The organism is Terrirhizobium terrae (assembly GCF_030323265.1).
Lineage (GTDB): Bacteria > Pseudomonadota > Alphaproteobacteria > Rhizobiales > Rhizobiaceae > Neorhizobium.
Map to the genome: position 1 here is coordinate 510,948 of NZ_CP104991.1, position 56,959 is coordinate 567,906.

The 56,959-nt window shown below is 58.2% G+C and carries 53 protein-coding genes and 4 pseudogenes (1 of these 57 running past the window's edge); 29 read left to right on the forward strand and 28 right to left on the reverse strand.

Annotated elements, in window-relative coordinates; all coding sequences use genetic code 11:
- Positions 1-134: 134 nt before the first annotated feature.
- The gene (locus N7E02_RS06410; protein WP_286578510.1) at positions 135-989 is read right to left on the reverse strand and encodes a pirin family protein; all 855 of its coding nucleotides are present in this window, start codon (positions 987-989) and stop codon (positions 135-137) included.
- Positions 990-1,197: 208 nt separating this feature from the next.
- On the opposite strand from N7E02_RS06410, the gene N7E02_RS06415 reads away from it, so the two are divergent.
- The 5 genes from N7E02_RS06415 (at position 1,198) to N7E02_RS06435 (ending at position 6,247) form a co-directional block, all read left to right on the forward strand.
- Positions 1,198-1,704, forward strand: a complete 507-nt coding sequence (locus tag N7E02_RS06415) for an MFS transporter (RefSeq protein WP_286578511.1) — start codon at positions 1,198-1,200, stop codon at positions 1,702-1,704.
- A 277-nt stretch (positions 1,705-1,981) separates the two neighbouring features.
- Positions 1,982-2,875, forward strand: coding sequence for a hypothetical protein (locus N7E02_RS06420; RefSeq protein ID WP_286578512.1), 894 nt, complete (start codon positions 1,982-1,984; stop codon positions 2,873-2,875).
- Between the two features lie 123 nt (positions 2,876-2,998).
- Positions 2,999-4,099, forward strand: a complete 1,101-nt coding sequence (locus tag N7E02_RS06425; protein WP_286578514.1) for a Gfo/Idh/MocA family protein — start codon at positions 2,999-3,001, stop codon at positions 4,097-4,099.
- A gap of 122 nt (positions 4,100-4,221) precedes the next feature.
- Positions 4,222-5,238, forward strand: a complete 1,017-nt coding sequence (locus tag N7E02_RS06430) for an aldo/keto reductase (protein WP_286578516.1) — start codon at positions 4,222-4,224, stop codon at positions 5,236-5,238.
- 40 nt (positions 5,239-5,278) lie between these two features.
- On the forward strand, positions 5,279-6,247 hold the full coding sequence (locus tag N7E02_RS06435; RefSeq protein WP_286578517.1) for a LysR family transcriptional regulator: 969 nt from the start codon (positions 5,279-5,281) through the stop codon (positions 6,245-6,247).
- A gap of 255 nt (positions 6,248-6,502) precedes the next feature.
- On the opposite strand, the gene lhpI is transcribed toward N7E02_RS06435, so the two are convergent.
- From lhpI to N7E02_RS29535, 6 genes are all read right to left on the reverse strand, one after another.
- A complete protein-coding gene (gene lhpI, locus N7E02_RS06440; RefSeq protein ID WP_286578518.1) occupies positions 6,503-8,185 on the reverse strand; it encodes a cis-3-hydroxy-L-proline dehydratase in 1,683 nt (560 codons plus the stop codon).
- Positions 8,186-8,608: 423 nt separating this feature from the next.
- Positions 8,609-9,193 (reverse strand): L,D-transpeptidase, encoded by a 585-nt coding sequence (locus N7E02_RS06445; RefSeq protein WP_374730633.1) that lies wholly within the window; start codon positions 9,191-9,193, stop codon positions 8,609-8,611.
- Between the two features lie 260 nt (positions 9,194-9,453).
- Complete coding sequence (locus tag N7E02_RS06450) at positions 9,454-10,371, reverse strand: LysR family transcriptional regulator (protein ID WP_286578519.1); 918 nt, start codon at positions 10,369-10,371, stop codon at positions 9,454-9,456.
- Between the two features lie 105 nt (positions 10,372-10,476).
- A complete protein-coding gene (locus N7E02_RS06455; protein ID WP_286578520.1) occupies positions 10,477-11,256 on the reverse strand; it encodes a MerR family transcriptional regulator in 780 nt (259 codons plus the stop codon).
- A gap of 9 nt (positions 11,257-11,265) precedes the next feature.
- The gene (locus tag N7E02_RS29530; RefSeq protein WP_353622794.1) at positions 11,266-12,342 is read right to left on the reverse strand and encodes an alpha/beta hydrolase family protein; all 1,077 of its coding nucleotides are present in this window, start codon (positions 12,340-12,342) and stop codon (positions 11,266-11,268) included.
- Complete coding sequence (locus tag N7E02_RS29535; RefSeq protein WP_353622795.1) at positions 12,332-13,168, reverse strand: TolB family protein; 837 nt, start codon at positions 13,166-13,168, stop codon at positions 12,332-12,334. Before N7E02_RS29535 ends, N7E02_RS29530 begins: the two co-directional genes overlap by 11 nt.
- Before the next feature lie 711 nt (positions 13,169-13,879).
- On the opposite strand from N7E02_RS29535, the gene N7E02_RS06465 reads away from it, so the two are divergent.
- The 5 genes from N7E02_RS06465 (at position 13,880) to N7E02_RS06485 (ending at position 18,454) form a co-directional block, all read left to right on the forward strand.
- Positions 13,880-14,257, forward strand: coding sequence for a hypothetical protein (locus N7E02_RS06465; RefSeq protein WP_286578521.1), 378 nt, complete (start codon positions 13,880-13,882; stop codon positions 14,255-14,257).
- Between the two features lie 216 nt (positions 14,258-14,473).
- A complete protein-coding gene (locus N7E02_RS06470) occupies positions 14,474-15,148 on the forward strand; it encodes a response regulator transcription factor (RefSeq protein WP_046801778.1) in 675 nt (224 codons plus the stop codon).
- Entirely contained in the window at positions 15,135-16,502 is a 1,368-nt protein-coding gene (locus N7E02_RS06475; RefSeq protein ID WP_286578522.1) for a sensor histidine kinase, read from the forward strand. Before N7E02_RS06470 ends, N7E02_RS06475 begins: the two co-directional genes overlap by 14 nt.
- A 226-nt stretch (positions 16,503-16,728) precedes the next feature.
- Entirely contained in the window at positions 16,729-18,336 is a 1,608-nt protein-coding gene (locus N7E02_RS06480) for a serine hydrolase (protein WP_286578523.1), read from the forward strand.
- Entirely contained in the window at positions 18,323-18,454 is a 132-nt protein-coding gene (locus N7E02_RS06485) for a BA14K family protein (RefSeq protein WP_244530346.1), read from the forward strand. Before N7E02_RS06480 ends, N7E02_RS06485 begins: the two co-directional genes overlap by 14 nt.
- Positions 18,455-18,602: 148 nt before the next feature.
- On the opposite strand, the gene N7E02_RS06490 is transcribed toward N7E02_RS06485, so the two are convergent.
- Positions 18,603-18,908 (reverse strand): antibiotic biosynthesis monooxygenase family protein, encoded by a 306-nt coding sequence (locus tag N7E02_RS06490; RefSeq protein ID WP_046801775.1) that lies wholly within the window; start codon positions 18,906-18,908, stop codon positions 18,603-18,605.
- Positions 18,905-19,891 (reverse strand): zinc-dependent alcohol dehydrogenase family protein, encoded by a 987-nt coding sequence (locus N7E02_RS06495; RefSeq protein ID WP_286579102.1) that lies wholly within the window; start codon positions 19,889-19,891, stop codon positions 18,905-18,907. Before N7E02_RS06495 ends, N7E02_RS06490 begins: the two co-directional genes overlap by 4 nt.
- A gap of 151 nt (positions 19,892-20,042) precedes the next feature.
- Here N7E02_RS06495 and N7E02_RS06500 point away from each other — a divergent pair, with 151 nt between their 5' ends.
- The gene (locus tag N7E02_RS06500; protein WP_046801774.1) at positions 20,043-20,969 is read left to right on the forward strand and encodes a LysR family transcriptional regulator; all 927 of its coding nucleotides are present in this window, start codon (positions 20,043-20,045) and stop codon (positions 20,967-20,969) included.
- Between the two features lie 295 nt (positions 20,970-21,264).
- On the opposite strand, the gene N7E02_RS06505 is transcribed toward N7E02_RS06500, so the two are convergent.
- From N7E02_RS06505 to N7E02_RS06515, 3 genes and pseudogenes are all read right to left on the reverse strand, one after another.
- Positions 21,265-22,449, reverse strand: a complete 1,185-nt coding sequence (locus N7E02_RS06505) for an MFS transporter (protein ID WP_286578524.1) — start codon at positions 22,447-22,449, stop codon at positions 21,265-21,267.
- A 180-nt stretch (positions 22,450-22,629) separates the two neighbouring features.
- A pseudogene (locus tag N7E02_RS06510) lies at positions 22,630-23,392 on the reverse strand (3-oxoacyl-ACP reductase family protein).
- A 168-nt stretch (positions 23,393-23,560) separates the two neighbouring features.
- On the reverse strand, positions 23,561-24,490 hold the full coding sequence (locus N7E02_RS06515) for a LysR family transcriptional regulator (protein ID WP_286578525.1): 930 nt from the start codon (positions 24,488-24,490) through the stop codon (positions 23,561-23,563).
- A 190-nt stretch (positions 24,491-24,680) separates the two neighbouring features.
- On the opposite strand from N7E02_RS06515, the gene N7E02_RS06520 reads away from it, so the two are divergent.
- The 5 genes from N7E02_RS06520 (at position 24,681) to N7E02_RS06540 (ending at position 29,450) form a co-directional block, all read left to right on the forward strand.
- A complete protein-coding gene (locus N7E02_RS06520) occupies positions 24,681-25,277 on the forward strand; it encodes an NADPH-dependent F420 reductase (RefSeq protein ID WP_286578526.1) in 597 nt (198 codons plus the stop codon).
- A 109-nt stretch (positions 25,278-25,386) separates the two neighbouring features.
- Positions 25,387-26,295, forward strand: a complete 909-nt coding sequence (locus tag N7E02_RS06525) for a zinc-binding dehydrogenase (RefSeq protein WP_286578527.1) — start codon at positions 25,387-25,389, stop codon at positions 26,293-26,295.
- 96 nt (positions 26,296-26,391) lie between these two features.
- Positions 26,392-27,129, forward strand: a complete 738-nt coding sequence (locus tag N7E02_RS06530; RefSeq protein ID WP_046801770.1) for an SDR family NAD(P)-dependent oxidoreductase — start codon at positions 26,392-26,394, stop codon at positions 27,127-27,129.
- Positions 27,130-27,425: 296 nt separating this feature from the next.
- Positions 27,426-28,148 (forward strand): alpha/beta fold hydrolase, encoded by a 723-nt coding sequence (locus N7E02_RS06535; protein WP_286578528.1) that lies wholly within the window; start codon positions 27,426-27,428, stop codon positions 28,146-28,148.
- 84 nt (positions 28,149-28,232) lie between these two features.
- The gene (locus N7E02_RS06540; protein ID WP_286578529.1) at positions 28,233-29,450 is read left to right on the forward strand and encodes a Gfo/Idh/MocA family protein; all 1,218 of its coding nucleotides are present in this window, start codon (positions 28,233-28,235) and stop codon (positions 29,448-29,450) included.
- Positions 29,451-29,965: 515 nt separating this feature from the next.
- Here N7E02_RS06540 and N7E02_RS06545 read toward each other — a convergent pair.
- From N7E02_RS06545 to N7E02_RS06555, 3 genes are all read right to left on the reverse strand, one after another.
- Complete coding sequence (locus tag N7E02_RS06545; protein ID WP_286578530.1) at positions 29,966-31,915, reverse strand: MacB family efflux pump subunit; 1,950 nt, start codon at positions 31,913-31,915, stop codon at positions 29,966-29,968.
- 8 nt (positions 31,916-31,923) lie between these two features.
- Positions 31,924-33,117 (reverse strand): efflux RND transporter periplasmic adaptor subunit, encoded by a 1,194-nt coding sequence (locus N7E02_RS06550; RefSeq protein ID WP_286578531.1) that lies wholly within the window; start codon positions 33,115-33,117, stop codon positions 31,924-31,926.
- 218 nt (positions 33,118-33,335) lie between these two features.
- The gene (locus tag N7E02_RS06555) at positions 33,336-34,700 is read right to left on the reverse strand and encodes a sensor histidine kinase (protein WP_286578532.1); all 1,365 of its coding nucleotides are present in this window, start codon (positions 34,698-34,700) and stop codon (positions 33,336-33,338) included.
- Positions 34,701-35,491: 791 nt separating this feature from the next.
- On the opposite strand from N7E02_RS06555, the pseudogene rpsU reads away from it, so the two are divergent.
- Both rpsU and N7E02_RS06565 read left to right on the forward strand, forming a co-directional pair.
- A pseudogene (gene rpsU / locus N7E02_RS06560) lies at positions 35,492-35,733 on the forward strand (30S ribosomal protein S21).
- A 69-nt stretch (positions 35,734-35,802) separates the two neighbouring features.
- Entirely contained in the window at positions 35,803-36,039 is a 237-nt protein-coding gene (locus N7E02_RS06565) for a hypothetical protein (protein WP_220328782.1), read from the forward strand.
- 264 nt (positions 36,040-36,303) lie between these two features.
- Here the strand turns inward: N7E02_RS06565 and N7E02_RS06570 are convergent, their stop codons facing one another.
- Positions 36,304-36,834, reverse strand: a complete 531-nt coding sequence (locus N7E02_RS06570) for a GGDEF domain-containing protein (RefSeq protein ID WP_286578533.1) — start codon at positions 36,832-36,834, stop codon at positions 36,304-36,306.
- Positions 36,835-36,845: 11 nt separating this feature from the next.
- Positions 36,846-37,577 carry a PAS domain S-box protein gene (locus N7E02_RS06575; RefSeq protein WP_286578534.1) on the reverse strand — a complete coding sequence of 244 codons (732 nt, stop codon included), beginning with the start codon at positions 37,575-37,577 and terminating at the stop codon, positions 36,846-36,848.
- Positions 37,578-37,752: 175 nt separating this feature from the next.
- Between N7E02_RS06575 and N7E02_RS06580 the strand changes: the two genes are divergently transcribed.
- Positions 37,753-38,007, forward strand: a complete 255-nt coding sequence (locus tag N7E02_RS06580; protein ID WP_286578535.1) for a hypothetical protein — start codon at positions 37,753-37,755, stop codon at positions 38,005-38,007.
- Between the two features lie 35 nt (positions 38,008-38,042).
- Here N7E02_RS06580 and N7E02_RS06585 read toward each other — a convergent pair whose 3' ends face one another.
- Both N7E02_RS06585 and N7E02_RS06590 read right to left on the reverse strand, forming a co-directional pair.
- Positions 38,043-38,339, reverse strand: a complete 297-nt coding sequence (locus N7E02_RS06585; RefSeq protein ID WP_286578536.1) for a DUF982 domain-containing protein — start codon at positions 38,337-38,339, stop codon at positions 38,043-38,045.
- Between the two features lie 98 nt (positions 38,340-38,437).
- Entirely contained in the window at positions 38,438-38,908 is a 471-nt protein-coding gene (locus tag N7E02_RS06590; RefSeq protein WP_286578537.1) for an Hsp20 family protein, read from the reverse strand.
- Between the two features lie 219 nt (positions 38,909-39,127).
- Here N7E02_RS06590 and N7E02_RS06595 point away from each other — a divergent pair, with 219 nt between their 5' ends.
- Positions 39,128-39,298: a hypothetical protein gene (locus N7E02_RS06595; protein ID WP_286578538.1), complete on the forward strand. Its 171-nt coding sequence runs from the start codon at positions 39,128-39,130 to the stop codon at positions 39,296-39,298.
- 371 nt (positions 39,299-39,669) lie between these two features.
- On the opposite strand, the gene N7E02_RS06600 is transcribed toward N7E02_RS06595, so the two are convergent.
- Entirely contained in the window at positions 39,670-39,978 is a 309-nt protein-coding gene (locus tag N7E02_RS06600; RefSeq protein ID WP_286578539.1) for a hypothetical protein, read from the reverse strand.
- A 591-nt stretch (positions 39,979-40,569) separates the two neighbouring features.
- Between N7E02_RS06600 and N7E02_RS06605 the strand changes: the two genes are divergently transcribed.
- Positions 40,570-42,849, forward strand: coding sequence for an FdhF/YdeP family oxidoreductase (locus N7E02_RS06605; protein WP_286578540.1), 2,280 nt, complete (start codon positions 40,570-40,572; stop codon positions 42,847-42,849).
- Positions 42,850-42,963: 114 nt separating this feature from the next.
- Here N7E02_RS06605 and N7E02_RS06610 read toward each other — a convergent pair whose 3' ends face one another.
- Positions 42,964-43,359: a PRC-barrel domain-containing protein gene (locus tag N7E02_RS06610; RefSeq protein WP_286578541.1), complete on the reverse strand. Its 396-nt coding sequence runs from the start codon at positions 43,357-43,359 to the stop codon at positions 42,964-42,966.
- A 967-nt stretch (positions 43,360-44,326) separates the two neighbouring features.
- Here N7E02_RS06610 and N7E02_RS06615 point away from each other — a divergent pair.
- The 3 genes and pseudogenes from N7E02_RS06615 (at position 44,327) to N7E02_RS06625 (ending at position 47,562) form a co-directional block, all read left to right on the forward strand.
- Positions 44,327-44,827, forward strand: a complete 501-nt coding sequence (locus tag N7E02_RS06615; protein WP_119944815.1) for a YciE/YciF ferroxidase family protein — start codon at positions 44,327-44,329, stop codon at positions 44,825-44,827.
- Positions 44,828-44,896: 69 nt separating this feature from the next.
- A pseudogene (gene katE / locus N7E02_RS06620) lies at positions 44,897-47,028 on the forward strand (catalase).
- Between the two features lie 363 nt (positions 47,029-47,391).
- Positions 47,392-47,562, forward strand: a complete 171-nt coding sequence (locus N7E02_RS06625; RefSeq protein ID WP_286578542.1) for a DUF2934 domain-containing protein — start codon at positions 47,392-47,394, stop codon at positions 47,560-47,562.
- 65 nt (positions 47,563-47,627) lie between these two features.
- On the opposite strand, the gene N7E02_RS06630 is transcribed toward N7E02_RS06625, so the two are convergent.
- Positions 47,628-47,870, reverse strand: coding sequence for a DUF6894 family protein (locus N7E02_RS06630; protein ID WP_286578543.1), 243 nt, complete (start codon positions 47,868-47,870; stop codon positions 47,628-47,630).
- 464 nt (positions 47,871-48,334) lie between these two features.
- Here N7E02_RS06630 and N7E02_RS06635 point away from each other — a divergent pair, with 464 nt between their 5' ends.
- On the forward strand, positions 48,335-48,709 hold the full coding sequence (locus N7E02_RS06635) for a Crp/Fnr family transcriptional regulator (protein WP_286578544.1): 375 nt from the start codon (positions 48,335-48,337) through the stop codon (positions 48,707-48,709).
- A gap of 41 nt (positions 48,710-48,750) precedes the next feature.
- On the opposite strand, the gene N7E02_RS06640 is transcribed toward N7E02_RS06635, so the two are convergent.
- From N7E02_RS06640 to N7E02_RS06650, 3 genes are all read right to left on the reverse strand, one after another.
- Positions 48,751-49,914 carry a zinc-dependent alcohol dehydrogenase gene (locus N7E02_RS06640; RefSeq protein WP_286578545.1) on the reverse strand — a complete coding sequence of 388 codons (1,164 nt, stop codon included), beginning with the start codon at positions 49,912-49,914 and terminating at the stop codon, positions 48,751-48,753.
- Between the two features lie 91 nt (positions 49,915-50,005).
- Entirely contained in the window at positions 50,006-50,452 is a 447-nt protein-coding gene (locus N7E02_RS06645) for a DUF4142 domain-containing protein (RefSeq protein WP_374730623.1), read from the reverse strand.
- A gap of 220 nt (positions 50,453-50,672) precedes the next feature.
- Complete coding sequence (locus tag N7E02_RS06650) at positions 50,673-51,077, reverse strand: NUDIX domain-containing protein (protein ID WP_286578546.1); 405 nt, start codon at positions 51,075-51,077, stop codon at positions 50,673-50,675.
- Between the two features lie 89 nt (positions 51,078-51,166).
- On the opposite strand from N7E02_RS06650, the gene N7E02_RS06655 reads away from it, so the two are divergent.
- Entirely contained in the window at positions 51,167-51,889 is a 723-nt protein-coding gene (locus tag N7E02_RS06655) for an MOSC domain-containing protein (RefSeq protein ID WP_286578547.1), read from the forward strand.
- Here N7E02_RS06655 and N7E02_RS06660 read toward each other — a convergent pair.
- Positions 51,829-53,550 (reverse strand): FAD/NAD(P)-binding protein, encoded by a 1,722-nt coding sequence (locus N7E02_RS06660; RefSeq protein WP_286578548.1) that lies wholly within the window; start codon positions 53,548-53,550, stop codon positions 51,829-51,831. The two genes, N7E02_RS06655 and N7E02_RS06660, sit on opposite strands and share 61 nt — an antisense overlap.
- 349 nt (positions 53,551-53,899) lie before the next feature.
- Here N7E02_RS06660 and N7E02_RS06665 point away from each other — a divergent pair, with 349 nt between their 5' ends.
- The 3 genes from N7E02_RS06665 to N7E02_RS06675 all read left to right on the forward strand — a co-directional run bounded on the left by N7E02_RS06665 (position 53,900) and on the right by N7E02_RS06675 (position 55,631).
- The gene (locus N7E02_RS06665; protein WP_286578549.1) at positions 53,900-54,469 is read left to right on the forward strand and encodes a type 1 glutamine amidotransferase domain-containing protein; all 570 of its coding nucleotides are present in this window, start codon (positions 53,900-53,902) and stop codon (positions 54,467-54,469) included.
- Positions 54,470-54,534: 65 nt separating this feature from the next.
- The gene (locus N7E02_RS06670; RefSeq protein ID WP_286578550.1) at positions 54,535-55,392 is read left to right on the forward strand and encodes an SDR family oxidoreductase; all 858 of its coding nucleotides are present in this window, start codon (positions 54,535-54,537) and stop codon (positions 55,390-55,392) included.
- 32 nt (positions 55,393-55,424) lie between these two features.
- The gene (locus N7E02_RS06675; RefSeq protein WP_286578551.1) at positions 55,425-55,631 is read left to right on the forward strand and encodes a hypothetical protein; all 207 of its coding nucleotides are present in this window, start codon (positions 55,425-55,427) and stop codon (positions 55,629-55,631) included.
- Between the two features lie 60 nt (positions 55,632-55,691).
- Here the strand turns inward: N7E02_RS06675 and N7E02_RS06680 are convergent, their stop codons facing one another.
- On the reverse strand, positions 55,692-56,117 hold the full coding sequence (locus N7E02_RS06680; protein WP_286578552.1) for a response regulator: 426 nt from the start codon (positions 56,115-56,117) through the stop codon (positions 55,692-55,694).
- Positions 56,114-56,959: pseudogene (locus tag N7E02_RS30010) on the reverse strand (PAS domain-containing protein) (it continues 281 nt past the right edge of the window). The gene N7E02_RS06680 and the pseudogene N7E02_RS30010 overlap by 4 nt, the downstream one beginning before the upstream one ends.

Consider the following 56,959-nt stretch of genomic DNA (forward strand, 5'->3'; position numbering starts at 1 on the left):
TTTTCTCAGCCCGTTTGCGGGCCTACTGTTCGCGAACATATCCATGCTGTCGAAAGACTAAAGACAGCAGTGGCGGAATGTCGGGTTGCTGATAACGAAACCCTTTGTGGCTTCATGGCAGCTGGACAGTCAGATCAGACAGGTCGCATCTCGCCGGCATTCGGAAACTTGCCTTGGCGGTATGCGGCATAGTAGCCGGCAAGCTCCTCTTTGGAGCCTGCGATAAATGGTCCTTGTGCCACGACATGGATGTTTTGCGGTTGGCCTGCATACAAAAGCACCCGAGCACCATCCTTCCCCGCCTTCAGCCTCACAAAGCTGTCACCGTGTACCTCCAATGGACTTGTCCAGCCGACTTTATCCTCGGCGAGAACTGTCCTTCCTGCGCCTGCCTCAATCTCGCCGGCGATGACCACGACGAAACCGTTGTAGGACGACGGCAACACCTGCTCGAACTCAGCTTCCGTCTCAAGGCGGATATCGACTAAGGTCACCGGGACGGCGTTCTTCGCTGGCGCGATGACCCCCGCTGCACGACCGCTGTAGACGGTCGCCTCGAAACCATCGCCGCGGTGCACCGGCATTTCGTCACGTCTCAGGATCTGCACCCTCGGCGCCATATTGCGCTCCCGCTCGGGAAGAACTAGCCATAGCTGAAACAGACGCATACCCGCAGAGACCCGTGCATCTTCCGAATGGACGATGCCGCTTCCGGCAGTCATCCATTCCACGTCGCCTTCGGCCAAGCATCCGCCGGCATCCCCCATGGTGCCGTGAAGCATGAACGTGACAGTTTCCAGGCCGGCATGAGGGTGGGCCTCGCCGAACTGCCCCTCTCCCGTCACATGGTCATCCGCCATCAAGAAGAACGGATCGGTTGCGGAAAAATCTCCCGGCGCGACGACGAGGGCCGCCTTGTGCCCCTCGCCTGCGAAACCGGGCCCGAGAGGCGGTGTCGTCGTAATCCTGTTGATGGACCTGTGAAGCATCTTTGCCTCCTGAAGTTAAGGATTACGCCCATCCGCTCTATTACGAATGAAGGGCGCCTCGAATGATGTCACTGATTTTGAGCGAATGACGGCTCGCAACAAGTCGCGATAGTTCGAACCTTATGTTGCCAAACCAGCAACGCCCCAGGCGACCGGAGTTGGGTTAGACTGCGGCGGATTGATGCCGTCAATCCAACAAGAGAGCACGATGATGAAACTGACGCGACGAGTTGGCAGCTTTTTCCGTGAGGAGGCATGGGACTTTCCCGAGCATGAAAGACCAATGGTCGCGGGGTCGCCAGCGACACCGGAACATGCCCTGTCGCTGCGGATTGCCTATGCCTTCGTCGCAATTCTTGTGGGTCTAACGGGCGGGCTGGGCAACGCGCTGGTTATAGTCAACATCGCGGAGCTGCGAACGGGCTTGGAGTTGAGCGCCGTTCAGGCGGCATGGCTGCCAACGGCCTATGTCATGACCAATATTTCCGCCAATCTGCTGCTGATCAAGTTCCGCCAGCAATATGGCCTGCGTGTATTCACGCTGATTGCCCTTGGCCTCTATGCTCTCCTTTCGCTTACCTATCTGTTGACCGCAGATCACTGGCTCACACTCGCCGTCAGGGCTGCAAGCGGCTTTGTTGCGGCGGCGTTAACGCCGCTGTCTTTGTTCTACGTGATGCAGGCCCTTCCGGGCCGTTGGCGCGTCAGGGGCTGATACTTGGCCTCGGTGTCTCGCAATGCGCGTTCCCTCTCGCAAGCGTCATCTCGCCGTGGCTGTCTGTCAGCTCGCATTGGCAGTCGATATTTCTGCTCGAAGCCGGGCTCGCATTTCTCTCTTTCGCAGCCGTTGGGGCATTCCGGCTGCCACCCGCCGAGCGAGAGCGGGTGTTCGAACCTTTGGATTTCCTCACCTTCCTGCTTTTGGGTGGTAGCCTCGCTCTGATTGCAGCAGTGTTGAGGCTCGGACGACTGGAAGGATGGCTCGAGGCGCCTTGGATAATTTGGTTTCTGTCGCTCGCGCTTCCGATGATCATCAGCGCGCTGATACTGGAGAACGGCCGGACCGCACCCTCCTCAACCTGCGCTGGCTTGGGAGCGGTGACATCGTCCGCTTTGCTGTCGCAATTCTCATGGCCAGGATCGTCCTTGCCGAACAGAATGTTGCAACCAGGTTTTTGACGTCGCTGGGAGGCAGCGACGAACACCTTGGAGCACTTTCGATCGTCACCTTTTTCAGCGCTGTTGCCGGCGTGATCGTGAGCGCAGTCACGGTGAATGTCGAAAAATTGGTGATGCCTATGATGCTGGCCGTCACCGCAATCGCTGCCGCGGCATTTGTCGACAGCTCTGCTACGGACCTTGATCATCTGCCGCGACTTTATCTGTCCCAGGCGGCAATTTCATTCTCAGCCATGTTCTTTCTCGGGCCGGCACTGGTGTTCGGCATCACCAGCGCGCTGCAGAAAGGGACCCGAGAACTCTTGAGTTTCATCGTCCTGTTTGGAGCAGTCAATTCAATAGGCGCTCTCTCCGGCCATGCTTTGTTCGGGACATATATCGACACCACCGTAACTAATTCCAAAGATTGGGTCCTTGCCCATCAGAACGCCTTGCGCTTGGCAGCGGTGTTGTCTCTCATAACGGCACTCTATCTGGCTGTGCTCCTTGCAATTCGTGTGCGCCATAAGCTGGCGGAAATTCAACGGCAGAAAGCAGCGCCGAGCGCAGGTGCAGACACGGTCGATCCGCCTGCCGGCATCAAGCGGCCAACAGGAACACGCTGGCATCCTCCGTCTGTGTCGTCGCCTGACCGATTGCTCTTGAGCGCAACAGCGGCAGTCGGAGCGGTCTTGCTTTTGTCAGCGGTATGGCTGCCCCCGCGGTAGGCGATATCCATAGCGTGGATGCTTACGCATACCATTTATCGATTTCACCGCAGTGCCGAGGGTCGGATACCTCTGACCCAGGGCGCGGGTTCGCGTCAAGCAACGTGATTTGGAGCATCGCAGATGGCGGATAAAAAATTTCGTGTGGGTATTATCGGAGCAGACACTCACGCAAGCTGGGCGGGCGCATCGCACGTGCCCGCCCTAGCGTCACAACCTCACCTAACGCTAGCGGCGGTGGCGACCCGACGCGAGGAAAGCGCCAAGGCGGCGGCCGAAGCATTCGGCGCAGAACTCTGGTTTGCTGATCCCTACGCGATGATTAGCGACAAAAACATTGACGTCATCACGGTCGCCGTGAAGGTGCCGGCGCACAAGGATCTCGTGATGGCCGCCTTGCACGCGGGTAAGGCCGTCTATTGCGAAGCGCCTCTGGGCGCAACGCTGGCGGAAACGAACGAGATGGCCGCAGCAGTCGGGTCTTTGCATACCGCGATCGGCCTGCAAGGCCGGCATAATCCTGCCGTCCGACGTACGGCGGAACTGGTCGCGTCAGGAAAGCTCGGTCGCCTGATGTCGGCCCGTGTCGGCGCAACCACGTTCGGCTACGGTCCGCAATCTCCGAGTATGTACGACTATTTCAACAAGGCCGCTTCTGGCGCCAGCTTCATGACGATCACGGCAGGGCACGTGCTCGACGTCATCGAGGCTGTGCTAGGCAACATTGTGGAGGTCGATGCGCGCACGGAGTTGCTCTGGCCGGAGATCGAGATCGTCGATACAGGCGAGACTTCAAAGCGAGAGATTCCGGATCATCTCGATCTGATCGCTAAGACGGCAAGCGGTGCGCCTGTGTCCGTTCAGATTCTGGCTGGCGTACCTGCAGATGAAGCGAGTTTTAATTTCGAGATCCGTGGTTCCAAAGGCTGGCTGAAGCTGACCGGCAATCATCTCGCAGGTGTACAGGTCGGAGACATCAAAATCTCTTCGAACCTCGAGTTCTTTGCGCCCGATACGCCTGTAGCGACTGGCGTCGGCCCGACCGCGGCCGATTTCTGGGCGGGCGCCGCTATCAATGTCGGAGAGGTCTATGCGTCCCTGGGGCGCGATCTGACGAACGGTACATACACCACTCCCGGGTTCGACCATGCCCGCCATAATAGCCGTCTGATTGCGGCCGTCGAGCTTGCGGCAAGAACGGGTGAGCGGCAGCTCATTGGTTGAGATGTCCCAGACGGCCCGGCATTCGCAACGAGTGTCGAGCCGTCCGTAAGCGCAAGCCGTACGGAAATGCCCCCAACGAGACCGCGCCCCACATCGGCGAACACCAGAAAAAGGACCACATCATGCAAATGCGCAAGCTCGGTGAGAGCGGGTTGTTCGTGTCGGAATTGTGCTTCGGCGCTATGACGTTCGGCGGAACGGACGGATTATGGGGCAAGGTGGGAAGACTGGGTCAGGAGGATGCCGATGTACTGGTCAAGGCCGCTCTCGACGCTGGCATCAACCTCTTCGATACCGCAAATGTATATGCGCACGGACGCAGTGAAGAAATACTGGGGCGCTCGCTGAAGAACCTTGGTGTGTCGCGCAGGGATGTCGTGATTGCCACGAAAGTCGCGTCTGCCATGGGTGACGGACCAAACCATCGCGGCGCTTCGCGGGGACACATTATCTCCGAATGCAAGGCAAGCCTCGGCCGGCTTGGTCTGGACCACATCGACCTATATCAGATCCACGCATTCGATTCCGCTACACCGATCGAGGAGACGCTGGAAGCGCTCGACACACTCGTCCGAGCCGGGGACGTCCGCTACATCGGCCTGTCGAACTGGGCCGCATGGCAGATCATGAAGGCGATCGGGATAACACGCGCCAGAGCCCTCGCGCCCGTCACCTCGCTTCAGGCATATTACACGCTTGTCGGGCGCGATCTGGAGCGGGAGATTGGTCCGTTGCTTTCATCGGAACGTGTTGGCCTCATGGTCTGGAGTCCGCTAGCCGGCGGCTACCTCACCGGAAAGTATTCTGCCGGTGGCGACGCAGCAGGCGGCCGACAGACGGAATTGGATTTTCCGCCCATCGATCGCATCCGGGGAGAGCCCCTGATCGCCGTCCTGAAAGCTGTCGCGGAGAAACATCTTTGCAGCCCGGCGCAAATCGCGATCGCCTGGTTGCTGAAGCAAAGCGTGGTCTCAACCGTCATCGTCGGCGCGAAGCGCGTGGAGCAATTGCAGGAAAACATTCGGGCGGCATCGATTGACCTGGACAATGACGATATGGCGAAGCTTGATGCGGTCAGCCGTCTTCCCGTCGAGTATCCGGGCTGGTTGCTGAACGCCGGAAACGGACACTCACGGTGAGATACAAGAACATGCTTGAGATCGATGAAGGAAGAAGTTAATGATCCATGCCATGAATTTACATGGAATCGATCTCAATCTCCTCGTCGCCTTTGATGCTCTCAACTCCGAGCGCAATGTAACACGCGCCGGAAGCCGTATCGGCCGGACCCAGCCGGCCATGAGCGCGGCCTTGTCGAGATTGCGTTTTCTGCTGCGTGACGAATTGTTCGTTCGCGGGCCGACTGGTCTTCAACCCACGCCGCGAGCGGTGGAACTTGCCGAACCCATCTCGCTTGCTCTGCGGGAAATTCAGCGGACATTGCAATTCACGCAGGGTTTTGATCCGGGCAAATCGACCATGTCTTTTTCCATCGCCGTTTCGGCCCATGCAGGTTCCGTCCTATTGCCGCGCCTGCTGTCGTTGCTTGAAGACAAGGCTCCCGGCATCGATATCGAGGTGAGGGACTACGGCAGTCGCGACGATGCAATTGGCATGCTCGACAGCGGCGGCGTAGATCTGACGGTCGGAATCCCTCCAACACCTACGAGCCGGATCCTGACCGCACGTCTTTTTCAGGAGCGGTTCGTCTGTATCTTGCGGAAGGATCATCCGATACTGGACCGCCGGTTCGATGCCGAGACATTCCTGTCTCTGACACATATCCTCGTCGCGCCCGACAATGAGGGCCTCGATGTTGCCGATGCCGCTCTGGCCTCGAAGAATTTCAAGAGGCGATCCGCTGTGACCATTCCCCATATGCATGCGGCGCCGGCATTGATAGCATCATCAGATATGGTTGCGACCGTGATAGAAAGCGTCGTGGCCCATTCAGGCTTTGCCGAACGCCTCGCTATGTTCGACTTCCCTCTGCCCCTGAACCCGATCCCGTTCGTGTTGTCCTGGCATCGTCGCAACGACGGACATCCGGCGCAGCAGTGGCTGAGAAATGGTATCATGGCCGCATTCCCCCATGTATGGCTTCCCTCGGAGAACATCTGCGCCGATCTTGCCCGACAATACTACTAGCGCTCTTGGACAACGATTGGCCGCGGAAACCGCTTTTGATTCAAGGCTGCCAGCTGGAAGCTACTTTGGACGAGCTTATAGTCAGCTTGATCCGCCCCTTTAAGCTTGCGCTGAAGCGAGGTGGCTTGTCGGAGCTTGCGGGGTAGATACGGCGACTGCGGATTGCCGTTCCGTCCGCCATCTCGTCCCACCGAAACGCCGGCCTTCCCGCACGGTGCGCTTCATAGAAAATGGTCGCCCTGTTCTTGTTATCCGTCAAGCCAGCCAGGCCGGCAGGCGTGGAGGGACACGGCCGGTGAGGGCTGCTTCGATGCAGTCGGCGAGGCTGCCGAAGCGGACGGTGCGGCCGGAGAGGCCGGGGCCGTAATGGGCGTATTTCCCGGAATTGGTGATGAGGGTGCGGGTCTTCGACGGGAAGACCGGTTCGGAGATCGAGCACCAGCACAGATCCGGGATGACCTGGATGCCGCTTTCCCTTAGCCGGATAAGAATGTCGCCGGCTTCCGCCATGACGTCGTGGCCGGCGGTGACGATGACGGCGACGTCCTCGTGCCGCTTGCGGCCTCCCAGCGCATCCGCCAGGGCGCTGCATTCTGAAAGCGAGGCGTGCGGACTGCCGATGGCGACGAGTTCGACCTCGTCCGGACCGTCGTTGAACATCCTCCAGGTGTCGATCATGTCGGCGGGGGTGATGGCTGTGTGATCGGCATTGGCGGCGGCTGCGTCTTTCGCTTCGGGCGTGATGCCCTCGATGTGCAGCATCGGGGCGGCGGAGGTGGTGCCGAAGGCGGCGCACAGCGCCTTCAGGTCGTCCTGCGTCGGTTGCGCGGCGGCGAGGCCGCGCAGGAGCGGAATGCGGTCGGGTGCGGCGCGGCCGGCAAGATAGCCGATGAGGGGCCAGAAGGCATCGTCGACATTTTCCGGCAGGTCGACATCGATGATGCGGGCCGCCTTGCGGTGCTCGTCGAGATACACCCCGGAGAGCGGGGCGCGGCCGGTCAGCGCGATGCAGAGGTCGAGGAAATCGGGATGCTTCGCCGTGCGGGCGCCCAGCACGGTGTTGGCGAAGATCACGGCGTTGGATCTCGGCCCAGGCGATGGCCTCGCCGATCTTCGGCGCGCTGTCGAGGAGATAGGGGAACAGGTAAAGGTCGCACGGCAGCCCATGCGCACATAGGCGTCGGCGAGGCGGGCGGCGGGATTGCCGAAATCCGCCGGCACGCCCTGGGCCTGCCAGTTTGCGCGATCGACGGAGATGGCGTTCATCGTGGTGGGAACGCGCACCTTCGCGCCCATCCCCGCCATCTTCTCGGCAAATGTCAGGTTGGCGGGGCTGGCATAGATGCAGCCGTCGATATGGCCCTGCACGACGTCGGCGAGCTTCAGCGCGCCCTGCTGCGCGGCCATGGCCGTCGTGATGCGCATGGCGAGCTGCACGGCGATGCCGTCGCGGCCGTCGAGCATGGCGCGGTCGTCGTCGGTGAGGTCGAGCGCGGCGGTCGCGGGCGGCGTGACCGGGATCGTCAACACGTCCGTCTCGATGGCCGTCTCGCTAATTCGGGCAGTTTTTTCACGACAGAGTGCGGCGAAGGCGTCGCGCGAGACGCGCAGCACGGGCAGCGACGTCTCGAACATTTCTGCAGCGATCAGCGCGCCGAGCGTCAACACGTCCTCGGCCTCGCTGAAGATGAGGGCGGCGGGTGCGCGGCCCGTCAGCGCGAGGTCGAGCAGCACGCCGGAGCCGGTGCAGGAGCCGCGGCTCGACGGCATCATAAGCACGCCGCCGGTGATCGTGACGCCGTGGAGCGGGTGGTGCACGTCGATGACCTTGCCAGTCGCGGGATCGACGCCGCCCCAGAAGCTCAGCGCCTCGCCCGCGGCGATGACCTGCCCGGCGGCGATGCCGGGGAGAATGCTGCGGGCGAAGAGGTCGGCCATCGGCGGCTCCTGTGCGGCTGGAGGCGTTGCGTCGAGAAGGATGTGTCGTCCGTCGCCGGGCGATCTGTCAACAGGGCTGCGGCGAGGCGTGGGCATAGAGCCCAACAATCGGCGATCGAATGTCGGCCGGGCGTTAGCGCGCCGTCGGTGCAAGCGCTGCACCGAAAATGCAAATGGTCTATGAAATACGAGAATATTTGGGAGCAGGTGGAAACAATGCCGGGCATTCGGTATGGAATCCCCAGCTCGGTCCAAGCTTTGCGCTTGATTAGCGCTCGCGGACAAGGGGTATCCAGAGCTTGACCGCAGGGTTTGTTTTTAGCGCATTATCCGACGCAGAAGTGACTGCGCTTCGCTGAAAATGCTTTTGCGGCATCCATAGCGCGGTAAAGTAGCACCGGCTGCCGAAAGAGAGGCTCGATATCACACGGTCATCGGCCCCTGATGCACGACGATCGGCGCGTGGAAGGGAACGCGCTCATAGAGGTCCACGATATCGTGGTTCAGGAGGCGCACGCAGCCCGATGACACGGCCTTGCCGATGGATTGCCACTCGGGATTGCCGTGGAGTCGATAAAGCGTATCCTGCCTGTTCTGGAAAATGTAAAGAGCGCGAGCGCCGAGGGGGTTGAGTAGACCGGGATCCATTCCTCCGTTGGCAACAGAGTACTTTTCCAGTTCGGGTTGCCGCGCGATCATCTCGCTCGGCGGCTTCCATCGCGGCCAATGCTGGCGCCAGTGGATATATCCCTCGCCCTCCCAGGAAAATCCGTCTCGCCCGATACCAACCCCGTATCGTAACGCACTTCCGTCGTTTTCCACCAGATAGAGAAATCGCTTTGGCGTGTCGACGACAACAGTCCCCGGCGCCTCGCCGGTAGGATTGGGAACACGCTGCCTGAGATATTCTGGGTTCATTCGTTCAATAGGAACTGCGGGAACGAAATGTCCGCCATCTTCAAACGCCGCATAACGGGAAGCGAGTTCCACGTCGATCGGTGAAGGCATTGGATCGGCAACTGGCTGGGGGTGTTCAAAGCCGATCTTTCTTGCACTGTTGTACATCCACCGAGTATGGCCGGCGCCGCCAGAGAGCCGAGTACGAAGTTACGGCGAGACATGAGACTGCTTGTGTTCTGCATTCTGGAAAGTGACCTTGGGGTTGCGCCTGCAAACATTGCTTGAATCGCACAGTATTCTCCCTTCGACCGAATATTCCATATCTGCATGAGTGATAGCCCTCATAACCGTTGGCTATGCTCTAATGGCTAGCGCTGCTCCGAGGAGATCCCGTCAATCTTTCTGAGCCGCGGCATGACGAAGTCCGTAAATGCCCGAACGACCGGTCGCATGAACTTCGTGGACGGATAAGCAAGGAAAGCTTCGGTAGGTCGGAGCCAATATTCGGGCAGCACCCTTACAAGTTCGCCGCTGGCCAACAAATCCGATACGAGGTTCTTTTGCACCAGTCCGACGCCCCGACCACGCAAGAGTGCTGCAATCATCACGTGTGCATTGTTCGTTGTGAGTATCGGCCTCACTACAACATCCTCAGCGCACCCGCCTGGTCCCAACAAGGAAATGGTGCTGCGCTGAGCGAGCATCTTAGGGGTACCGATTACATCAAGCTCAGAAAGCCGTTGTGTGTCTTCGATCTCCCCCACCTGTTTAACGTAACGAGGGGACGCGACGAGAAATCGCTCCACCCATCCTATGCGGCGTGCGATGACCTCCTGATCCTCGATTTTCCCGTAGTGAAGCGACAAATCGAAGTTATCATAGACCAAGTCGATTGTGCGCTCGTCGAGAGCAAGTTCGACGGAAATCCCGCAATGCTCATCCTGAAATTCGCCGACAATCCGTTCGAGATGGCCAACACCAATGCAAGATGGAGCGTGAATTCTCAGATTTCCTTCAATCTCACCTGTGTTGATGCGAACGCCCTCCAGTGCAGCGTCGATCGATGCAATCGGCATGCGGCTGGCCTCGTATAATTCCAGCCCATGCGCCGTCGGGCGAACGATTTTCGACGATCGCTCCAGAAGCCTGGCTTGAACGTGCCGTTCGAGGTTCGAAATATGCTTCGTTACAGCCGGCTGCGTTACCCCGAGGTCCCGTGCCGCCGCCGTAATCGAACCTTTCTCGACGGTGCGTATGAAAGCTTTCAAAGCGACGTTGATATCCATGATATTGCTCGCAGTTATAGCTGGCTCCAGCCATAACCAAGAGTTTGAATGTGGCGTGATGATGTTTGGGAACGGCAGACCGCCAAATTTTAGTTCGCCTGCCACCTACAATCGTGGACGGGCGCAAAGTGGCGATCCCCGGCCGGATACCAGTCGGCTTCTGATTTCGGTCAGTAATCTTTTCTGCTGATTGTTCGTATTCTCGAGGGCATGAAGCCAGAGCAGCCCTGCTGCTTGGTCTTTCCCGCTACCGCTTAAAGCATTGTCGAAGTCTCTCATCCATGACCCGAGATGTGCGATGTAATCATCGGCAAGTGCTGAAATCTCGGCGTCGCCACTACGAGGCCCCAATGCATCGAAACGATTCCCCAGCTCGCTTGCGGCAGCACCGTGCTCGCCATCTGCCAGTTGGTCGTAGAGCCGAGCCAGTTCTGCGCGCTGCTCTTTATCCAGAAGGTTTGACAGGAGTACAGATTGCTCTCGACCCGCTCGTACGGCTGTAGGCTCTCGTCCCGCCTCCAGCGCCATCAGCGATGTTGCGAATTCCGGTGCCATGTCGGGCGGTCCTTTGCCGTCGCGCAGGGCAGCCACTGTCCGGCGTCGACGCTCGAGAAGTTCGATCTGCCGCGTCAGCCCGTCATGAAGAGCATCTAAACTGTCCCCGGTCATCCAGGCATGATTGTCGAGAAGCGCTGGGATTTGCGAGAGGGAAACACCGAGCTCCGTCAATTGACCGATACGCAGCAGTCTGATCAGTTGCGGCAGGCCGTAAACGCGATACCCATTGTCTTGCCTCGGCGGCTCCGGCAAAAGTCCGATCTGGTGGTAGTGCCGCAGCGTGCGGATGCTCACGCCCGCCAGTGCTGCAATCTCCTTGCTGCGCATGAGCCCTCCTCAGTGCTCGCCCCTTAAATGCCGTGCCAGAAAGCGCTCGATCCTCTGATAAAGCTCGATATTGCTATCCTCGTTGATGAACCAGTGCCCTTCGCGCTCGTTGAGGAGATAGTTAACCTCCACACCATTGGCGCGCACTGTTTCCACCACCAGATCCGCCTGTGCCTGTGCGACACGTACGTCATTAGCGCCATGGATCACCAAAAGAGGTTTAGAGATGCAATCAAGCCGGCTGACCGGCGAGCGCGCAAGCATGTCCCGGTTCTGCATCTCGATGTCCGGATCGCCCATGTAAGCAAGGTAGGTATTGATCAGGGCGGGCCGAACGAACGGGACGGCGCCATCCACAAGCACGCGGAGATCGGACATGCCGGAATAGTCGATGGCGGCAGCGAAGCGCTCCGGCGTGAAGCTGGCGCCCACCAGTGCGGCATAACCGCCATAGGAGCAACCATAGATCGCCACCCGCGCCGGGTCGGCAATACCCTGCCCGATTAGCCAGTCGAGCCCGTCGATCAGGTCGTCATGCATACGCCCAGAGAACTCTCCGATCGCGGCCTGCATAAAAGCCTTGCCGTAGCCGGTCGAGCCGCGAAAATTCACCTGCAGCACGGCATAGCCACGGTTGGCGAGGAACTGCACTTCCGCATCATAAACGCAGGCGTCGCGATACCACGGCCCGCCATGCACCAGAAGCACGGTCGGCAAAGCGCGGGGCTCATCCTCGGCATCGTACCCAACGGGCAGCGTGACATGGCAAGGCAACGTCAATCCGTCACGCGACGTCACATCGACCGGGTGCACGCTCGCCAGCCGCTCAGCCGAGATTTCGGCAAATCGCTCACCTAGCACCTGTGCATCGCCGCTCACATGATCGTAAAGCCACGTCGTGCCGGGATGGCGGTCATCCCAGAATTCGACCACCCATTTTTCGCCACCGGCATCGCAGGAAATGTGACCTATTTCCACGTCTGATAGCCGCTGCAAGCTATCGAGCACGGCGGCAAAATGCGGGCTCAGCGACCGAATCTTCTGTTGTATGCCAAGGTAGCGTAGTCCTAGCAACTCACCCGTCACAGGATTGGAGATCAGGCTGGAGGAAGCGCGTATCGGCCTCTGGCCGCGGCGTATCGAGGCTGCAATCGGGTAGGCTGTCGATCACTCTTTGTCTGCCCGTCGCAAGGTCGATGGCAGCAAGATAGGTGTGGTCGCTGCCCGTATTGCAGCCGACGAAGATGCTCTTTCCATCCACCGCAACCATCAGCGGCATCGGCCCGATCGGCTGGTCGCGCCCCTTCAGCTTGGCCAAAGTGGTGAAAGTTCCGTTTTCGTAGCGAGCCAGTTCGTGGTCACCAGCGTCGTCGATGATAAAAGCATGTATCGGACCGTTCGGTGTAACGATCCAGCGGACGAAGCGATCGGGGCTTTCTGCAGCGATCCTCGTTTCACCATTTTCGATATCGACCTCGTACAAATCAATCAGGCCCGGACTTCTGAGGTTCATCTGCACGAAAGCCTTGCCCGGAAGCGCGGCGGAAAAGTCCAGACCCATCACCCGCACGCCGGCAAAGGGCGTCAAGTCGACAGTTAGCGCCATCCCGCAAACCGTTTCTGCCCCGTCCACCTCTACGCGATGAAGGTGCCAGTTCTCGTCGCCCCTGCTGTCCTGCACGAAGAGAATGTAGCGAGCATCGCGCGTCCAACTAAAGCCGTCGATATTGCGCGTGTCATCGCCCGTCAGTCGCCGCGCCGCGCCCTGTCCGGTTGGCTGCACCCAGATGTTCAACCTTCCCCGCCAGGGCGCAAGATAAGCCACGAGCCGGCCATCGGGAGAAATCTGAGCCCGCGAAAATTCCGGCGTGCTGAACAGCGTTTCAATCGGGATGAGATCAGGAGCAGTCATGTCGAACCTCGCATCGTCGGCGGACCGCGATGCCTAACGAGCCGCCCACACTAAGACAATATCGACACACTGCCTAAACTATGACGTGACGTCGGAGTCAACGGTGAGGGCGAGCTTGATCCGGCAATCACGTAATTTCTGCGTAACTGTGAAATCCCATAAGCGTCCGGCGGGAACGCGCTTCGCTCTCGCAATCGAATGAATTTACCGAGAAAGAAGGTACATCAAATGAGCAAAGCCTCCCTGGATCATGTTTTCATGCGACGCTTGTCTGTCGGGACAGTGTTCGCAGGCCTCCTTATCCTGACCGGCTGCCAGACACCGGAACAGGAACGCTACGCCGACCTCGACACCTGCTCTGGAATGGGCGCACAATACGGATCATCATCTCATACCGGGTGCATGTTACAGCAGCAGCAGCGTCGTGACGACGCGCAATTGCGGACCCTCGAGGCAGCCAGGCTAAGCCAGATCATGGCAGAAGATGCCCGTCGGCAGCATGAGCGCATGAAAAGAGAGAGACGGCGGGACTAGTTTCGAGTTCGGTGGGAGGCTGAGCTGATCGAAACCGATCTACGGGAATGGCTGCCGGCTGATGAATGCCGGTCTGGGGACGTTCTCCCTCGAGCCTCTCACCAATGATGCGCCCCCTCTACGGCAACCGCATCCCCCAGAATCGGGAACCAACTGCTCATATTAACTCTCTTGCGGATGGAAGTACGCCTCATCCAACGCCACAGAACTGAGTTTATTGTTGTGAATGCAGCTTTTTTTGGCCTGTTTGCAACGACGATGACGGTGACGTTGCTGAACCCGGAAATCCAGCCAGCCGTTTTGGATGCGATATCGGGGATAGTGCGCACCGACCTTGCCATGCAGGTCTATCTCAGCGGAAACGTCGTCTATGCAGCATCAGCAGCCTTGGCGGTCAATCTCGGGATTGCAGTGACGCTCATTACGATCCCATCATTCGTTGTACCATTTTTCGGCGTCGTGTTCGCGATGGTGTTTGCGGCGGCTTATGGTGTCACGCTGGCTCCGATTGGTCCTCATTCGGCTGCGATGATCCCACACTCCATCCAGTCCTGATAGAGATCCAGGCCTATATTGTCGCGGCCTTCGGCGCCTATTTGACCGGTCGAACCATCTTTTTACCTGTGGCGGGAGAAAAGCGGTCTGTCGGACAAAGATACGGGGCGGCAGCTGTGCACATTCTCACGCTTCACATCGTCCCGCTCCTTTTCTTCGGCGCGGTCTACGAAGCCTTTGAAATCATCTATCTCGTAAGGTACTTCATTTAGCGTCATGAAAATCTTGCTGGTCGAAGACGATCCCGAAATGGCCGATGCGCTTCGGACGGCGCTGTCGAGGCACGACTTCGTACTGGCGGCGGTGGCGGATATCGCCATGGCGCGAGAAGCGATCGCCATCGAACGATACGATGTTGTTCTCATCGACCGCCAGCTTCCGGACGGCGACGGCAGCACTTTGCTCGCTGAGATCCGGCAAACAGACAATCCACCGCGCTCGATAATCATCTCCGCCATGGGATCCACGAAAGACAGGATCGCCGGCCTTAACGGAGGCGCGGACGACTATCTGCCAAAACCGTTCGAGGTCGATGAACTGATCGCCCGACTTAACGCAGTGGCACGCCGAACGCCTGAAGCCAAGGCAGACATCATCACGATCGGCAATATCCGCTATGATCGAGTGACACGAGACCTGTATGTCAACGGCATCCGGCAAGAGCTCGCTAGACGAGAGCTTTTGATCATCGAGTCACTTCTCAAGAATCTCGGACGAACGGTCCTGCGGTCTTCCCTGGAGGAAAGCGTGTACTCCTTCGACGACGAGATTCAGTCAAATTCTCTGGAAGCCAACATGTCGCGCCTGCGGCGCAAACTGGCAGATGCTGGTGCGGATATCGTCATCCGTAACATTCGCGGCGTCGGATATTTCCTCCATGAGCAAAAATAGCATGTCCCATTATTCGCTCCGCTGGCGCTTTACACTCGGCTTCATTACACTTCAGCTCCTCACCATCGTCGCCTCGTTCGGGCTCGTTCTATACATCGCGACGCTGAGTGCTCCCCGTGGCGCGGTCCCATCCACGTGGTACCCGCAGGAGATAGCAAGATCCGTCACAATTGACCAAAATGGCGTCGTGGCGGTCCGCCCTACGCAGGCACTCCGAACTGTGATGGCTGAGCGGCCTACTTCATGGTTTGCGGTTCGTCTTGCTGATGGCACAACACTCACCCATGGGGTGATCCCGAAGGACATCGGTGAAAACTTTGCCTTTTTTGACAATTTTCGCAGCGTCGAACTGCGCGGTTACGTCGATGTCCCCGATCGTCAGGCCACCATTGATAAAATTCAGACAGAAGCAGGTGAAGCGACTATTATGGCTGGTGGCGTTTCGATGTCCCTTTACCAACTCGTCTTTGTCGTAGGTCAGATAACGATCGGCGTGCCTGCCCTCATACTTCTTTTAGTCACCCTCGTCGGTGTCCCGTGGGTGACAAAATGGTCGCTTCGCTCCCTCGGGAAGCTCACTGACCGTTTGAACAAAGTCGATTTTGAAGCCCGGGGCGGTGTAGTAAACGAGGCCGGACTGCCCAAAGAGCTGTTGCGGGTCGTCAGGGAGATCAATCTCGCCCTCAGTCGGCTCGACGCCGGTTTCGAAAAAACAGAACGCTTTTTCGTTAACGCAGCTCACGAACTGCGTACGCCCCTCGCCATAGTTCAGGTCCGTGCAGACACCTTGCCGCAAAGCGAGGAGACGCTTCACATTCAGAAGAGCATCAAACGGCTTACCGCCATCACAAACCAGCTTCTGGATATAGAGCGATATCGACAGAACCCGCCGATTTCGAAGAAAATCGAACTGACGCACCTCCTTTCAAAGGTCGTTGCCGACCTTGCGCCGTTCGCGATTTCCGAAGGCTACGAAATTTCTTTCGAAACCGACGTTTCCAAAGTGTCCATGGAAGGTGATGACGAAGCCTTGGACCGCGCTTTTTCAAATCTGGTGCGCAATGCCATTCAATATGGAGGAAGGCGCGGCGACATCGTGGTCAAGGTGGAGACCGATGGTTCCGTCCTTATCTCCGATCAAGGCATTGGCATCCCCGTAGACCTTCATTCACGGATCTTCGAGCCATTTTACCGCGTTAATCCTCATGGATCTGGAGCGGGTCTCGGCTTGAGTATGGTCGACGAGATTATTGAAAAGCATGGCGGGGTTATCGAGCTCAAATCCTCACCGGACCATGGGAGCATATTTGCTATCCGCTGGCGAAACGCATTGAAGATTGCCGGGCGTGGTTAGGAACACTGGAACTGCGCAACACCCTCGGACCGGCTGTAGGTCGCTTCGACTTCCGCGTAGCAATTGCAGTCGGCAATGCGCAGTTGCCGTCCGCTCGCCAACTCAAGCGTTCGGCGGGTGTAACGTTCCCGTAATTTTGAGAGTTCATGACTGCAGGAAAGGCGCTTTGTCGAGTTTTTGAGTATCTGTCTGGAGCGCTCCCTACACTCTCGCAAACGGAGTCTGAATGCGCATTTTTCTAAGTACAGTGGCTGTCCTGTTCGGGATCGTGCTGCCGGTCGTGCCGGCGGCATCAGAGGATGATATCCGCTCGACCGTCGATACAATCGTCAAGCCGCTGATGGCTGAATATCAGATCCCTGGCTTGTCAGTCGGCATCCTGCTCGCTGGCCAGCACCATGTTTTCCATTACGGGGTCTCGTCTCGAGAAACGGCATCCCCCGTGGACGGTGCGACACTGTTCGAGATCGGCTCTTTGTCCAAACCCTTCACCGGCACATTGCTCGCACGCCTTCAAGCTGAGGGTTCGGTTTCTCTCTCAACCCAAGTCAAAGAGCTCCTCCCGGAACTATCGCAAAGCCCAATCGGAGCCGCTTCACTCCTCGAACTTCACACTTACGTGGCGGGAGGGCTGCCACTCCAGTTCCCTGCCGAAGTCAACGAGCAAAATTTTATAAGCTTCTATAAGAGCTTCATTCCCACCACCAAAATCGGCACCAGTCGCCTTTATTCGAATACGTCCATCGGACTGTCTGGCTATCTTGCGGCGAAGAGCGTCGACGCTCCCTTTGCTTCGCTCCTTGATGAAAAGGTGATCAAGCCGCTGAACCTGGCGCATACCTTCCTTTCGGTCCCTAAAGATCGCGTTAGCTCGTATGCGCAAGGCTACACAAGCTCCAATGCACCGGTACGGGTCAATCCTGGCTTATTCGACGATGAGGCTTACGGCATCAAGACAACCGCAGCCGACCTCCTTGATTTTGTTGAAGCGTCGGCCAATCCCAACCGATTCGACGGCTCGTTAAAAGCCGCTCTGATCGCGGCTCGCTCGCCGGTCTACCAAGTCCGTCGAATGTATCAGGGCTTGGGTTGGGAACTCTATCGCGCTCCAGCTCGACGCGGTGACCTACTTCAGGGGGTCGATCCCGATTTCGTCTTGAAGGCCAATCAGATTGATCCTCCCAGCTTGCATGTGACGGCGGAGATGGTTGCCACCGTATCAAAAACAGGCTCGACGGGCGGGTTCGGAGCTTATGTTCTCTTTCAGCCTGAGCGCGGAACCGGAATTGTAATCCTTGCGAGATCGGTTCTGGCCAAACTCCGCTCGCATCGCAACTGCTTATTCCATACTCGGAAAGCTCGACCCCGGGTTCTTTGCCGATTGACGCGCGGAGTTCGCATATCGGACGACCGCATCCTCTCCCGAGTATGCCTCCGTTTCGAACTAATATTCCTCCTCACTAAAGGATTAGAAGATGAAGAAGATAGCGACATTTTTGATCGCAGTGATGACTGCGTTCTCCGCTGCAATCCCCGGTCAGGCGGCCCCGGTTTTTGTCCCCTCGAACCCGGACACTCGCTACACTGTCGAGAACGTTCAATGGAATGGCGACCGCAGGTGGCGACCCAACAGGCACAATTGGAATGGCCATCATGGGCATCAACGGCCAAGCTATCATCGCCCTTGGCGCCATCAACATCGCCCTTGGCATCATCACCGGCGTCACAACAGTTCCAATGCCGCAGCGGTTCTCGGAGGTCTTGCAGCTGGCGCCATAATTGGTGGCGCTATCGCTCAGTCCCAGCAACCCCGTTACGCGTTGCCTCAGCGTGACTTACAGGGAGATCGGCACGTCAGCTGGTGTTTCGCGCGATACCGCTCTTACCGCAGCTTCGACAATACCTTCCAACCATTCAATGGGCCTCGCCAGCAATGCTATTCACCCTACTGATACGTGAAAACTCGAAGGTAGGGCGGATCCCGGCAGCGATATTCGCGCAGAGCGATATCAAGCCAGAGACGCATAGGTTATCTGGCACCCGCTCTGTACTTTGAAATGGCAGAGGTCGCTCGTGTCAGGCAGCGACCTCGCCTTTGTCTTAATCGTTTGCGGCTAGGTCGCCGCCTTCGAGATGATAGACCGTCGGTTCCTCCGAGAGATATGCCTGTATGCCTCTCATGAACTCCTCATGGTCCTCGCTCGCTTCGAAAGCTGGAGTGTGGTCCGCAAGCGAGCGCCATAGCACGATCAGGTTGAAGACCTTCGGCGTTTCGATCCCCCGAGCCAGAACGTGACCACGGTAACCCTGCGCACGCGTGAGCAGAGGAACAACGCTCTCGAATGCCTGCACGAACTCTCTGATTTTGTCCTCATAGACGGGCAGCACGGCGATCTCATAAATCATGGTTGCACCTTTGCTTCGGCCGACGGGCCAATGGCGATGGCGATCTTGCCCCGCAAACCGTTATTGGGTTTCTCGAGCAGCGCATGGGCAAGCGGAAGGTCGGCGAGCGAATAAACGGCGCCTACGTGCGGCCGCAGCTGACCGCGTTCCACCAGTGCGCTTAGCTCGTCAAGCTTGCCTTGGCTCTGCCTCGTGAAGACGAAGTGGTAGCTTGCGTTTTTACCCCATGCCTCTATGAGGTTCTGCGGCTGTGCAATATCCACGATCGATATAACGCGACCAAGTTGCGCAAGCACCTTGGGGCTGCGAGACAATGTGTCGCCGCCGAGGGTGTCAAACACCACGTCTACCCCGAGACCTTCGGTTTCCCGCATGATGGCGTCGACATAATCCTCTTTCCTGTAGTCAATAACGACATCTGCCCCGACACTTCGCGCAAACTCGAAGTTTTCTTCGCGCACGGTCGTGAAGACCTTCGCGCCGATGGCTTTCGCGACCTGGATGGCCACGTGCCCTACCCCTCCCGCGCCACCATGAATAAGGATGCTTTCTCCCACCCTGAGGGCAGCACGCGAGACAAGAGCTTCCCAGGCTGTTCCGCCGACCAGGCTGAGGCTGGCGGCTTCCAGATGGCTGAGCGCGCCGGGCTTCCTTCCAATGATATTTTCGTTTGCAACGTGGTACTCGGCGTAGCTTCCCGGACCATCGAATATCTGCGGCGTGTACCAAACTTCCTCTCCAACCGAGAACATCGTCACGCCCGTTCCCACGGCTTCGACTACTCCGGAAACGTCATGACCGGTAATCGCCGGCAACGGCACCAGGTCGCGATAGTCGCCGCGCCGAACCTGATAATCCAAGGGGTTGACGGATGTGGCATGGACGCGAACCAGGACTTGTCCCGCCTGGGGACCTGGTTTCGGCACGTCGGAAAGTTCGAACGATTCCGGGCCACCGAAGCGAGTGAGGATGGCTGCTTTCATGGTTTTGGTCATGGTGATCCCTTTGATGGTGGCTTTGACTGGCTCGCCATACATGGCGCCGTCTTTGTGGGTGCTATTTGATCTCTCACGATTGCTTTCGGTAGCGCCTCGGTTTTAGGATGAGTTTCAACAAAAATTTGAAAGCCATCTCATGGACGTAGACGATTTGAGTCTCTTTGTGCGTATCGCCCAGCTGCACAGCATCAGTGCCGCAGCCCGCGACTTGGGTCTGACGCCTGCTGGCGCGAGCGCCAAACTCGCCGCTCTTGAGCGGAAACTCAGCGCCAGGCTTCTCCATCGCACCACGCGGCAAGCGACATTGACCGAGGACGGCCTCGCCTTCCTGCCACATGCGGAAAATGTTGTGCTCGCAGCGGAAGCTGCTCGAGCGGCGCTTGGTCGAGAGCAGGCTGCGCCTCGCGGCACCTTGCGAGTAGCCGCTCCCGCCTCGTTCGCGCGAATGCATATTGTGCCGGGTCTGGATGAATTCTGCAGGCAATATCCCGAACTGGCACTTGATTTGCGCATCTCGGACAGCATCGTCGATCTGGTCGAGGGTGCCTTCGATGTGGCGGTTCGTTATACCGAACTCAGCGACTCATCCTTTGTCGCGCGGCGGCTTGCTCCGGACAATCGGGTACTGGTCGCGTCGCCCAAATATCTCGAGAAACACGGCCAACCTAATACTCCCGACGACCTAGCGGAACATACCTGCCTCGTCGTCGGCACGCTCGACCTCTGGACGTTTCGAGGGAAAGGTTCGGAGGTGATCGAGCGGCGTGTCACGCCGAGCCTTCGCATCAATGACGGCACTGCAGTGCGGGACGCGGCTTCTGCCGGGCTTGGCATCGCTCTCATGGCAACGTGGTGCGCGTCGAACGAGCTGCGATCTGGCGCACTCGTTCCAGTCGTTTCAGAATATCCGCTAATCTCTACACAGACACTTTGGGCGTTGTATCCAAGTTCTCGCGAACTGGCACCGAAAGTGAGAGTGTTCATCGACTGGCTTGTCAATCGGTTCGGCAATCGACCCTACTGGGATAAAGGGCTAGAAGACATCCTCGATCACCGTCGATGATACGTGATTACTGTCCGGTTCCGGTGCGCGCGCGAACACGGGTTCTTAGCGGAGCAACGCGGTTGTTGCTTGAACGACGTGATGTCACGATCTGATGGATCATTGACGAATTAGAAAAACACCTTGGGATGTAAACAGTTCGGTCTAACGGAAGGCGAGGGAGTGAGATCGGAGCAGGATCGCAACGAAGTGCTGCAGGTGACTGAAGGCGAACCGGCTTCTCCATGCGCTCTCGCTTTCAAGAGCCTTCTATATTTAGCTGGCAATTGTCGACCCGTAGATCGACCCTCGTCAATCACTGCCTCTTGAACCCGAGGATGACCATCGCGCCAATAAGGGCCGCCGAGGCCGCGTAAAGTGTTACACCAGTAGAGCCGAAGCCGTCGATGATGAGGCCGCCAAGACCTGATCCTGTCGCAATCGCGACCTGGAAAATCGACGCCAGAAGTGCCCCGGCACTTTCGGCGTGATCAGGTGCCGCGCGGGCATTCCAGATCGAGATCGCAACGGGGAAACTGCCGAAAGCAAATCCCCACAGAGCCGTCGCCGTGAACGCAACACCCGCGACGGCGCCGAGAAGGGTGAGCGCAAATGCGGCACTCGCTATCAGGAATGCGGACAAGGCGACAGCCCAACCAGGATTGCGCTCGGCGATGAAGCCCCTGCGAAATTGCCCAGGAAGCCGGCAAGGCCGAAAACCAGAAGAGCAAGTGAGACGGTTGAAATGTCGAGGCGCGTAACCTCTTCCAGAAATGGGCGGACGAACGTGAAACCGGCGAAGTGGCCTGATACGACGAGGAATGCCGTCCCAAAACCGATGGCTACCGAGCGGCGCGACAGCGCCGCTTTGAAGGAGCTCAGGCCGGGCGCGGCGGTGGGGGAGCTTGGGAAGGGTCAGTATCTGGGTCACAAGCGCAACCAAGCCAATGCCGGACCCGGCAATGAAGGCGGCGCGCCATCCCCACAGTCCTCCAAGGAAAGTGCCAAGCGGTGCAGCAAAGACTGTAGCGAGGGAGATACCCATGATGATGATCGAAATAGCCCGCGGCACCTTGTCGGCAGGGACCAAACGCAAAGCAAGCGCGGCCACCATGGCCCAAAAACTACCGAGAGCGAAGCCCAGAATCGCGCGAGCGGCCAGCAGTATTGTGATGCTGGGGGCGTAGGCCGAAAGGACGTTGGAGATGATGAGCATCGCCGTCAGGCCAAAAACAATCTTCTGGCGGTCCAGCTCGCCTGACACCAGAATGAGAAATGGCCCGGCGATCGCAGCAACCGCGGCTGTAGCTGTGATAGCCTGGCCAACCACACCCATCGAAACTCCCAGTTCGCCCGCTATCGGCGTCAGCAGACTGATCGGCAAAAATTCCGCGGTTACGAGACCAAATGCCCCAAACGCAAGCGATACTACGGCTAGCCACGAAGCAGGTGGCGCTGTAGGCAAATCATCGCGCTCATTTGAATATGCTGTCTCAGACAAAGGAATTTCTCCGGATTAAGGCCCAAAGGTGGTTGTTTTCGGGGCGCGCCGAACTGTGATCCCTGCAGCGTCACCTCGCGCCCGCTCCGTCATTGTCCATACTGAATATCGGTAGATTGGTGAGGTGTTGGAACTGAAAAGGGTCGTTGGAGCGCGGTTTGCGCGTTACTCCGGGATATTTCAGGATGTGAAACCACCATCAGCCCGGATGTCGGCACCCGTTACAAATGAAGCCTCTGGACTTGCAAGGAATGCGACAACGCTCGCAATTTCCTGAGGCTTTCCATAGCGGCCCGCCGCGATGCGCGATATCTGCATAGCGGCAAACTCGCCATCGGCAGGATTCATATCAGTGTCGGTTGGGCCCGGATGTACTGTGTTGACTGTGATGCCGCGTGGCCCCAGGTCATGAGCCAGGCTTCGGTTGAAGCCGGCGACAGCGCCCTTGGTGAGGCCATACGCTGAGAGCCCAGGAACCCCGGCATATTTCGTAATTGAACTGCCGATCTGTATGATCCGGCCGCCATCCTTCATATGACGTACGGCTTCTTGCGTAGCAACGAAAACGCCTGTTACGTTGACCGCGAGCATTGCCTGATAGTCATTAAATGCGATTTCGTCGATCGGGCCGGCGAAGGCGATCCCGGCATTATTTACAAGAATGTCGAGGCCTCCAAACGTGTCGACAGTCTCTGCGACGGCGGCTCGTATTGCATCCGGATTAGCAGCATCGGCTGCAATAGCCAGGGCGCGTCCCCCGCTTTCTCGATGGCGAGGAGACTTCCTCAGCCTTCGCAGGTGATCCGCGATAGGTGAAGGCGACCTGAGCGCCGTCGGCTGCCAAACTATGGACGATTGATGCCCCAATCGACCGTGAGCCACCGGTAACGAGTGCGACCCTGCCACTTAATGGCAAGTTTCGAGAAAAGGATTCTTCAGTCATAATTCACTCCGTCCAGTTCATGTAGTTTGCGGAGTGATATTTGCGCAGTCCCTTTCTAGACCACTAGTGGCGAGTCGGTTGGATCACATTCAAGCGTCTGTTGAATATTGAGTAATTGATGCGATTCCGGTGCCAATCTTTTTTCGCGTGTGGCAAAGACGGTAAGCGTTACGTAAGACTTCCGGCAAGCCGAGCACTTAGGCGCTCGCGACGAAAATACTCCGTGTAGAAATCGATGAAAGCGCGCGTCTTCAACGGTTGAAGCACGCGGCCCGAGTAGTACAGCGATATAGATCCGGCATCCGCATACCACTTCGGAAGGACACGTTCGAGCGCTCCACTTTCTATTTGCGGCAGCACGTCGGGTACCGCCAACAGTGCGATGCCTAACCCCGCGATCGCCGCCTGCGCCATGGCCGCCGCGTCGCTCATCACGATCGTCTCGTTGAGCAGCGCGCGCTCTTCGCGCCCTTGGGCGTCACGCATCATCCATTGCCGTATCCGGCCCGAATTCGAGGACCGCATCAAGATTCCTGCATGATCGGCCATATCAGCAGGGCTAATTGGCCGGCGACGTGCAGCAAAATAGGCGGGCGATGCGACCGCGATAACGTGAACCGGTGCGAGCGTTGTGGAAACGATGCCCGGATTGAGCTCAAAACCACCGCCGATCGCGGCGTCAAAGCCCTCGGCTATAAGATCGACCTTGCGGCTGTCAAAATGCCAGTCAGGTCTGATGCCTGGATAACGAGCCAGAAAGTCGGGCAATGCGGGGAGAACGTGTCCCATCGCGAACGACAAACTCATGCTGAGCTTCAAAACGCCGACGGGCTCGCCCTTCGTTTGTGATGCCCCGTCGATTGCGCCCTGAAGGTGGTTCAGGCTATCGCCGATGCTCACCAGAAACGATTCCCCCGCTTCGGTCAGGGTCAGCTTCCGCGTTGAGCGGTGAAACAGCCGTATACCGAGGTTCCTTTCCAGCATTGCAACATTCCGGCTGACTGCGGCCGGTGTGATCGAGAGACGCCGTGCAGCCCCGGAAAAGCTGCTCGCTTCTGCGCTTCGAACGAAGGCTTCAAGGTTTGCCAGTGTTTCCATGAACGTAACCTTCAAATGTTGATTGAAACTAAAACAATTCATTTATGACTTATGCTGCGTGTATTTGCCAGCCATATTCCAGCCAACAGCAGCGCCGGTTTTCTGCAACGCCAACCGCATCAGGCCCAGGATGCAGCGGGAAAACCGACCGTCGCAGACAAAATTCTCCCAAACCGTGAAGGAGTGGGTAATGAGCTTAGGAATTATCGGAGCCGGCAATATTGGCGGCGCATTTGCCACTGCGCTCGCCAAGGCGGGAATAGAAGCCGTGATCGCAAACAGCCGAGGGCCGGAAAGCCTCACGACGCTCGTTTCGAAGCTCGGCAGCACGATCCGGGCTGGAAGCCTGCAAGAGGCCGCGGCGCAAGACATCGTTCTCGTGGCGGTCCCGTGGTCAAAGATACCTGGTGCGCTCGCCGGCTTGAGCTTCGACGGCAGGATCGTGATCGATGCCAACAACTCTATCGAAGCGCCGCTTTACAGACCGGCGGACCTCGGCGGCCGCACCTCGACGGATATTTTTACCGCCCTTGTACCAGGCGCGCGCGTCGTCAAGGCGTTCAACCACCTGACGCCAAGGCAACTTTCGGGCGACCCCCGCTCGGAAGGAGGCAGGCGCGTCCTGTTTTATTCGGGCAACGATATGAGGGCGAAGGCTGAGGTCGCCGCCATCATTGATCGCCTCGGCTTCTTCGGGATCGATCTCGGCGGGCTCGCGGTCGGCAGCCAGCTGGTTCAGTTCCCCGGCGGCCCGCTGCCCGCTCTCAACCTCGTCAAGTTCGATTGAACATCGCTGCGCGCCTTCCTTCTACAATCAGTACGCCGCGCATCTGAAATACGGAGACAAGATCATGACACGAATCGTTCAAATGCAGTCGGCCGGCGGCCCGTCAGTCTTGGAAGTCATCGAGAAAGACCTGCGCGCGCCTCGTGCCGGCGAGGTCAAACTCATTCAAGATGCGATCGGCCTCAACTTCGTTGATACAATGGTACGAAAGGGCCAGTATCCGATGGCGTTGCCAGCGGTCCCCGGTTTTGAAGCGGCCGGGACGATCATCGAGGTCGGATCCGGCGTCGAGGGGCTGTCGGTCGGCGATCGGGTCGCTTACTTCTTTTCGGAAGGCGCGTATGCCACCGAGAGGAACATTCCGATCGGGCCGCTCATCCGCCTGCCCGCCGATATCTCGAACGAGATCGCGGCGACCTACCTGGCAAAGGGCGCGACGGCTTGGATGGGGATGCGTGGTCTCCACAATCTCAAATCCACCGACACAGTGCTGGTACTTGGGGCATCGGGAAGCGTGGGTGCTATCCTGTCTCGCTGGGCGAAGTCGCTGGGTGCTACAGTGATTGGTGTCGCCGGATCGCCGGATAAGCTCGACAAGGTCGCGGCGGGTGCTACTCATGCCTTCCACGCTGGCGAGCCAGATATCGCCGCCAAGATCCGTGCGATCGCACCTGACGGTGTCGACGTCGTTTATGATTTCGTCGGCCGGACGACTTTCTCGTTGGGCGTGTCAAGCGTCCGAGATGGTGGTGTAATTGCCGCGATCGGAGCCGCGACGGGTCAGCCAGCGCCGGCCCCCGATCTTGTGCGACGAGGCGTTGATGTCCGCAGCGGCGGCACCCCGCAGTACGTCCGGGGACCGACAGTCGAGATCGCGACCTCTCAGCTATGGGATGCGCTGCGCTCAGGCATCTTCAGTGATCTCGAAACCGTCCGCTATCCGTTCGACGAGATAGCCCGCGCGCATAACGACATGGACAACCGCCGTTTGAGCGGTCTGCCGGTCCTGATCGCGTAATCCGAAAATTATTGTGCGGCGGCAGGCCGCACGGACGCCCGCCTTAAGGCGGCCGGGCGAGACATTTCCCCTGTCGATAACGAAAGGAATAAATCGATGAGTGAACTAGCAGGTAAACGTGCGCTTGTGACTGGTGCGTCCCGCGGCATTGGAGCCGCGATCGCAATCGCACTGGCCGAAAAAGGTGCTGATGTAGCGATCACATATGAACGCGCCGCTGATCGGGCAGCGCAAGTTGTGGCAACGATCGAAGGCAAAGGGCGCAAGGCGTTGGCTATCCAGGCTGACAGCATGGACCCCAATGCGGTCAAGCGGTCGGTTGATGAGGCGGCGCAGGCGTTGGGCGGCCTCGACATCTTGGTGAACAATGCGGCTATCGCGATCTACAAGGATGTGGCGGATTTCACCGTCGCCGAGATCGACGCCCTTTTTGCTGTCAACGCTCGCTCACCGATCCTGGCATCGCAAGCCGCGATGCCGTATCTTGGCAAAGGTGGCCGCATCGTCACGATCGGTTCCGCGGGCGCAGAACGCATTGTCGGACCATCGACGGTTTATTCGATGACTAAATCGGCACTCCAATCATTTACTCGCGGTCTCGCGCGAGAACTTGGCCCCCGTGACATTACCGTCAACCTCATTCAGCCGGGATCAACCAACACGGAAATGAACCCGGCCGAGGGCGAATTCGGAGATTTCCAGCGTGCTCTGATTCCGCTCGGCCGGTACGGCGAGCCGCAGGATGTCGCGGCTGCAGTGGCATTCCTCGCATCTGGTGCGGCCCGGCAAATCACCGGAACCATCCTGACAGTTGATGGCGGCACGCTAACCTAAGACATGCCGACGGATCCCGGCTTGTAATGTAGGAGGTCTCAGAGTGGGGGCTAGCCCGGTATCATCAACGACTAGCTTTCCACTCTCTTTCCACGTGGGCTTTGGAGCATTGGATCAAACGCCGCTCCACATATGGGTCAGACCCAATATGCCATGTTGGAACATGAAGTCGCACGGGGAGTGACACGCATGTTGGGTGGGTTCCTAAGATAGCAACGTAAGGTTCCTCAAATGTCGGCTTCTGCGACACCTGGGTATCAGTATCATTCTGACATCGATTATTTGGAGATCCCGACATGCCTGCAGTACTCGTCCACGGCGTACCTGACACCCACCGACTCTGGGACACCGTCCGCTCCCATCTTCAGCGCAAGGATATCGTTACGATCGATCTCCCCGGCTTTGGCACTCCGTTGCCGCGGGACTTCAGGTCAACGAAAGAAGAGTATCTCGACTGGCTTATCCACCGGATCGCTGAGATCGGCGAGCCCGTAGATCTGGTCGGTCATGACTGGGGCTGCCTGCTGACAGGCCGTCTCACGTCAATCCGACCGGATCTGGTGCGGACTTGGACCGGCATCAGCGGGCCGATTGATCCGGAATATCCGTGGCATTATCTCGCCAAGATCTGGCAGACCCCAGGTGAGGGCGAGCAATGGATGAAGGATCTCGACCTCGAGGAATTTGCGGCGAAACTTGTCGAGGCCCAGATGCCGAAAGTTGCGGCGGATGAATCGGTTCGGCATCTCGATGCCACTATGCGGGCAAGCATTCTCGCACTTTACCGTTCCGCAATCGAGGTCGGGGCGGAGTGGAAACCGGCTTTGAGTAGCATAACTGCGCCAGCGCTGGTGATCTGGGGCCTGGACGATCCGTTCCTGCCGCACCGCTTCGCTGACGAGCTCGGCAATGCCACACACGCACGCGCCGTCGTGAAACTGCGCGCCTCGCATTGGCCAATGATAGAGCGTCCGGCCGATGTCGCGCGCGAACTCGAGGCCCATTGGACTCACGTTTAACTCCCTGCGCTTGCATCACGTGGACTCAAACCCAAGCAGCCGCAACGCGAACGGCATTGCTTGGTCACTCGCTAAGCACAGCATTTGTCCGAAAACGAAACCATGGTGAAGCAGCACGGCGAGCATAGCCCGGGCTGCACCAGACAGGAGCACGCCTACATGACGAACTCAGCAAACACCCGGATTGGCGTCGGCATCATCGGCGCCAGTGCCGATCGAGGCTGGGGCGGAATTGCCCACGTCCCCGCGCTGCAGGCGCTCAATGCATTCCAGATCCGCGCCGTCAGCACGACCCGTATGGAAAGTGCGAACTCGACCGCAAGCCGACTGGGCGCCGATCTTGCCTTTGACACACATCAGGCGCTGGTCCTGCGGCCAGAGGTCGACTTGGTGGTGGTTGCGGTCAAGGTGCCAGATCACAAGCAGATCGTTTCCGACGCGCTCGCCGCGGGCAAGATGGTCTACTGCGAATGGCCGCTCGCGCGAAACCTATCGGAAGCCGAAGCGCTGGAGGGGATTGCCCGCGAACGGCGGCTGCGCACGGTCATTGGACTGCAGGGCGGCCTGCACCCGCCGATCCGCTATCTCCGCGATCTCGTTCGGCAGGGCGTGATCGGCATGCCGCTCAGCACAAGCGTTCGGGCACATCTGAACGACGAAATGTGGGTCGGCCGATATGCCCCGCCATTCGAATACATGGCCCGCACAGAGAATGGCGCCACCCTTCAAAGCATTATGCTCGGCCACGCACTCCAACCGCTCGCGCACGTACTCGGTTCGTTCGAGAGCCTGTCCGCCGTCGTGGCAAATCAGCGCGGCGACGGCGTCCGCCTCTCGGACGGCACGTCCCTCTTGAAGGACGCGCCGGACGAGATCATCGTCGCCGGCGTTCTCGAAGGCGGGATCGTCACTTCGCTGCACTACAGTGCCGGGCACTCCGCCGGATTGGTGTGGGAGATCCAGGGCACGGAAGGCAGTCTGCACGTGGAGACGGCGTCGGGCTACATCCACTTCGGCGATGTGACAATCACGTTGCGCCGCGGCAGCGAGCCTGTCCAGCAGCTACAGGTCCCAGCCGCATATGCGGCTCCCGACTTGCAACTAGCAGCGCCCGCAGCAGGCGTCGCACGCCTCTACGCCCAGCTCGCCGACGACCTCCGCGACGGGACCGCATATGTGCCGGACTTCGCGGTCGCGCTCGATCGTCACCTTGTGCTCGAGGCGATCACACAGGCCGCTGAAACGGGTCATCGCCAGCATCTCCCGCCCCGCCTGGTCAACGCCAATCCCTTAAAACCCTGAGGGCCTGACCATGGCCCTCCACCGCCAACAGAGGGTTCTCGCTTGTCAGGATGTCGTGACACCTATCGAAATGGCCGCAAACTCCGCACCGTGACAAGCAACGATCGCTCCATCAGTGAAACGCTCGTAGAAGAAGGCCTGGCCGGCGCTAGAACCCACCGGAGAGCGACCGGTGTTGGCTCGATTGACATAGCGAGCCGACCACATTTGGCCGCCCCCTGCGCCAAAAGCGCGACGGCGTGCCGGTCAACCCGCCTGCGACAGGGGCGTGACCGGAGGCGGAGGCCGCTTGTGGGCTCCTTGAGCGTCAGCAAATAGCAACCGGCCGGCATCAGCCGGTTTGCCCGAACACCTCGCAATCTCCAACGGACATCCAGAAGTGTCGTTGGACGATACTGTGAATATTGCCGATCATCAGGCCATGAACTCAGAAGCAGCGAGTTCGCCAGCTACTCGCGAGGCTGAGTTCCAATCGGAACTCCCCTTACTAGGCCATCACCCATGCTTTCCAGCCATTAGTCGCGCGCCAGGGCCTCGATCGGGTCTAGCTTTGCCGCGTTGCGGGCAGGAAGGAAGCCAAATACGATTCCGATCAGGGTGGAGCAGGCGAAGGCCACAATGATGGAGCCAGGAGAGAAGATCATTTTGAAGTCGGGGCTCAGCCAATTGAAAAGAGCGCTGATCCCGAGGGCGAGCATCACTCCCATGAAGCCGCCGACAAGGCAGACCATGACGGCCTCGATCAGGAATTGGGAAAGGATGTCGCTGCGGCGTGCGCCAACGGCCACGCGAACGCCGATCTCCTTGGTGCGTTCGGTCACGGACACCAGCATGATATTCATCACGCCGATGCCGCCGACAATCAGCGAGATCACGGCGACTGACGAAATCAGCAATGTCAGGGTTTGCGTGGTGGTCTCGATAGTCTCGCGAATGGTCGCCGAGTTGGTGAGGAAGAAGTCTTTCGCACCATGCCGACGCTCGATGAGGCGCGAAACTGCGGCCTCGACATTGCCCGGGTCGACATCGTCCCTGATACGGACCGTTATGCCCTCGACGTTCGGGCGGCCCAGCATGCGGCCCATAACAGTTGTATAAGGCGCATAAACGGTCAACGTATCAACCGCCGGACCGAAGGAATTTTCGCGTTTCGTCACACCTACCACCCTCGCCGGCATTGTGCCCAGAAGGATGACCTGCCCCACCGGGTTTACCCGGTCTGGAAAAAGGTCTCGCGCCGCGTTTGCATCGAGCACCACATTCTGGCTGTAGGTGGCAACATCCTGGGCGTCGAACAGTTGTCCATGCGCCAGCTCAAGACCCCGTACACGAAAGAAGTCGGCGCCGACCCCGGTGGCTGATGCACTGACGGCCACGGCGGCGCGCTTGACCGTTACGCTCGTCGTGACGGTTGGTGTCACGCTGTCGACATAGGGCTGGTTCACCAGCGCATCTGCATCGGCTGGAACCAGCGTCCGTATCTTGCCCGCTTCCAGATCGCCGAAGCCTTTACCGGCCCGCACCTCGATCGTGTTGGTGCCGAGCGAACTGATACTGCTGAGGATTTGTTGCTGCGAGCCGGCCCCGAGAGCTGAGATAGACGCCACCGAGGCGATACCGATGATGATACCGAGCATGGTCAGAAGCGAGCGCATCTTGTGCGCCCATATTGCTGCGCCCGCCATGCGAAAGGCCTCAATCATCCGGTCAATTGCACCACGCCAGCCAGCGCCCGGCGCGTGCTCGCGGATGGGACGGGCCTTTGCGTCGGATTTGGATATATTGCGATCGTCGGAAATGATAACGCCGTCGCTGATCTCTACAACCCGATCCGCATGTTCGGCGATCTTCTTGTCGTGAGTGACGAGAATGATGGTGTGCCCCTCGGCGTGAAGCTCGCGCAGGATCTTCATGACTTCGGCGCCACTGTGAGTATCCAGCGCTCCGGTCGGTTCGTCGGCCAGAATTATCTCGCCGCCATTCATCAAGGCGCGGGCGATCGACACCCGCTGCTGCTGGCCGCCCGAAAGCTTGCCCGGGATATTGCCCGTCCGCTCGGCCAGGCCTAGCCGGGTCAACAAAGAGATCGCGCGCTTGTGCCGGTCGGATCGGCTGCGTCCGGCATAGATGGCCGGCACCTCGACGTTGCTGGCCGCGCTGAGATCGCCAAGCAGATGATAACGCTGGAAGATGAAACCAAAACGCTCACGGCGTAGCGCGGCCAGTTCGTCCACGGACATCTTCGAGGTCTCGCGCCCTTCGATCCAGTAGCTGCCGTCCGTCGGACGATCGAGGCAGCCAAGGATGTTCATCAGCGTCGACTTGCCGGAGCCAGAAGCACCTATGATGGCCATCATCTCGCCGGCCTCGATGTCGAGGTCGACGTCTTTCAGCACCCGCACCATCTCGTCGCCTGCGGGGAAAGCGCGGGATACCCCGCGTAGGCGGATTAGTGGTTCCGTCATAGCGCGCCCTACCGCTTCGCCGCGGCCAATTGAGCCTGGCCATCCGCGCGTTCGTCGGTGGATGCTCCCAGGACGATGGTCTCGCCGGCCTGAAGACCGCCAAGGATCTGGATGTCCGCGCCGTTATCGATGCCGACCTGGACCTGCCGGATCTGGACCTCGCCCATTGCGTCGACTACTCGGAGACGCGCCGTATCGCCGGCCCGAGGCGCGCCTTCCAATGCACTGAGCGGAACCAGCACGGCGCCGCTGACGCGGCTCAAGACGATGGACACCTGCGCCGTCATGGAGGGCCGCAGGACCCCATCGGCGTTAGCCACGTCGATCAGACCGGTGTAGTAGACAGCGCCTTTGGTTGAGCCAGTCCCGCTCGCGGCGGCGTTGCTCTCATTTGAGATTGAAGCTGGGGCCGGTTCCACCTGCCGCAATTCCCCATCGAAACGACGCTTCGGATCGCCGAGAATGCTGAACCAGACCGGCAGGCCCCGCTGTACACGCACGACGTCAGCCTCGGAGATGTCTGCACGCACCGTCATTGTGTCCAATCGCGCGATCATGACGATTGTCGGCGCGGTCTGCAGGGCATTCACGGTTTGGCCCTCGTCAGTGACGATCGCGACCACAGTGCCGGCGATTGGGGAGGTGATGCGCGTATAGTCCAGTTCAATACCCGCAGACTCCAGCGCGACCTGCGCTTGGGACACCTGAGCGTCCAACGACTGAACCTCAGCCCGCGCGGTGTCTCGCATCGCAACCGCGGCGTCATACTGGGCGCGCGGCGTGGAACCACCCGCCAGCAGGTCACGCTCGCGTTCGAAATCCTTCTCGGCTTTCACCAGAGCGGCCCTGCGCGCGGCGAGAACGGCGCGGATGTTGGCCAAGGCGGCCTCACGGTCACGCAAGGTGTTGCGCCGGGTCTGGGAATCGATCTCGGCCACCAATTGGCCCGCCTTGACGATGTCACCGATCTTGACAGCCAGACGCTCAACGCGTCCCGAGGCCTGGGCGCCGACGCGCACTAGCTCGAGCGGTTCGAGAACCCCTGTCGCCAACACCACCTCTTCAATGTCACCCGTTTGCGCCTGCGCGGTCACCAGTTCAAGCTTGGCAGGCGGACGCAGAAAGAAGAGCCAGACGCCGAGCAGACCGACAAGGGTCACTGCCGCCAGGATCAGACGCTTGCGGGTAATGTGTCGTGTCATTTAGTCGTGGCCCATGTTATTGAAATTTGTGAGCTTTCTCCGTCACGAGAGTTACCCCAAAATTACGGGGAGCTGTCGTCGTGCCTGGCCCGTCAGGCACGCGCTGGAAAATCAACCGATCGACAGAAGTCATGCAATGTGGTCGGCGCGCGAGTGTTTGACCGCCAGGCATCGGCAATCGCGGCCGTGCCAGCTAACATCGACGGATGAAGGCGGCCCTACCGCTGCTGAACAACGCGCCTCTCGCGCCAGCGTATGGTAAAGGTGCTGCCCTTGCCTGGCGCGGAAGAAAGCTCGACGTAACCGCCATGGCGGGTCACGATCTCGTTGACCATGCTGAGCCCCAGTCCCGCACCTGAGCCGTGAGGGTTGACCCGGTAGAAAGGCTCGAATATGCGCGAATGCTTGTCGCTGGCGATACCACAACCCTGATCGGCGACGGTCACGCTGCCGTCAGCCTCAATAACGACCGATATCTGTCCTTTTCCACCTCCGTACTGGACTGCGTTTCGAACCAGATTGACGAATGCGCGCTCCAGAGATTCGGCATCACCAGGGACGAAAACGTCTTCCGCGTCGCTGTCGAACGAAATCTCGTAGCCTTCAGAGATTGCCAGGGGAGCAAGGTCGGCAACCACCTTGGACACAACGCTGTTGAGATCGACAGGCGTATTCTGCTGGGGCTTCTGCCGGTATTTCTCGGTGTCCAGAAGCTGGTTCGCGATCGCCGTCAATCGCTTGACGGCCGTCTGCAGGTACGTCTTGTCCACACTGGGTGAAAGAGTATCTATCCTCACCTGCAGAACAGCGATCGGTGTCCGAAGTTCATGCGCCGCGTTGACGAAGAAGCGCTCCGTCGCCTCAAAGCCACTATCAAGACGGCGCAACGCCCTGTTGATGTCGCGCACCAGGCGAAGCACCTCATTGGGCAAGCCACGCTCTTCCACCAAGGCGCCACGTGTGTCGAGATCAATCCTGTCAAGACGCGTCGTCAGATCGCTGAATGACCGCAAAGCCCAGCGTGTGACAAACGGGACGCCAATCAGGGAAATGGCGATGAGGATCAGCGCCGGCACACCGACTGCAAGGTTCCCCAACAGCACAGTCACACCATATTGGGACATCGAAACGCCGCCAGCAAAAATTGTTGCCTCCCCGGCAGGGGTGTCGAATCGCTGCATGCGGGCAACACTCAGCGGATCACTCAGATCGCCATGCAGCTCGAGACTTTTGAACGTCCGCAAGAATGGCATGTTGTCGGCAATTTTCCGAGGAGGCGCGCCGTGTGCGAGGACAATATCTTTGCCCAGATCTGCTACGAACCACAGGTCAGGAGCGTCCTCCATAATCTCCTGAAGCTTGGCCGTCGGCGCCAGATGGGCCCGGCCATTCGGGTCAAGACGAACCGAGTCTGCGATTTCCTGAGACAGCCAGATGGATGTGATAGCGACATCGGGCTTGAGGCCGGAAAGGAGATAAAAAACCAGGCCCAGCGAGGTGATAACCGCGCAGAGCTGCAGCACAATAAAACCAAAAGTGAAACGCCAGCGAAGGGATGATCCGGCCACCTTATTTGTGCTCATGATGATAGTAGCCCATTCCACGAATGTTTTTGATAACAAAACTCGGCCTTCGCGTCGCCAACTTTCGGCGCAGGCGGGACATTTTGAGTTCCGGGAGTTCGATTGGATCTCGTCGTTAACGGAATAGACCTGACCCCCAAGGGACGAGCGCAACACGGTACGCCACGGTTTCGCAAAAAGTTTCCCTAGAGCGCAGCTTCCAATAGTTGAACGCACGCCTAAGAAAATTGGCATGGATAGAGCATGAGACGCGATCATTTCTGACGTTTCCCCGCCGAAAATATGGATGGCTTGGCTGCCCTCCCGATCCAATGCTACAATGGCCGTCTATCAATCGTTGCAGCGCACTAACGCGGAAAACGTATGGCCGCCGAAAATTACGTGGAAGTTACGCGGAATTCTCGGCCGTGACGCCGACCCATGAAGCGAGCGAGCCGGCCGACGTGGTCGCGCGGTTTGTCCATCAGCAACGGCGGATTCACCATCCCGGGGCTGGATGCGTTCTGCCCGCGCTCTTGAACCGATACGAACCACTGACCCGCCGTTTGGTGGCTAATTTTGTAATGCTATTCCAAATTCGCCCAAACGTTTGCACCTCATGCTGGAACAATCGACGATCTCTCGACCCGCACAGTTTGTAACGAGCAAGCCGGCCGCGAGGTGCGGCAGCTAGCGCGGGGCTGAAGCCAAAGCTCCGCAAAGTACATTTCGTCTCGGATCGACCGTTGCAATTCGCGCGTACATGCGTTTATCGATTGTCCCGAGCCGATTTCACCACACCAGGAGCCACCGTGCTTATCCTCGTCCGAGACAACAACGTCGACCAAGCTTTGCGCGTCCTCAAGAAAAACTTCAGCAGGAGGGCATCGTCCGGGAAATGCGTTTGCGTGAGCACTTCGAGAAACCCTCAGAAAAGCGCGCACGAGAAAAGGCAGAAGGCATTCGCCGCGCCCGCAAACTCGCCCAGAAAAAGCTGAACAGGGAGTTGCGTCTCGGTCCTGCGAAGAAGTCGAAGCCATCACGATCTAAATAATCGTCCGTGACTGCGCGAGACCTGTACGTTGCCAGCAAATGCATCGTCATATCCATCCGGTGACAGACAATGAATTCCCATCAGCCGCACTCTGAACGCTCCGAACTCTCTGGCCGTTACACCGACAATGGGATTACCGTCCTTGTGGAAATCTTCCGGCCCGCGGGCGCAGATGATTGGCGGATGGAGGTGACAAGCCTAGAAGACCAAGTCACCGACTGGAATGAATCTTTCGCGTCGGCTCATGAGGCATGGGAAGAGTTCATCTATGTCGTCAATACGGAGGGGATCGCAGTTTTCCTTTAGCGCTTCCCGACGTCATCGAGGATGAGCAAATTGCCCATTGACAGTGACAGACGGCGAATGATCTTCGATCAGGTTCGCACCAAGGCGATGTCACGTGGCACGCCTATCGACGATGACCCCGAGTTCCTGGCTTGGGTAGAGCTGTGGATCAGTGGCGAGTACGAGATGTCCGACCTCAGGTCTAGATACAATGATCTCGTCGCACGTCGATCCCCGCGATCCAAGTCTGCCGCTGGTCCTCTGGAACCCGCCCCTCCGGAGCGACTACCCGGGATGCCGACTGAACCTGACGGCGTCTTTCCCGGCAGCCTTCGCATCATACAGAAGCACGTCGGCTTGCTTCAGCAGCTCGGACACATCACGCTTTTCGCCCGTCCAGGCCCCTCCTATGCTTGTGCGGACGTCGGCGATCTCATTTGAAATAAAAATAGGCTCCCTCATCCGTGTGAGGATCCGCTCAGCGGCCGCTTCGCCTGTGGACCGATTGCCAGCAACAACCACAGCGAATTCATCGCCGCCCGTGCGTGCCACAAGATCGCTTTCTCTGACGGCTGAGGTCAGGCGCGCGGCTGTGGTTTGCAGGACGACATCTCCCATCGCGTGGCCATGAGCATCGTTGATCTCCTTGAAGCCATCAACGTCGAGTGCGAGGACAGCAAAACCATCGGCAGACCTTAATGCCGCAAATTCTATCGACAGCCCACGCCGGTTCAGCAATCCAGTCAACACATCGGTGCGCGCCGTCTCCTCCAGCATCTCGATCCGGCGTCGTTCTTCGGTAAAATCGATTGCCATTCCGACAATCTTCACCGGTCGGCCGTCGCTGTCACGCAAAGCCGGCGATCGCAACGCATCCACCGTTCGCCGTGGACGGTATCGAGGCGATACTCGGCGACATGCTGATCGAGCTCACCAGCAATTAGCGGTGTAAGATCGGCCTGGGCGCCATCGTTGACGTTGACCCTGTTGACGTAGCGCTCAAGATCGAGGCGCGCCGCCGTCGGGCCTCCGATAAACTGAGCCAGTCGATCCGAGGTCTCGAACTTGCCTGTCAGGATGTCCAGCTGCCAAAAACCGCCACGAACGGCTTCAAGCGCCAACTCAAGCTGTGCCGCCCGCTCGGCAAGCTGACGCTCATGCTCCTTGTGGCGGGTGATATCCTCTATCTGCGATATGAAGCGTACGACCTTGCCCTCGGCATCGCGCATCGCGGCAACATGGATCAGGACGTGAACGATCTCGCCGAATGGGCGGAGATAACGCTTCTCGATCGTGTAACCATCCCGCCTTCCCTGCAGCACCTGCTGAAACAGGATCAGGTCCGCCTCGATATCGTCTGGATGGGTAAAGTCCCTGAAATGCGTTCCCAGCACCTTTTCCAGCGGAAGCGACAGCAACTTGGCAAAAGCCGCGTTGCCGCGAATGATGCGCCCCTGAAGATCGACCAGAGCGATCCCGATCGGCGCATTCTCGAAGGCAAAGTCGAACAACGCTAGGCGGGTTTCTGGATCATCGGCCGTATACGGTTCCGCTACCATCTTTCCTCCAAAAACAAGAGCTTCACGGCGATAGGTGTGTTTTAGGGGATGATAATCAAGGTGACGGTCCGCATTGTCGCCGAACGGCAGGCTACACCTGCGCCGGCTCCTTGATGTCAGACACCTTCGAAATTATCTCGGGCCTTATCGGAATAATCGAAGGCCCCGATAAGGGGTGACCTTCGAGACCGATAAGATCAGGGAGGAAGACATGGATAGCAGGAGCCGGGGTCTTTCCACGAGCGACATGCGCATACTGAGAACGCTGTTGGGTCGCTACGCAGCACGCTACCATCTCGCTGGGCCAGAGAAAGATGACTTGATCGAACGAACGTTTCAGGCGTTGGCGAACAATCCGGACATCTTCTTTGAAATTCCGGTCGAAAAGGCAGCCGCAGAGACGATGCACCGGATCTACACCGGCCACTAGAGCGGTAAAAATGTCTCAGCTTTTCCTTCGGACGATCACGCCCCGCTGATCTTCGCGCCAGTGTCACGCCTGCGATGAGGCGGGACATCTGCCAGCTCGGCGAGCTTATCGTTCTGCTTCAGAAACACTCGAAAATTCTCTCGGACCGCGTCGATCGGCCAGTGACCGTTCGCTGCCTCGCGACAGTATCGGACAAGAGTCTCGTAAGCGAGGTTACGCTTTTCCCGGGGCCATTCGTCGAGAAAATCGAATACGTCATCCAGTCCGGTAATTTCCTGCACGAAATACCGGCGCTGTACGTAGAGGGGCTTGTCGAATTGAGCGAGCAACATACGGACCTCCTTCGTTTGCTCGGTACCGAGCGATGACTGAAGCCGGCCCTGAATCGGGCCGACTGATAGAAATCCAGAATTCTTCCTGGGTGCCCGGGTCAGGCGACCTTGCGTTCGGCTTCGAGCCGGAGCGGCTCGCTAGTGGCCGGAGCGACGCCGATTTCGATCTTGCGCGGCTTCATGGCTTCCGGCACCTCGCGCTTCAGAGCAATTGTCAGCAGGCCATTTTTCAGATCGGCCCCTTCCACCCTTACATGATCTGCAAGCTCAAACTTGCGCTCGAAGGAACGACCGGCGATGCCGCGGTGGAGATATTCGCCCTGGAGCTCTTCAGCCTTCCCGCCTTTGATCACCAGGACATTGCGCTCCTGAGTGATATCGAGATCGCCTTCGCCAAAGCCTGCCACCGCCATCGTGATGCGGTAGTCGTCTTCACCAGTCTTGACGATGTCATAGGCCGGCCAGGTCTCAATTGCGTTGAGACGCTGCGTATTGCTGAGCAGATTGAGCACGCGGTCGAAGCCGATGCTCGAACGATAGAGCGGGGCAAAATCAAGTGCATTTCTCATAACCATATCCTCCGTAAAGCAACATGGAAGGAAGCGGGTGAAACCCGCCTCCTCGGTCAGCCGACCCCCTGATTGGGCCGCCGGCGTTGACCGATTTGGTTTTTGAGATTTTGTCGTTCAAGACCCCGCTCGAAAATTTTTCCAGCTCCCCGAAATCGTCTTGTTCGCAGGAAATCCGGTCCTATCTCGAGTGGCGATCTTCGCTTTGGGAGCATCGGGATGGATGATGGAACGACCGACATGTTTTCGGAAGCCTACATTGAGATTTTGCCTCCGGACCACATCGATCAAAAAGAGTCGGCCATTTGCGTTTGCTGTTGTCGTCAGCGTCCGAACTCCGCCATGGATGAAGACGGCTGCGGCATTTGCGACGAATGCCTGGCGCCTTGACCCTGCGAGAAAGGCCGATGCGACATTTGTCGCGGCAAATCGGTGCTTGGCAAAAAAGGGGAGGAGACGTGGCAGGAATTTCCGGCTGGCTAGAAGATCGTGGAGCTGAGTCGGTGAAACTCGGAGGTTGGAGGTAACTACGTGCTCTCAAGAAAAGCACTCAGTGACCTGTAGCTAAGTCAGTTCCCGGAAAATAGCCGATCTCGGTCTGAATTAGTTGAGCATCGTGGGCCGCCCCTGCCGTAGTAGCGCGGGGAACCATTTGTTCCAAGTCGTCTGAAATCTGTCCGCGCCACTCATCACTCTTACTACCTCTTCACCATCTACCTCAAGTGAGCGACCGTAGACTTGAACAGCGTTGCCGATTAACGTCACCGGCCCGACACCCTCATGGCTCCGAGATCACCCAAGCCGCGCTGGACTGCGGCCAAACGGTCCGCGGCGATATCGACAGACACTTCGATATCGCCGGTGAGCGGTGCATCCGTTCGTACCTTGCCCGAAGATGAAACGTCTCCACCCGACGGCGCCGAGCCAGCCGAGTTTTCATCATTCGCCGCTTGAACAAAAATATCCGGTCGGGGGATGCCATGTTTCTGGACCAGATACTCGACAGCGAGATGGGCTGCCTCGCGGGTTTCAAATATCGCGTGGACTGTGATTGTGCTGCTGTCAGACATCGTCTCGCACCTTTGTGGTGATCGAGGGTGAACTAGCGACACCAATATTGGTTTCAGTGAATGGAAAAGAGAACGCCTACGCGGCTTACTCGCGAAGTAGACCGGCACTTCTGGCTGCAACTCTGAAAGTCGCCGCGGCGCTGTCTCCTGGAATGGCACCCGACACTGCCTTGAGGCAGGTTTTTTGGCCTTGCTGGCATCCGGGCCGCCTTTGGGGAAGTCCATTGCCAAGGATGCAACCGCCTCTCGGCTGTTCCTGACGCATTTGAAACAGCCGCCCGCGGTTTCGATCTCGACGGGGTATTCCCAAAGTTCAATCATCAGTCTTCCAATGCGAGGGGTATATTGACAGTAAGCGATCGGTCGATCGCAGGAACGGGCCCATCAGTAACCCGAGTGGTCATCAGATTGTTCCCACGTCATTCCCGCTCTCAAAGCACATGAAGGAAACGCCCAGAACGGCCAAAAGCTTGGCTCATCGCGGAACGTTGTCGGTGCCAGGATGTTTCTCCCGCGACAAATCTCGGCCCTGGCCGGTCCACCGCGCGATCGGACGCAAACACCACCTCATGACTTCTTTGGAGCCATCCCATGACAGATCATATCGACAACCCGGATGGCAAAGGTCCTGCGGGAGGCTGGGGATCGCTGAAATCAATCGCCCGCATTTACGGCGAGAGCGAGCCGCCCGCAGCTTTCCTGGAAACGCTTGCTCGACAGAATAAACCGGGTGGCTTCATGTGCGTCTCTTGCGCTTGGCCGAAGCCGAAGAACTATCATCCGTTCGAGTTCTGTGAGAACGGCGCCAAGGCGACCATGTGGGAGCTCACGAATGCCCGCTGCACGCCCGACTTCTGGAGTGAGCATACTGCGTCCGAATTGAGATCCTGGAAGGACCACGATCTCGAAATGACTGGCCGCCTCACCCACCCGATGCGCTTCGATCATGCTACCGATCGGTATGTGGAGGTGACATGGGATGAGGCGTTCGAGAGGATCGGCAGAACCCTGCGACGGTTGGAGAAGCAGAGGGTCGTTTTCTACTCGTCCGGCCATGCGGGGCTGGAAGCCTCCTACCTCTATGCGCTGCTTGCCCGCGCCTATGGCAATAACAACCTGCCGCAAAGCTCCAACATGTGCCACGAGACGACGTCGGTTGGCCTCAACAAGGTGATCGGCTCCCCTGTCGGCACGATCGTCTGGGACGATCTGGAAAAGGCCGATGCCTTTTTCTTCTTCGGCCAGAACCCGGGAACGAACAGCCCGCGCTTCCTGCATCCGCTACAGGAGGCCAAGAAGCGTGGCGCCAAGATCGTCACTTTCAACCCGGTGATCGAGCAAGGGCTGGTATCCTTCGTCAATCCGCAAAACCCGTTCGACATGCTGACGGGGAATGAGACCAAAATCTCCGATCAATACTGTCAGGTGAAGGCGGGTGGCGACGTTGCAGCCATGCTCGGCCTTTGCAAGGTCGTCGTGGAAGCTGATGACGCCGCAGTCGCAAAGGGTGCATCGCGCATCCTCGACGTCGACTTCATCTCTGAGCACACGACCGGGTTCGAAGAATTCATCACCTGCGTGCGGGAATCATCCTGGGCGGACATCGAACGTGAAAGCGGATTGTCTGAAGGTGATCTGCGCGAAGCGGGTGAAACCTATATTGCAGCCGAGCGCGTCATCGGTGTTTACGGGATGGGCCTCACCCAGCATGCTCAGGGCGCGCTTAATGTCGCGATGCTCGTCAATCTGCTGCTTCTGCGAGGCAATATCGGTCGCGAGGGTGCCGGCTGCTGTCCCGTGCGCGGTCATTCGAACGTCCAGGGGCAGCGCACTGTCGGCATTGCCGAAAAGACCAAGCTCATCCCGATGGACAAGTTGAAGGCACTTTTCGATTTCGATCCGCCGACCGAGGACGGCACCCATATCGTTGATGCGGTCAAAGGCATGATGGCGGGGACGATAAGCGCGACGATCGCGCTTGGCGGCAATCTTCTAAGGGCGGTTCCGGACCAGGAGGAAATGGAAAGAGCATGGGCCGGGCAGGAACTGACGGTGATGGTCTCGACCAAGCTCAACCGCAGCCACCTTTTCCCCGGCAAGGATGCCTGGATACTCCCCTGCCTGAGCCGAACGGAGATGGACATGCAGGCGACAGGCAACCAGTCCGTGACGACGGAGGACAGCTTCTCGCACATTTCCGGTTCGATCGGAAAGCGGACACCGGCTTCCAAGCATCTCAAAAGCGAGCTTGCGATTGTTGCCGGCATCGCCAAGGCGACGCTCGATCCCAAGCCGACACTCAAGTGGGATGAATGGACGGGCGACTACGGATTGGTCCGGGATCTTATCGAGGCGACCTACCCCGACGACTTCAAGGATTACAATGCACGCATGTTCGAGCCAGGAGGTTTTTACCGAGGCAACGACGCGCATCAGCGGATCTGGAATACCGAGGAGAAAAAAGCGGTTTTCACGAAGCCGGACCGGATGAACGCCCTTTCCTTCGAGGACGCACCTGGCCGTTATCGATTGATCACCATGAGATCGAATGATCAGTTCAATACGACCATCTACGGTTATTCGGACCGCTTCCGCGGCATTGAGGGAACGCGGGACGTGGTGCTGATGTGCCCGCAGGATATCGAAGCCGCCGGCCTGAGCGAAGGACAGACGATTGCCCTCGTTAGCGACTTCGACGACGGACGAAATCGCGAGCTTGGCGGGCTCATTGTTCGCGCCCACAAGCTGCCGCGAGGCACAATTGGCGGCTACTATCCGGAATGCAACGTGCTGAACGCCATTGATCACCACGACGAGTTATCGAAAACGCCAGCGGCCAAAGCGATCCCTGTTAAGATCGTCGCGCAATAAGACGCGTTGAGAGATGGGTTTCATCTACTGACAAGTCTCTGCATCAATCGCAACGCGTCAACTAGAAAGAGGCCCCGCTAAAGCGAGGCCTCTTTCTCTTGATTTCTACGGCCACTACATCCGCGTCGGCGGAAGGCCATAGTAATCCTCGATCCGTCGATCGTTCGCACGATACCAGGAGTCGTCATCCAGATCAGCATAGCGCGGCGCGCCGGTGATCTGGTCCTTGGTAAGGTCGATCCGGTAGCCATCAAGACCTTCGTCATAGGTCAGCTTTTCCCAGGGCAGTGGGTAGTAATCATCACCGATGCCCAGGAAGCCACCGAAGCTCAGCACCGCGTAGGCCACTCGACCGCCCTGCTTCTTCAGAAGAAGACGCTGGATCGAGCCGATACGCTTTCCGTCGGCGCCGTAGACCTTCGTGCCTTCGACCTTGTCGCTTGCGATCAATGAGAGTGTATCCTTGACGTAAGGATCCTGACCGGTCACGCGATTTTCCTGATTCAGCATATCTGCCTCCTCTTCGTTGGTTTCAGGTACGTGGGAGAAACAACAGGACTGGAGCGTTTGTTCCGAGCAAATTGGCTCAGGTGAACGTTCGGGCCCGCCCTTGTACCCATGTGCGGACCGCGACATATCCGCAGCCACTTGCTCTTGCGGTCATGATACTCCCCCAAGCCATAACGACGCTTCTCAATGCAACCGGCCCCCTCACCAAGCCAGATGGCATCGACAGTGAGGAATGTGATCAAGGTTCCGGCGTAGGCGATTGCGAGGGACTTCATCGAGCGTACTTTCAATCGGCTGCGCATCTAGAACGCAAAATGGATTGAGCGTCGCTCGGTACCGTACTTCCGCGGAATGCGATGTCAGCACGTGGAACATTTGTCAGCATCAATGCTTAGCCTCGTCAGTCCGAAGCGGTGGATAAACGCCGCGGCGTCCCAAGGAGGATAAGAGCGCTATGACATACGACCAAAATTTCAGGTCACCCGCACCCGGTGAGGATCTGGAAACGAAGAACCCGGCCATTTCCCTATCGGCTGAAAGCTCGTCAACGTCCGTTTCCGGTCCTCTTCATACTTCGGATGCACAACGTGTGGATCAGGCGCTGAATTCCGTTCTTGAACATCGTAACGACCCTTATGTTGAGCCGAAGGAGAGACTGTCAGCACTGCGAGAAGAGGCTGATAGTCTTCGGTATCGCGCATCGGATGAAGTACGCTTTCGAATTCGCAGGAATCCCTGGCAGGCAGTCGGGATTGCGGTCTTCGTTGGATATATGTTCGGGATCACGCGATAGGCCCACGCTTGCAGCGGCGGCGCCGACTGGAGCGCGTTGCCGAGATAAGCGTGTCAGCGTTCCTGGTACGGTGGCGTACGGGAACCGTTCAATCGCGACGAACATTTCCCGCTGTCACCGGTGCGGCGCGCGGTCCGCACCTCTTGCAACAGCTCACAAACGATGGAGGACGACATGGCAAACGCCAAGACTCTCGACGACCTGTTTCTGGATACGCTGAAAGATATCTACTTTGCAGAAAAGCAGATTTTGAAGGCACTGCCGAAGATGGCGCGTGCGTCGCAGTCCGAGGAAGGCAAGGAAGGTTTTCTTCAGCATCGCGAGGAAACACAGGGCCAGATCGAACGGCTCGAACAGGTATTCGAGCTCCTGGGCAAGTCGGCACGCGGCAAGACCTGCGAAGCCATCCAGGGCATCATCGCCGAAGGTGAAGAGATCATCGAGGAATTCAAGGGATCGCCCGCGCTTGATGCCGGTCTCATCTCGTCTGCTCAGGCTGTCGAACATTATGAGATCGCGCGTTACGGCACGCTCATCGAGTGGGCCAAGCAACTCGGCCTGAAGGATGCTGTGCCGCTCCTCGAGCAGAACCTGTCGGAAGAAGTCGCCACCGACAAGAAGCTGACCGCCTTGGCGAAAGCTTCCGCCAACGACAAGGGCAAGAAAGCAGCCTGATCAGCCGGAATGACGAGAGGCCGCCCGCAAGGCGGCCTTTTTCTGTTTCATCAACCTGAGGACGGGCAAATGGCCAAGAAGACACAATCATCGACCGATCAAGTCGCCATCCACGATCAGACACTCTCGCGCGGTGCAGGCGGCGAGCTTCATCAGACAGCAGAAGATGGCTTCGAAGTGCTGACGACATCGCAAGGCGCTCCGGTCGCCGACGATCAGAACACTTTGCGTGTGGGTCCGCGAGGCCCGGCTCTAATGGAGGATTTTCACTTCAGGGAGAAGATTTTTCATTTCGACCACGAGCGCATTCCCGAGCGGGTGGTCCATGCGCGCGGCTATGGGGCGCACGGTTATTTCGAAACCTACGAATCACTCGCCAAATACACCCGGGCCGACGTCTTCCAGCGTGCCGGCGAAAAACCCCGGTCTTCGTTCGATTCTCCACGGTCGCCGGCAACAAGGGTTCTGCGGATCTCGCACGCGATGTCCGCGGTTTCGCTGTTAAGATGTATACGAAGGAAGGCAACTGGGATCTGGTCGGGAACAACATCCCGGTCTTTTTCATCCAGGACGCAATCAAGTTTCCCGATCTCATCCACGCCGCCAAACAGGAGCCCGACCGTGCTTTTCCACAGGCGCAGACGGCGCATGACAATTTCTGGGACTTTATCAGTCTGACACCGGAAAGCATGAACATGGTCATGTGGATCATGTCGGATCGGACCATCCCAAGATCGCTGCGCTTCATGGAAGGTTTTGGCGTCCATACCTTCCGGTTCATCAACGAGAAGGATGAGTCCACCTTCGTCAAGTTTCACTGGAAACCGAAGCTCGGCCTGCAGTCCGTCGCGTGGAACGAGGCGGTGAAGATCAATGGTGCCGATCCAGACTATCACCGCCGCGATCTGTGGCAGTCGATCCAGTCGGGCGACTTCCCGGAATGGGAATTGGGTGTCCAGCTCTTCGATCAAGAATTTGCCGACAGCTTCGATTTCGACGTCCTTGACCCAACCAAGATCATCCCGGAAGAGGTTCTGCCTGTGAAGCCGATCGGACGGCTGGTTCTGGACCGCATGCCGGACAACTTCTTTGCCGAAACCGAACAGGTCGCGTTCATGACCCAGAATGTCCCGCCGGGAATTGGCTTCAGCAACGACCCTCTGCTGCAGGGCCGTAACTTCTCCTACCTCGACACCCAACTGAAGCGGCTTGGCGGTCCAAACTTTACCCATCTGCCGATCAATGCGCCCAAGTGTCCCTTCGCCCATTTTCAGCAGGACGGCCATATGGCAATGCGCAATCCTGTTGGGCGGGTGAATTACGAACCGAATTCGTTTGGAGAAGGTCCGCGGGAGAGCAAGTCTCGCGGCTATCGCCATTATCCGGCGGAAGAATCCGGCACCAAGGTCCAGCTTCGTCCAGAAAGCTTCGCCGACCACTATAGCCAAGCGAGACAGTTTTTCATCAGCCAGACGCCACCGGAACAGCGTCATATCATCATGGCGCTCACCTTCGAACTCAGCAAGGTCGAAACGGTCGCAGTCCGCGAGCGCATGGTTTCGCATCTGATGAACATTGATGATACGCTCGCCTCCGAAGTAGCTCATCGATTGGGTATGAAGTCCCTGCCGAAAGCCGCACCGGCGGCTGTTGCGACTAGAGAGGATCTTGAGCCTTCTCCAGCGCTCAGCATCGTCGAGCGCGGACCCAAGCGCTTTGAGGGCCGCAAACTGGGCATCCTCGTGACCGACGGTGTCGATGCGAAACTGTTGAAGGCTTTGACGAGCGCCATCTTGAAGAAAAAGGGCCTCGTGGAGCTTGTCGCTCCAAAGGTCGGCGGCGTGACAGCTTCCGACGGAAGCTTCATCGAGGCGCAGCATATGATCGATGGCGGCCCCTCGGTGCTCTTCGATGCTGTTGCGCTCCTTCCATCCGATGCAGGTGTCGAAGATCTGCTGAAGGAAGCGACAGCACGGGATTTCGTGGCAGACGCGTTCCAGCATTGCAAGTTCATCGGCTACAGCGATGTCGCCCTGCCATTGCTTGAGAAAGCCGGTATCGCAAAGGACATTGACGAAGGTGTTCTGGAGCTTTCGGGCGGTGCAAGCCTGACGAGTTTCGTCGAGCAGCTCGGCAAGCTTCGCGTCTGGGGGCGTGAGCCGTCAGTGAAGCTCGGCCCGGCATCAGCAACTACAGCTTAAATACCATCATTCGGCGCGGGTCCTGGGCTCGCGCCGCTCTCCCTGGCGTAGACATTTCAGGAAAGACGGCCGCTTGATCTCGCCATAAGAATCCCGGCGTCGCACTTCTATAGCGTTTACCTCATACGCGAGCCACGTAATGCGGAGCAAATCCGCGGCCACGTTTGTACGGCACCGTACCCTCGACTTGGTTTTCTCTATCGTTAGGAACCCACCCAGAGACGTCAACGTTCTCCGCCCGCTGTTCCTTTGGGAGGTGTCGCGCCGTGGTATAGCCCTTCGCGGTTCTGATCGGATCAGCAGTTTGAGGATGACAAAAACTGGATGACGAGGACTTCCTCGTTTTCCTGCAGGGAGGTTCAAATGGACGAAAATCGTGAGGAATGGATTGCCCGTCGCGCTTACGAGCTGTGGGAGCAGGCTGGACAGCCTGAGGGTCAAGAGCATGAACATTGGTCCCAGGCTAGCGCCGAATGGGATGCTCGACCGAACGCAGTCGAGCCTGAACGCCCGTCATGGGAAGACGAAGAGTAATCTGAATGTAAGTACGCAGGCGGGTGATCGACCTCACCCGCCTTGCATGTGCTCTTATGAACATTTCAACCTTGGTGCAGTCGAAGCACGTCGCGAAATTTGACGGTATCGACTACAGCGCCGTTGTCGTCGGTAAGCTCAAACGATTGGCCATCGATCTCCTCTCCATTTAACACGCGCTGGGACAGGAGTTCGCGAGCTGAGCGAACGGCTTCGGCACGTGCCATTTCGATGTCTTGAAACTCGGCACCTTCCGGATCCTTGGAAAGGCGCTCTCCCTCACGGATATTGAAAAACAGTCGGATCATGTGTCACTCCCTCATGCCCCTTCATAACCTAAGAACACGTCTTATGTTTCCTGCGAACTTCTTGTTTTTATGGATATCTCTGTTTACCGCACTAGGTAGCTTAATGGATGCAAGCAGGGCACCGGGACTGATCTCATGAGCTGGACGACGAATAGGATCCTATCGATGCTCTCGGCCGATGTGGTCGCACGGCTCCGGCCTCATCTTGATCCGGTCGAGTTGCAGCAGGGGGAGCACCTGTTTGAATCCGATCAACAGCTACATCACGTATTCTTTTTGAGGGAGGACTTTCGTCCGAAATTGCTGGCGGTACCGGCGACAAGAACATCGAAGTCGGTTGCATAGGTCTGGAAGGGTTTTCAGCGGTACCGGCAATCCTCGGGATCGATAACACTCCGCATTTTGCATTCATGCAATGCGGCGGCCCGGCACTCAGAATTGAGGTTACGGCGCTCCGTGCAGCGATGGACGAATGCCGCCCGTTTCGTGACATTCTCATGCGCTATGCTCACGTTTTCCTGATCCAAGTCGCCACAACAGCTCTTGCCGACGGTCGGTACGGCGTTGAAAAAAGGCTTGCCCGCTGGGTGCTGATGGGACGTGACCGCATCGGCAATGAGCTGCCGCTGACGCACGACTTTCTGGCACTGATGCTTGGTGTCCGCCGTGCGAGTGTTACAGACGCGCTACACCGTCTCGAAGGCAAACACGCGATCAAGGCCGAGCGCGGTCTCATTCTCATCAAGGACGTCGAAAAACTGAAAGAGCTTGCCGGCCCGATCTATGGCATTGCGGAGAAGCAATACGAGCAGCACATCCGGCACGACTGGCGCTATTAGCCTGGCCCTGGAACAGGAGCCGAGCTCATCGGTGCGATCGACTAGCCGTTGGGACGGATCACGACTTTCACGCATCCATCGGCTTTGTCCCGGAACGTCTTGTAGGCTTCAGGGCCTTCCTCAAGACCGATGCGGTGAGTAATGATGAACGATGGGTCGATCTTGCCCTCAACGATCAGATTCATCAGAGGCTCGAGGTATTTCTGCACGTGGGTTTGGCCGGTCTTGAGCGTCAATCCCTTTCCGACAACTGCCCCAAGCGGCGCTGGCACAGCCGAGCCGATGAAGACACCCGGAAGGGAGACCGTACCACCTGGACGGCATGCCAGGATAGCCTGGCTCAACGCGTAGGGCCGCTCGGTTGCCGACAGCTTCGTTTGCATCGTCTCCATAAAACCGCCCGCACCATGGCTCTCCAGTCCGACGGCTTCGATCACCGCATCGGGTCCCTTCCCATCAGTCATGTCGACAATACGTTGCTGCAGGTCTTCATCCGCATAGTCCAGCGTCTCCGCGCCCGCCGCTCGCGCAAGCGCCAAGCGCTCTGGCACGGTGTCGATCGCAATGACCCGTTCAGCGCCGAGCAGGAAGGCGGACTTGATTGCAAACAGTCCGACCGGGCCACAACCGAACACGGCGACCGTTTGTCCCGGCTGGATGTTGCAGTTTTCGGCTGCCATGTAACCTGTCGGGAAAATATCGGAAAGAAACAGGACCTGCTCGTCGCTCAAACCGTCCGGCACCTTGATCGGGCCGACGTCGGCATAGGGTACGCGCAGATATTCGGCTTGGCCGCCCGGAAAACGGCCGTATATCTCGGAGTAGCCAAACAAACCGGCAGTCGGATAGCCGATCTGTTTCGCTTGCATTGCGCCGTTCGGATTGGATCGCTCGCAGAGCGAAAACTGGCCCCATTGGCACTGTCGGCATTCACCGCATGAGATGGTGAAGGGAACGACCACGCGGTCTCCAATTTTCAGCTTGGAGTTTCCGCGGCCAACCTCAACGACCTCCCCCATGGTTTCGTGGCCCATGACATCGCCATGGTGCATGCCTGGCACGAAGCCGCCGTAGAGATGCAGATCCGAGCCGCAAATAGCGCAACTTGTAACCCTAATGATCGCATCGCGGTCATCCTCGATGGCGGGATCGTCTACCTGCTCGCAGCGAATGTCACCGCTTCCATGCCAAGTCAGCGCTTTCATATCTGTTCCTTCCGATTGATCAACGGCGGCCGCAATCGGTGTGAGCGGCACGAAAAACAACGGCCGCTTGGAGGCGGCCGCTGGAGGGAGATTATTTATCGAGATCCTGTGCCATCTGGTAATGGTGCTCGAGGGCCGGCAGTGTCTTGGCAGCCCACGCCTTGAGGTCTGCATTCTCGCCCTCTTCGGCGTAACGCTTGAACAGGTCGACCGCATCCTCGTGCGCGTCAACCTGGTCATCGATATACTCCTCGCTGAATTCGTCACCGTCGAGCTTGGCAAGCTCGTCCACCTCTTCCTTGAAATCCTCGGTCAACGTTGCAACAGGATTGCCCTGCACCTTGCCGGAAGCGAGAAGCGCCTTGAGCTCTGCGGTTGTCTTCTCGTGATCGGTGACCATCTGCTGGGCAAACGCCTTCGTCGCGTCATTTCCCTTTGTCAGAGCGAGCTTGCTGGACTCGATCTCGAAAACGTCACTGGCGGAGGCCTCCATGATGAAATCCTCGGTTTTCGGTGCAACACCGAGAGCGGAGTTCACGCCGGTCGACTCCGTCGCCGACTGCGCAAAGCGCCGCCGGCGCTAAGGACGAGGCTTGCCGTGAGAAGGACATGTTTCATCTGCGTAATCCCTGGAACTTGGTCTTCCTGATTGAAGATCCTGGATTGAAACGGCGCCTTGCGATCACAGTTCCGGGGAAACGAGTGATAATCAGTTTCGTACGGCAACGTACGAAATGTAAGATCCAACTGTTTCGATCTCATTGATTGGTTTTAAGCAATGGCAGGACCACGTCGCTGTAGGCATCGAAAGCGAGCTCGGCCTCATGAAAGCCGTCAACAGCAAACCAGCCAAGCTCCGAATGTTCTTGTCCCAGCAATTGCGCATTACCGCCGTCCCAGAGAGGCACCCTGAAAATATGGAAGGGCGACTTCCTCTTCCGATCGCCGTCTTCATAGAGCGTAGCCACGTGCTCGAAAGCGCGGGGCGTCAAGCCTACCTCTTCCTGGCATTCGCGCACCAGAGCGACATCGAGCCCCTCGCCCTTTTCGACATGACCGCCGACTAGATCCCACTTGTTCGCCGACCATTTTCGATGCGCTGCGCGCCTCACAAGCAGCACCCGTCCATTGTCGATAAACGCCGCGCACACAATCTCCGCCATCCGCAAACCTCTCAACGCACCATACCGATAGGGAACCCGGAGGCATCAGACGGTGTTCCACGCTGTCAATAACCGCGAGGGGACTTTGGATGAGTGAGACCGTGGGCACAATCAAAGAGATCTGGCGCTATCCCGTATCTTCGATCGGCGGTGAGGGTCTGAATGCGGCTTCGGTCGGCGATGATGGGATCGACGGAGATCGCACGCACCTCCTGGTTGACCTTGATACCGGAGAGGTCGCTTCACCGGAAACGACACCACGTTGGCGCCCTGTCCTGATGCTGTCGGCATGTCGATCTGGCAATGACGTGCTGGTCTCATCAAGTACGTGGAGAATGAAGCCGATCGGCCCCGGACTTGACGCGGCACTAAGCGAACTCATGGGATTTCGCTGCGGCGTCCGTCCAAGAGGCGCCCCTGCCGAACGTGACAGGTCTGAGGTGAGCAACCTCCAACCTCGGTATGATCTCGCGCCACTTCATTTCCTGACGACCAAGAGCCTTACCGATCTGGCGTCACTCATCCCAAGCAGCGAGGTAGACCGCCGACGTTTCAGGCCTAACGTCGTATTGGAGACCGAAAGTCATGAAGAAGATTGGTTGGGTCGGGGCTGGCTGTGCGGCTCGGTCGGAGGAACCGTCACCGACAGGACCAAGCGGTGCGGCATGACCATGATTGCACAGCCGGGCCTGCCTGAAGAACCGGAGATCCTGCGGACAATCGTCAGGCAGCGCGCCCGATGCCTTGGCGTTTATGCCTCTGTTGCACGGGCTGGGAGATTAACGGTCGGCGACGAGTTTGTATTTTCCTGACCCAGCGCCGTAATCAGAGGATTGCCTGCAAACTCCGTGGACGTAATGATCGCATTCGAGACGATCTCCCCCATGTCACGGGCGCTGGTTATACCCTGGATGAAAGGGAGCTTGTGCAGCAAGAATGGGACGGAAACGCAGTAGAGGTTTCTTGAGACGGGTTGATCAATGATGGGCCTAAATGCTCGGTCGACATCGATCCCGCCGGTTCGTTTCAAACTTGCGGACATCTCTGCTGACGTTTCGGAGGCCGCTTCCTTGACCAAGCCCGGACGTCTCAAGCTTGGGAACGGTAGATCGGAGGCGGAGGCCGCATGCTGTCCTGTCGCGTCGATAAATGCCGCGTAGTGCGTCTCACGCTCTCCGACCGTGATCGTCACACCGGGTTTGTTCTCCGGATGCTCGATTTTATAGTCTTCTCCAAGCGCTACGACATCGAGCGTTCCGGCATTGTGAAGGGCAAGCAGACGCTCCACGGATTCATGCGGAACCGTGGCATAGTCATCGACAAAAACCGTCTTGAAATGCTTATGGAAGCGCTTCAGATCCTCGGCATCCAAATGTGGAACGGCGCGCGCAATCACCTCGTGCAAGCGAAGGATCGTGTACCGCCACTGAACCGTGATCTTCTCCGCCTTGTTCTTCTTCGCCTCGGCGAGATTTCGGGCCGCTGCGATGAATTGGTCCATTGCTTCCCGTGTGCGAAAGTAACGCTCAGCGATGTCCTCTATCGTTGCAAGCCCCAGGCCGATCGATGAGGCGTAGTCCGGGTCGGCAGCGCCGAGTTCGGCTTTGAACAACTCGAACACGTTGTCTAATAGCCCTGCCGGTCCCCGCGAGATAGCAGCATCGACGGCCTCCGGCGTGCAAAACTGGAGAGGTTCGTAGGGTATCGGGCAGAAGAAGTCGGCTTCCGGCAAGAGCCCTTTCCGAGACATCATTGTCATGTGAAGCCCATTGGTCGTAGGCTGATAAGCAAGCTGCCCTTGCTCATCACGCAGGAAGATTCCGTGAGCGGTGGCAACGGTTACAGCAGCATCGATGCCGCTCAGGGACGTTCCAAGAATGCCGACCTCGACTGGTCCGATGCGCTTGATGGCGCTGGCGGGCCAAGGCGAGATGAAGTAGCCGGGCGTTAGCTCGGTGTTTTCCGGCCAATCATGACCAGTCGCCATGACGACATGGTCGAAGTTTTCCCTGGTTTCAGGTTCATCACCTTGGCGAGCGACCAGCGCGACATGAGATTTTTCCAGGCGAATATCGGTGATCTTGGTGCTCGCCCTGATGATTACGCTATGGCCGCGGGCCTTCGCCTGATCCACCAACTTCCAGAACTGAGCCGCAAGGAACGTTCCGAGCACGACGCGTGGATAAAATTCGCGCTCACCGATCCGTGCCCGTTCAAGGCCTAGCTGCTGCAGGTCCGCATCAGAATGTCCACTCAACCACTCGATGAGGGTATCGACGATGCGAGGGATTTCGATGCTCGCGATGTTGGCAAGCATAGCGTTATCATTGACCGCCGGATGATAGGGCGTGCCCTTCCCGGGATCTGGTAGCTCTTCGAAGACAGTGATCATCAGCGGTTGCTGAGAGGCTACGAGGCCCTTGAAGGTGTAGATGCCGGTGGGACCGGAACCAATGATGGCGATACGTGTCATGAGGCTCGACGAGCTTGTTGTGATGGAAGGCCGGACAAAACGGCCCAGCGTCTGACAGGTTCCAGATCAGGCCGTAACCGTGCGCTATCGTACAGCCGTTGAAGATTCACTCGGCCGAGGGTCGCCTCGTAACTCAAATTCCTTAGCGATCAACGGCGCCGAGTCGAGCCGACGAAAATGCGTCGCAAACCCATCAGGAACCTTCTCCCAATGTGATGGTTCTCCTGATGTCACACGAACCAAGACATCACCTTCACTCAGACACGGCGGGCCGAATCTCTGTGCGCCTCCTAAGGGGCGCGTCTCAACCTGCCGCCCGCCTGAGAGTCTATCGCAAACGGAGAATAGCATGACCCTGGAAGGCAAGAAGATCGCAATCCTGCTGGCGCCCCGTGGCACTGAGGAGCCGGAATTTGTTGAGCCGAAACGCGCTGTAGAGGCCGCTGGCGCATCGGTTACTGTCATCGGCTTTGAAGCGGGCGAGGTCCAGACCGTCAATAACGACCTTGATCCGGGTTCACGCTTCTCCGTCGATAAGGCGGTAGCTGAAATCGCGGCGTCCGACTTCGACGGCCTAGTCATCCCTGGCGGCAGTGTTGGAGCCGACACACTGCGCGGCAATGAGCAAATCGTGTCCTTTGTGCATGACTTCTTCGCCCAGCAGAAACCAGTTGGCGTCATCTGCCATGGCCCGTGGATCCTCGTGGAGGCCGACGTGGTGAAAGGGCGCACGCTGACATCCTACCCGACTGTGTCGACTGACATCCGTAACGCCGGCGGAACCTGGGTCGATCAGGAAGTGGTAACCGACAAGGGACTGGTCACCAGTCGCAACCCGAACGACTTGCCGGCCTTCTGCGCGAAGATCGTCGAGGAATTCGCCGAGGGCCGCCATCCAGCACAGGCGCGCAGCGCATAATCTTAACACTTGCGGGCGCCGCCAGGCGTCCGCTCTCCTCATTTCTTTTGGCTCAAGGAGTGAAAATGACCAACTATCCGACACCGCCATTCGACGCACCACGCCAGGATATGCCCGGGACGACGGAAGCGATGTCCCCTCTGCCCGATCATGGCGAGGAGAGCTATCGAGGCTCCGGCCGTCTGTCAGGAAAGAAGGCCGTGATTACCGGAGGTGACAGTGGCATCGGGCGTGCCGTTGCAATTGCCTTCGCCCGCGAGGGTGCCGATATCCTGATTTCATACTTGGATGAAGACGAGGATGCTGAGGAAACAAAATCCTGGGTCGAAAAGGCTGGCCGCAAGGCGATCTTGCTGCCCGGCGACATTCAGTACGCCCCGCACTGCAAAGAGATCATCGACACAGCGGTCTCGCAGCTTGGCGGGATAGATATCCTTGTCAACAATGCCGCTCACCAGGCGAGCTTCAGCGATATAGGGGATATTTCAGACGAAGAGTGGGAAGTGACTTTCCGCACCAACATCCATGCAATGTTCTACCTGACAAAGGCCGCCGTGCCGCACATGAAACCCGGTAGCGCGATCATCAATACCACCTCGATCAATGCAGACAGTCCAAGCCCGCATCTGCTCGCATACGCCACAACCAAGGGCGCCATCCAGAATTTCACGGCAGGTCTTGCTCAGATGCTGGCCGACAAAGGTATTCGCGCCAATTCCGTTGCACCTGGGCCGATTTGGACGCCCCTTATCCCGTCGACCATGCCGGATGAGAACGTGAAGAACTTTGGCAAGCAGGTACCAATGCAGCGACCCGGCCAGCCCGCCGAACTTGCCACCGCCTACGTTATGCTGGCCGATCCGCTGTCGAGCTACGTGTCGGGAGCAACGATCGCAGTTACCGGCGGCAAGCCGATCATTTGATCTGCGGCAAACTCAACCAAAGGAAAAAGCAAATGGCAAAGCCTCAAGATGATACAAAAGGCCAGTACGCGCCTTCGCAGGCAGATCCTCACGCGACTGGAGTCCATAGCGCGAAGCCGACAGTCGTAACAGGTTCTGAAGACGCAACCGTCAATCGGACGCCGCCGGGGCAAAAGAAGGAAAAGGATTTCGATCTGAATTACGACTCGACAGAAAACAGTGGCAATCGCACGACGTAACACTTACGTCATCCAATCTCCGGCGTCATCAAAAGGTCGACGTAACCGCATCCCCGACGTTCAGGCAGAACGTTGGCCAGCATTTGCATCTTCAGCCAAGACAAGGCTCGCTGGCGGGGCACCGCTATCGTCCCCTTGGATGACTGCCGAGACATAAGCCAGCGCATTCTTCATGCCGTTCATCGTGTAGGGCTTTTCGATTGCCCCGAGGGCTCCAGCAAAATCTTGCGGGATCCGCTTGATGTTTCCGCTGACAAATACATAGGGGATGCCTGCAGCCGCAAGGTCGCGCCCAACATCGATCCCGGTCGGGCCGTCCATCAAGTGGATATCGACGAACGCGAAGTCGGGCTTCGAGGCACCGATTTGTTCGCGTGCCTGAGTGCTGCTCATGGCAAGACCTGTGACCTGATGGCCTGCCATCTCCACTTCGCTCTCAAGCTCCATGGCAAGCAGCATTTCATCTTCGACGATCATGACTTTCAATGTGCATTCTCCTGGTGGTCGCCGACGAGCAGCACCACATCGACGACCGTCTTTCGACCGTCCAGTTTCCGTTCGATTTCGGCGCCCAGCTGCAAGGCCGACGCTTCAAGCAACATTTTTCCGAGCTGGGCGCTCTCACTATCCGGCTCGACCGGTTCCGACGTGTCTTCGACCCGAATTAGGAAGTGACCGTTCAGACGCCGCACGACAACATGGATGTCGCCGCCGCCATCGCTCAATCCGCGGCGAACGGCGTCGCCGACCAGCTCGTTGACGATCAAGGACAGCGGCGTCGCTTTGACGGCCGGCACGAGCAGCGGGGACAGATCCAGAGACAGGCGGATATCCTTGCGGCCGGTGGCATCGACCAGATCCGTCACCAGCTCGCGGGTGAATTCCGACATGTCGAATTTCGAGACGTCGTCGAGCGTGAACAGCTTGCGCTGCACCGTGCTGAGAGCCTCAATTCTGTTGAGGACCGACATGAGTGTGTGCCTTTGCCGATCGTCTTTGGTAATCCGCGCCTGCATTTTGACGATCGAGGCCATCGTCAAGAGGTTGTTCTTCACCCGATGATCGACCTCGTGGACGAGCAGCGTGCGGGCATCCAGCGCCGCGCGAAGGTTGGCGGTATGCTTTGCCACCTCGGCCTCGGCCTGATGCCGCGCCGCTGCGAGATCCGCTTCCCGGCTCTTGACCGTCGTGAAATCAAGCTGGGAGGCGAAGAAATAGATGATTTTCTCGGCTTCGTCCCGCACGGGGCTGATAAAGACCGCGTTCCAGAACGTACTTCCGTCCTTGCGGTAGTTCAGAATATCGACTGCCACATCCTGGCCAGCCGC

What these genes read in the sequence shown, in the direction of transcription:
- N7E02_RS06410 (WP_286578510.1), bottom strand. Translation starts at nt 989, where the DNA reads ATGCTTCACAGGTCCATCAACAGGATTACGACGACACCGCCTCTCGGG.
- N7E02_RS06415 (WP_286578511.1), top strand. Translation starts at nt 1,198, where the DNA reads ATGATGAAACTGACGCGACGAGTTGGCAGCTTTTTCCGTGAGGAGGCA.
- N7E02_RS06425 (WP_286578514.1), top strand. Translation starts at nt 2,999, where the DNA reads ATGGCGGATAAAAAATTTCGTGTGGGTATTATCGGAGCAGACACTCAC.
- N7E02_RS06430 (WP_286578516.1), top strand. Translation starts at nt 4,222, where the DNA reads ATGCAAATGCGCAAGCTCGGTGAGAGCGGGTTGTTCGTGTCGGAATTG.
- N7E02_RS06435 (WP_286578517.1), top strand. Translation starts at nt 5,279, where the DNA reads ATGATCCATGCCATGAATTTACATGGAATCGATCTCAATCTCCTCGTC.
- lhpI (WP_286578518.1), bottom strand. Translation starts at nt 8,185, where the DNA reads ATGGCCGACCTCTTCGCCCGCAGCATTCTCCCCGGCATCGCCGCCGGG.
- N7E02_RS06445 (WP_374730633.1), bottom strand. Translation starts at nt 9,193, where the DNA reads ATGCCTTCACCGATCGACGTGGAACTCGCTTCCCGTTATGCGGCGTTT.
- N7E02_RS06450 (WP_286578519.1), bottom strand. Translation starts at nt 10,371, where the DNA reads ATGGATATCAACGTCGCTTTGAAAGCTTTCATACGCACCGTCGAGAAA.
- N7E02_RS06455 (WP_286578520.1), bottom strand. Translation starts at nt 11,256, where the DNA reads ATGCGCAGCAAGGAGATTGCAGCACTGGCGGGCGTGAGCATCCGCACG.
- N7E02_RS29535 (WP_353622795.1), bottom strand. Translation starts at nt 13,168, where the DNA reads ATGACTGCTCCTGATCTCATCCCGATTGAAACGCTGTTCAGCACGCCG.
- N7E02_RS06465 (WP_286578521.1), top strand. Translation starts at nt 13,880, where the DNA reads ATGGAAGTACGCCTCATCCAACGCCACAGAACTGAGTTTATTGTTGTG.
- N7E02_RS06470 (WP_046801778.1), top strand. Translation starts at nt 14,474, where the DNA reads ATGAAAATCTTGCTGGTCGAAGACGATCCCGAAATGGCCGATGCGCTT.
- N7E02_RS06475 (WP_286578522.1), top strand. Translation starts at nt 15,135, where the DNA reads ATGAGCAAAAATAGCATGTCCCATTATTCGCTCCGCTGGCGCTTTACA.
- N7E02_RS06480 (WP_286578523.1), top strand. Translation starts at nt 16,729, where the DNA reads ATGCGCATTTTTCTAAGTACAGTGGCTGTCCTGTTCGGGATCGTGCTG.
- N7E02_RS06490 (WP_046801775.1), bottom strand. Translation starts at nt 18,908, where the DNA reads ATGATTTATGAGATCGCCGTGCTGCCCGTCTATGAGGACAAAATCAGA.
- N7E02_RS06495 (WP_286579102.1), bottom strand. Translation starts at nt 19,891, where the DNA reads ATGAAAGCAGCCATCCTCACTCGCTTCGGTGGCCCGGAATCGTTCGAA.
- N7E02_RS06500 (WP_046801774.1), top strand. Translation starts at nt 20,043, where the DNA reads ATGGACGTAGACGATTTGAGTCTCTTTGTGCGTATCGCCCAGCTGCAC.
- N7E02_RS06515 (WP_286578525.1), bottom strand. Translation starts at nt 24,490, where the DNA reads ATGGAAACACTGGCAAACCTTGAAGCCTTCGTTCGAAGCGCAGAAGCG.
- N7E02_RS06520 (WP_286578526.1), top strand. Translation starts at nt 24,681, where the DNA reads ATGAGCTTAGGAATTATCGGAGCCGGCAATATTGGCGGCGCATTTGCC.
- N7E02_RS06530 (WP_046801770.1), top strand. Translation starts at nt 26,392, where the DNA reads ATGAGTGAACTAGCAGGTAAACGTGCGCTTGTGACTGGTGCGTCCCGC.
- N7E02_RS06535 (WP_286578528.1), top strand. Translation starts at nt 27,426, where the DNA reads ATGCCTGCAGTACTCGTCCACGGCGTACCTGACACCCACCGACTCTGG.
- N7E02_RS06545 (WP_286578530.1), bottom strand. Translation starts at nt 31,915, where the DNA reads ATGACGGAACCACTAATCCGCCTACGCGGGGTATCCCGCGCTTTCCCC.
- N7E02_RS06550 (WP_286578531.1), bottom strand. Translation starts at nt 33,117, where the DNA reads ATGACACGACACATTACCCGCAAGCGTCTGATCCTGGCGGCAGTGACC.
- N7E02_RS06555 (WP_286578532.1), bottom strand. Translation starts at nt 34,700, where the DNA reads ATGAGCACAAATAAGGTGGCCGGATCATCCCTTCGCTGGCGTTTCACT.
- N7E02_RS06565 (WP_220328782.1), top strand. Translation starts at nt 35,803, where the DNA reads ATGAATTCCCATCAGCCGCACTCTGAACGCTCCGAACTCTCTGGCCGT.
- N7E02_RS06570 (WP_286578533.1), bottom strand. Translation starts at nt 36,834, where the DNA reads ATGGCAATCGATTTTACCGAAGAACGACGCCGGATCGAGATGCTGGAG.
- N7E02_RS06575 (WP_286578534.1), bottom strand. Translation starts at nt 37,577, where the DNA reads ATGGTAGCGGAACCGTATACGGCCGATGATCCAGAAACCCGCCTAGCG.
- N7E02_RS06585 (WP_286578536.1), bottom strand. Translation starts at nt 38,339, where the DNA reads ATGTTGCTCGCTCAATTCGACAAGCCCCTCTACGTACAGCGCCGGTAT.
- N7E02_RS06590 (WP_286578537.1), bottom strand. Translation starts at nt 38,908, where the DNA reads ATGAGAAATGCACTTGATTTTGCCCCGCTCTATCGTTCGAGCATCGGC.
- N7E02_RS06595 (WP_286578538.1), top strand. Translation starts at nt 39,128, where the DNA reads ATGGATGATGGAACGACCGACATGTTTTCGGAAGCCTACATTGAGATT.
- N7E02_RS06600 (WP_286578539.1), bottom strand. Translation starts at nt 39,978, where the DNA reads ATGTCTGACAGCAGCACAATCACAGTCCACGCGATATTTGAAACCCGC.
- N7E02_RS06605 (WP_286578540.1), top strand. Translation starts at nt 40,570, where the DNA reads ATGACAGATCATATCGACAACCCGGATGGCAAAGGTCCTGCGGGAGGC.
- N7E02_RS06610 (WP_286578541.1), bottom strand. Translation starts at nt 43,359, where the DNA reads ATGCTGAATCAGGAAAATCGCGTGACCGGTCAGGATCCTTACGTCAAG.
- N7E02_RS06615 (WP_119944815.1), top strand. Translation starts at nt 44,327, where the DNA reads ATGGCAAACGCCAAGACTCTCGACGACCTGTTTCTGGATACGCTGAAA.
- N7E02_RS06625 (WP_286578542.1), top strand. Translation starts at nt 47,392, where the DNA reads ATGGACGAAAATCGTGAGGAATGGATTGCCCGTCGCGCTTACGAGCTG.
- N7E02_RS06630 (WP_286578543.1), bottom strand. Translation starts at nt 47,870, where the DNA reads ATGATCCGACTGTTTTTCAATATCCGTGAGGGAGAGCGCCTTTCCAAG.
- N7E02_RS06635 (WP_286578544.1), top strand. Translation starts at nt 48,335, where the DNA reads ATGGACGAATGCCGCCCGTTTCGTGACATTCTCATGCGCTATGCTCAC.
- N7E02_RS06640 (WP_286578545.1), bottom strand. Translation starts at nt 49,914, where the DNA reads ATGAAAGCGCTGACTTGGCATGGAAGCGGTGACATTCGCTGCGAGCAG.
- N7E02_RS06650 (WP_286578546.1), bottom strand. Translation starts at nt 51,077, where the DNA reads ATGGCGGAGATTGTGTGCGCGGCGTTTATCGACAATGGACGGGTGCTG.
- N7E02_RS06655 (WP_286578547.1), top strand. Translation starts at nt 51,167, where the DNA reads ATGAGTGAGACCGTGGGCACAATCAAAGAGATCTGGCGCTATCCCGTA.
- N7E02_RS06660 (WP_286578548.1), bottom strand. Translation starts at nt 53,550, where the DNA reads ATGACACGTATCGCCATCATTGGTTCCGGTCCCACCGGCATCTACACC.
- N7E02_RS06665 (WP_286578549.1), top strand. Translation starts at nt 53,900, where the DNA reads ATGACCCTGGAAGGCAAGAAGATCGCAATCCTGCTGGCGCCCCGTGGC.
- N7E02_RS06670 (WP_286578550.1), top strand. Translation starts at nt 54,535, where the DNA reads ATGACCAACTATCCGACACCGCCATTCGACGCACCACGCCAGGATATG.
- N7E02_RS06675 (WP_286578551.1), top strand. Translation starts at nt 55,425, where the DNA reads ATGGCAAAGCCTCAAGATGATACAAAAGGCCAGTACGCGCCTTCGCAG.